General features: G+C 63.0%; 51 protein-coding genes, 4 tRNA genes, 1 other RNA gene and 1 pseudogene (1 of these 57 cut by a window edge). 45 read left to right on the top strand and 12 right to left on the bottom strand.

Features of this window, described 5'->3' with window-relative positions:
- A partial coding sequence (locus NX05_RS21285; RefSeq protein WP_043088092.1) for a transposase occupies positions 1-256 on the bottom strand: 256 nt, incomplete at its 3' end.
- A gap of 63 nt (positions 257-319) precedes the next feature.
- On the opposite strand from NX05_RS21285, the pseudogene NX05_RS24075 reads away from it, so the two are divergent.
- The 4 genes and pseudogenes from NX05_RS24075 to NX05_RS23405 form a co-directional block, all read left to right on the top strand.
- Positions 320-433, top strand: a pseudogene (locus NX05_RS24075) (glycoside hydrolase family 19 protein); the annotation flags it as partial.
- The gene (locus tag NX05_RS21280) at positions 433-921 is read left to right on the top strand and encodes a hypothetical protein (RefSeq protein WP_053012921.1); all 489 of its coding nucleotides are present in this window, start codon (positions 433-435) and stop codon (positions 919-921) included. The pseudogene NX05_RS24075 and the gene NX05_RS21280, both read left to right, overlap by 1 nt.
- Entirely contained in the window at positions 918-1337 is a 420-nt protein-coding gene (locus NX05_RS21275) for a phage tail protein (RefSeq protein ID WP_039436017.1), read from the top strand. The genes NX05_RS21280 and NX05_RS21275 overlap by 4 nt, the downstream gene beginning before the upstream one ends.
- Positions 1325-1792: a phage virion morphogenesis protein gene (locus NX05_RS23405; protein WP_080991481.1), complete on the top strand. Its 468-nt coding sequence runs from the start codon at positions 1325-1327 to the stop codon at positions 1790-1792. Before NX05_RS21275 ends, NX05_RS23405 begins: the two co-directional genes overlap by 13 nt.
- Here NX05_RS23405 and NX05_RS21270 read toward each other — a convergent pair.
- Positions 1766-3103, bottom strand: a complete 1338-nt coding sequence (locus NX05_RS21270; RefSeq protein ID WP_126922560.1) for a hypothetical protein — start codon at positions 3101-3103, stop codon at positions 1766-1768. The genes NX05_RS23405 and NX05_RS21270 overlap by 27 nt on opposite strands.
- Positions 3104-3220: 117 nt before the next feature.
- Here NX05_RS21270 and NX05_RS21265 point away from each other — a divergent pair, with 117 nt between their 5' ends.
- The 14 genes from NX05_RS21265 (at position 3221) to NX05_RS21205 (ending at position 15055) form a co-directional block, all read left to right on the top strand.
- Complete coding sequence (locus NX05_RS21265) at positions 3221-4111, top strand: baseplate assembly protein (protein ID WP_039436025.1); 891 nt, start codon at positions 3221-3223, stop codon at positions 4109-4111.
- Positions 4104-4649 (top strand): phage tail protein I, encoded by a 546-nt coding sequence (locus NX05_RS21260; protein WP_039436027.1) that lies wholly within the window; start codon positions 4104-4106, stop codon positions 4647-4649. Before NX05_RS21265 ends, NX05_RS21260 begins: the two co-directional genes overlap by 8 nt.
- A 12-nt stretch (positions 4650-4661) precedes the next feature.
- Positions 4662-6461, top strand: a complete 1800-nt coding sequence (locus NX05_RS21255; RefSeq protein ID WP_039436029.1) for a hypothetical protein — start codon at positions 4662-4664, stop codon at positions 6459-6461.
- A 72-nt stretch (positions 6462-6533) separates the two neighbouring features.
- Positions 6534-6827 carry a hypothetical protein gene (locus tag NX05_RS21250; protein ID WP_039436031.1) on the top strand — a complete coding sequence of 98 codons (294 nt, stop codon included), beginning with the start codon at positions 6534-6536 and terminating at the stop codon, positions 6825-6827.
- A gap of 2 nt (positions 6828-6829) precedes the next feature.
- Complete coding sequence (locus NX05_RS21245; RefSeq protein ID WP_039436032.1) at positions 6830-7504, top strand: hypothetical protein; 675 nt, start codon at positions 6830-6832, stop codon at positions 7502-7504.
- A gap of 142 nt (positions 7505-7646) precedes the next feature.
- Positions 7647-8210 carry a phage baseplate assembly protein V gene (locus NX05_RS21240; RefSeq protein ID WP_039436033.1) on the top strand — a complete coding sequence of 188 codons (564 nt, stop codon included), beginning with the start codon at positions 7647-7649 and terminating at the stop codon, positions 8208-8210.
- Positions 8207-8566, top strand: coding sequence for a GPW/gp25 family protein (locus tag NX05_RS21235; RefSeq protein WP_017122785.1), 360 nt, complete (start codon positions 8207-8209; stop codon positions 8564-8566). The genes NX05_RS21240 and NX05_RS21235 overlap by 4 nt, the downstream gene beginning before the upstream one ends.
- A gap of 11 nt (positions 8567-8577) precedes the next feature.
- Positions 8578-9744, top strand: coding sequence for a phage tail sheath protein (locus NX05_RS21230; protein WP_039436034.1), 1167 nt, complete (start codon positions 8578-8580; stop codon positions 9742-9744).
- 28 nt (positions 9745-9772) lie between these two features.
- Entirely contained in the window at positions 9773-10282 is a 510-nt protein-coding gene (locus tag NX05_RS21225) for a phage major tail tube protein (protein ID WP_039436037.1), read from the top strand.
- A gap of 45 nt (positions 10283-10327) precedes the next feature.
- Positions 10328-10630, top strand: coding sequence for a phage tail assembly protein (locus tag NX05_RS21220; protein WP_039436039.1), 303 nt, complete (start codon positions 10328-10330; stop codon positions 10628-10630).
- An 8-nt stretch (positions 10631-10638) separates the two neighbouring features.
- On the top strand, positions 10639-10752 hold the full coding sequence (locus NX05_RS23400) for a GpE family phage tail protein (protein ID WP_039436041.1): 114 nt from the start codon (positions 10639-10641) through the stop codon (positions 10750-10752).
- Positions 10753-10781: 29 nt separating this feature from the next.
- Entirely contained in the window at positions 10782-13652 is a 2871-nt protein-coding gene (locus NX05_RS21215; RefSeq protein WP_039436043.1) for a phage tail tape measure protein, read from the top strand.
- Positions 13653-13664: 12 nt separating this feature from the next.
- Complete coding sequence (locus NX05_RS21210; RefSeq protein WP_039436044.1) at positions 13665-14066, top strand: phage tail protein; 402 nt, start codon at positions 13665-13667, stop codon at positions 14064-14066.
- Positions 14063-15055, top strand: coding sequence for a phage late control D family protein (locus tag NX05_RS21205; protein ID WP_039436046.1), 993 nt, complete (start codon positions 14063-14065; stop codon positions 15053-15055). Before NX05_RS21210 ends, NX05_RS21205 begins: the two co-directional genes overlap by 4 nt.
- Positions 15056-15156: 101 nt before the next feature.
- On the opposite strand, the gene NX05_RS21200 is transcribed toward NX05_RS21205, so the two are convergent.
- Both NX05_RS21200 and NX05_RS21195 read right to left on the bottom strand, forming a co-directional pair.
- On the bottom strand, positions 15157-16038 hold the full coding sequence (locus NX05_RS21200; RefSeq protein ID WP_230597878.1) for a YopT-type cysteine protease domain-containing protein: 882 nt from the start codon (positions 16036-16038) through the stop codon (positions 15157-15159).
- A 708-nt stretch (positions 16039-16746) separates the two neighbouring features.
- Positions 16747-17184, bottom strand: a complete 438-nt coding sequence (locus NX05_RS21195) for a helix-turn-helix domain-containing protein (protein WP_039436047.1) — start codon at positions 17182-17184, stop codon at positions 16747-16749.
- 89 nt (positions 17185-17273) lie between these two features.
- Between NX05_RS21195 and NX05_RS21190 the strand changes: the two genes are divergently transcribed.
- The 17 genes from NX05_RS21190 (at position 17274) to NX05_RS21120 (ending at position 25953) form a co-directional block, all read left to right on the top strand.
- Positions 17274-17513, top strand: a complete 240-nt coding sequence (locus NX05_RS21190) for a DNA-binding protein (RefSeq protein ID WP_040237455.1) — start codon at positions 17274-17276, stop codon at positions 17511-17513.
- A gap of 2 nt (positions 17514-17515) precedes the next feature.
- On the top strand, positions 17516-17836 hold the full coding sequence (locus NX05_RS21185; RefSeq protein WP_031421352.1) for an ogr/Delta-like zinc finger family protein: 321 nt from the start codon (positions 17516-17518) through the stop codon (positions 17834-17836).
- 10 nt (positions 17837-17846) lie between these two features.
- Complete coding sequence (locus NX05_RS21180; RefSeq protein WP_039436050.1) at positions 17847-18125, top strand: hypothetical protein; 279 nt, start codon at positions 17847-17849, stop codon at positions 18123-18125.
- Positions 18122-18334: a hypothetical protein gene (locus tag NX05_RS21175; RefSeq protein ID WP_039436051.1), complete on the top strand. Its 213-nt coding sequence runs from the start codon at positions 18122-18124 to the stop codon at positions 18332-18334. Before NX05_RS21180 ends, NX05_RS21175 begins: the two co-directional genes overlap by 4 nt.
- A gap of 8 nt (positions 18335-18342) precedes the next feature.
- Entirely contained in the window at positions 18343-21039 is a 2697-nt protein-coding gene (locus NX05_RS21170) for a toprim domain-containing protein (RefSeq protein ID WP_039436053.1), read from the top strand.
- 100 nt (positions 21040-21139) lie between these two features.
- A complete protein-coding gene (locus NX05_RS24585; protein WP_080764650.1) occupies positions 21140-21808 on the top strand; it encodes a KilA-N domain-containing protein in 669 nt (222 codons plus the stop codon).
- Positions 21809-22131: 323 nt separating this feature from the next.
- A complete protein-coding gene (locus NX05_RS21160; RefSeq protein ID WP_015472861.1) occupies positions 22132-22350 on the top strand; it encodes a hypothetical protein in 219 nt (72 codons plus the stop codon).
- Between the two features lie 11 nt (positions 22351-22361).
- Entirely contained in the window at positions 22362-22634 is a 273-nt protein-coding gene (locus NX05_RS21155) for a hypothetical protein (RefSeq protein ID WP_039436439.1), read from the top strand.
- A complete protein-coding gene (locus NX05_RS21150) occupies positions 22634-22906 on the top strand; it encodes a hypothetical protein (protein WP_033484472.1) in 273 nt (90 codons plus the stop codon). The genes NX05_RS21155 and NX05_RS21150 overlap by 1 nt, the downstream gene beginning before the upstream one ends.
- Positions 22907-22983: 77 nt before the next feature.
- Entirely contained in the window at positions 22984-23409 is a 426-nt protein-coding gene (locus tag NX05_RS21145) for a hypothetical protein (protein WP_039436063.1), read from the top strand.
- Positions 23402-23584, top strand: coding sequence for a hypothetical protein (locus NX05_RS21140; protein ID WP_029221333.1), 183 nt, complete (start codon positions 23402-23404; stop codon positions 23582-23584). The genes NX05_RS21145 and NX05_RS21140 overlap by 8 nt, the downstream gene beginning before the upstream one ends.
- Complete coding sequence (locus NX05_RS21135; RefSeq protein ID WP_039436066.1) at positions 23577-23849, top strand: hypothetical protein; 273 nt, start codon at positions 23577-23579, stop codon at positions 23847-23849. The genes NX05_RS21140 and NX05_RS21135 overlap by 8 nt, the downstream gene beginning before the upstream one ends.
- Positions 23846-24070: a hypothetical protein gene (locus NX05_RS21130; RefSeq protein WP_039436440.1), complete on the top strand. Its 225-nt coding sequence runs from the start codon at positions 23846-23848 to the stop codon at positions 24068-24070. Before NX05_RS21135 ends, NX05_RS21130 begins: the two co-directional genes overlap by 4 nt.
- Positions 24067-24339, top strand: coding sequence for a hypothetical protein (locus tag NX05_RS23395; RefSeq protein WP_173568308.1), 273 nt, complete (start codon positions 24067-24069; stop codon positions 24337-24339). The genes NX05_RS21130 and NX05_RS23395 overlap by 4 nt, the downstream gene beginning before the upstream one ends.
- Complete coding sequence (locus NX05_RS25135) at positions 24336-24545, top strand: DUF7696 family protein (RefSeq protein ID WP_039436069.1); 210 nt, start codon at positions 24336-24338, stop codon at positions 24543-24545. Before NX05_RS23395 ends, NX05_RS25135 begins: the two co-directional genes overlap by 4 nt.
- Entirely contained in the window at positions 24542-24763 is a 222-nt protein-coding gene (locus NX05_RS25130; RefSeq protein WP_104607658.1) for a hypothetical protein, read from the top strand. Before NX05_RS25135 ends, NX05_RS25130 begins: the two co-directional genes overlap by 4 nt.
- On the top strand, positions 24763-25953 hold the full coding sequence (locus NX05_RS21120) for a site-specific integrase (RefSeq protein ID WP_039436071.1): 1191 nt from the start codon (positions 24763-24765) through the stop codon (positions 25951-25953). Before NX05_RS25130 ends, NX05_RS21120 begins: the two co-directional genes overlap by 1 nt.
- 121 nt (positions 25954-26074) lie before the next feature.
- Here the strand turns inward: NX05_RS21120 and NX05_RS21115 are convergent.
- The 4 genes from NX05_RS21115 to NX05_RS21100 form a co-directional block, all read right to left on the bottom strand.
- A tRNA-Lys gene (locus NX05_RS21115) sits at positions 26075-26150 on the bottom strand.
- Positions 26151-26243: 93 nt separating this feature from the next.
- Positions 26244-26320: transfer RNA gene (locus NX05_RS21110), tRNA-His, on the bottom strand.
- A 32-nt stretch (positions 26321-26352) separates the two neighbouring features.
- A tRNA-Arg gene (locus NX05_RS21105) sits at positions 26353-26429 on the bottom strand.
- A gap of 42 nt (positions 26430-26471) precedes the next feature.
- A tRNA-Pro gene (locus NX05_RS21100) sits at positions 26472-26548 on the bottom strand.
- Positions 26549-26698: 150 nt separating this feature from the next.
- Here NX05_RS21100 and NX05_RS21095 point away from each other — a divergent pair.
- Positions 26699-27460, top strand: coding sequence for a Bax inhibitor-1/YccA family protein (locus NX05_RS21095; protein WP_010368532.1), 762 nt, complete (start codon positions 26699-26701; stop codon positions 27458-27460).
- A gap of 132 nt (positions 27461-27592) precedes the next feature.
- Here the strand turns inward: NX05_RS21095 and NX05_RS21090 are convergent, their stop codons facing one another.
- The gene (locus NX05_RS21090) at positions 27593-28600 is read right to left on the bottom strand and encodes an isocitrate dehydrogenase (protein WP_010368534.1); all 1008 of its coding nucleotides are present in this window, start codon (positions 28598-28600) and stop codon (positions 27593-27595) included.
- Positions 28601-28786: 186 nt separating this feature from the next.
- Between NX05_RS21090 and NX05_RS23385 the strand changes: the two genes are divergently transcribed.
- Positions 28787-28859, top strand: a non-coding RNA gene (locus NX05_RS23385) — sX9 sRNA.
- 112 nt (positions 28860-28971) lie between these two features.
- On the opposite strand, the gene NX05_RS21085 is transcribed toward NX05_RS23385, so the two are convergent.
- Both NX05_RS21085 and grxC read right to left on the bottom strand, forming a co-directional pair.
- On the bottom strand, positions 28972-29367 hold the full coding sequence (locus NX05_RS21085; RefSeq protein ID WP_039436074.1) for a carboxymuconolactone decarboxylase family protein: 396 nt from the start codon (positions 29365-29367) through the stop codon (positions 28972-28974).
- A complete protein-coding gene (gene grxC, locus NX05_RS21080; protein ID WP_039436086.1) occupies positions 29364-29672 on the bottom strand; it encodes a glutaredoxin 3 in 309 nt (102 codons plus the stop codon). The genes NX05_RS21085 and grxC overlap by 4 nt, the downstream gene beginning before the upstream one ends.
- A 149-nt stretch (positions 29673-29821) precedes the next feature.
- Here grxC and NX05_RS21075 point away from each other — a divergent pair, with 149 nt between their 5' ends.
- From NX05_RS21075 to lpxH, 8 genes are all read left to right on the top strand, one after another.
- Complete coding sequence (locus NX05_RS21075; RefSeq protein WP_033006600.1) at positions 29822-31468, top strand: M48 family metalloprotease; 1647 nt, start codon at positions 29822-29824, stop codon at positions 31466-31468.
- Between the two features lie 184 nt (positions 31469-31652).
- Positions 31653-32342 (top strand): phosphate regulon transcriptional regulator PhoB, encoded by a 690-nt coding sequence (gene phoB, locus NX05_RS21070; protein WP_002806631.1) that lies wholly within the window; start codon positions 31653-31655, stop codon positions 32340-32342.
- Positions 32343-32414: 72 nt separating this feature from the next.
- Positions 32415-33743: a phosphate regulon sensor histidine kinase PhoR gene (phoR, locus tag NX05_RS21065; RefSeq protein ID WP_039436089.1), complete on the top strand. Its 1329-nt coding sequence runs from the start codon at positions 32415-32417 to the stop codon at positions 33741-33743.
- A gap of 116 nt (positions 33744-33859) precedes the next feature.
- Entirely contained in the window at positions 33860-35962 is a 2103-nt protein-coding gene (ppk1, locus tag NX05_RS21060; protein WP_039436091.1) for a polyphosphate kinase 1, read from the top strand.
- 176 nt (positions 35963-36138) lie between these two features.
- Entirely contained in the window at positions 36139-37659 is a 1521-nt protein-coding gene (gene ppx, locus NX05_RS21055; RefSeq protein ID WP_080764653.1) for an exopolyphosphatase, read from the top strand.
- A 223-nt stretch (positions 37660-37882) separates the two neighbouring features.
- Entirely contained in the window at positions 37883-39019 is a 1137-nt protein-coding gene (locus NX05_RS21050) for a glycosyltransferase family 4 protein (protein WP_039436099.1), read from the top strand.
- On the top strand, positions 39000-39542 hold the full coding sequence (locus tag NX05_RS21045; protein ID WP_010368558.1) for a phosphatase PAP2 family protein: 543 nt from the start codon (positions 39000-39002) through the stop codon (positions 39540-39542). Before NX05_RS21050 ends, NX05_RS21045 begins: the two co-directional genes overlap by 20 nt.
- A gap of 638 nt (positions 39543-40180) precedes the next feature.
- A complete protein-coding gene (gene lpxH / locus NX05_RS21040; protein ID WP_039436102.1) occupies positions 40181-40924 on the top strand; it encodes a UDP-2,3-diacylglucosamine diphosphatase in 744 nt (247 codons plus the stop codon).
- 176 nt (positions 40925-41100) lie between these two features.
- Here the strand turns inward: lpxH and NX05_RS21035 are convergent, their stop codons facing one another.
- Positions 41101-41424, bottom strand: partial view of a hypothetical protein gene (locus NX05_RS21035; RefSeq protein WP_010368563.1) — the 3' portion only. 96 nt of this gene lie beyond the right edge of the window; 324 of the gene's 420 nt are visible here — the last part of the coding sequence; the start codon falls outside the window, past its right edge; its stop codon occupies positions 41101-41103.

The raw sequence follows: 41424 nt of genomic DNA, 5'->3' as shown, positions 1-41424 counted from the left end.
TTGCGATGACATCCTTCAGTGCATGGTTTTCCATCGCGAGCTCGGCATACATGCGTTTGAGCTTGCTGTGCTCGGTCTCCAGGTCGCGAAGGCGCTGCACATCAGCGGCCTCCATGCCACCGTACTTGGACTTCCAGACGTAGTACGTGGCGTCGGAAATACCCAGCTCACGGCACACATCCTTGACCTGGCGGCCGCCCTCCACCTGCTTCAGCGTGGCGACAATCTGGCTCTCGGTGAACTTGCTCTTGCGCATCGTTGGTCTCCTTGGTGGCTAGTGTGCCGGAGACCTCTAACTATGGATGGATCAATTTTACGGGGAGTCGACAGGAAGATCAACCTGGGCAACGTGCGAGCAAAGCGCCTGCCCGAAGGCCACAGCGATCGCGTCACGCGGACGCAGCGCGCCCTGCAGATCCTGGGTGTGCCCTGATGGTCACGCGCTTGATCGTCTTGCTGGCGCTGATTGCAGTGCTCGTCGGTGGCTGCGTGTGGCAAGAGCAGCGTGTCAGCGCAGCGCAGCAAGACCGCGATACCGCGCTGCAGGCCAAGCGTCGGGCCGAGGCGGAACGCGACAGCGCCAAAGGCTCCACCACTGTCGTGACGCAGTACGTCGACCGCGTGCAGATCGTGCGCGAAGCCGGCGCCACCATCACCCGCGAGATCCCGATCTATGTCACCCAGAAAGCCGATGCTGCTTGCGCTATCCCTGCTGGCTTTGTGCGGCTGCACGACGCCGCCGCCACGGGCAACCCTGCCGGGCCGCCCACCGCAGATCCTGATGCGCCGGCCCCCGGCATTACGCTCTCTGGCATTGCCGGTACCGTCGCCGACAACTACACCAGCTGCCACGCCACCGCCGCGCAGCTGAGCGCGCTGCAGGACTGGATCGACTTGCATCTGCCGGAGCCGGCGCCATGATCAAGCCCGCCAGCCTGCGCGCGCATCTGGTCGAGGCGCTGCCAGACCTGGCACGTGATGCCGACCGGCTGCTGGTGTTTATCGACGCCGGCAGCCTGGTCAGCACGTACCAGCCGGGGCTGTCGTTCGAATACCAGTACACGCTCAACCTGATCCTGACCGACTACGCCGGCCATCCCAACAGCGTGATGCTGCCGCTGCTGGAATGGGTGCAGGCCAATCAGTCCGAGCTGCTCTCCAATACGGCGCGCCGTGGCGACATCACCTTCGAGGCCGACATCCTCGCCAACGACGCGGTGGACCTGTCGATCAAGTTGCCGCTGACCGAGCGCGTGGTGGTCACAGCAAAAGCCGGCGGCGGTTATGACATGACCCATGCGCCCGAGCCGGTGATCGATCCGACATGGATGAGCTGACCGCACTGGAGAACTGGGCCGCGCCATTACTGGCGCGCCTGCAGCCGGGCGAACGCCGAACGCTAGCGCGCAAGATAGGAACGGAACTACGGCGCTCGCAAAGCCAGCGCATCGGTAAACAGCAGGCGCCTGACGGTTCGCAGTACGCCCCGCGCAAGCAGCAGCTGCGGCAGAAGTCCGGCCGGGTCAAACGCACCAAGATGTTTGCCAAGCTGCGGCAAGCGAGGTTTCTCAAGGTCAGCGCCAGTCCTAATGCTGTGAGTGTGGGATTTGTAGGGCGCGTTTCTCGTATCGCTCGCGTGCATCAAGAGGGCCTTACGGAGAGGGTGCGCCCTAATGGCCCCAGGACACGCTTTAGCAAGCGTGAAATCTTAGGCTTAACACGAGAAGATCGTCAGCTGATAAGCAGATCCCTCCTGAGTCATATCTTATATTTTTCGAGTCCCGGACATTGAAGCCCCGGACGCTTCCACGACCTCTTTGGGAGAAGTAGCTGGGTGCTCAGTGATAAGTGAATTTAAAGCATTCTTACTCTTATCTTCCATGCCCAGATGATCTTTGAGCAGTTGCATCTTCAAGATCATGCGCTCTTTGAATATTTCATCCTCATCCATATCTAAATCTTCCGCGCTTGCATAGGTAGTGTCCCTGGCGACCACCAGCAATTTCGCCAGAGCTAGTCGCTCGCCGTGTATTTCGATCAACTTACTAAGTAAAATATGCGATATTTTCACCATCAGAGTGAAGGCAATAACGGTCGCAATTGTATATGGCGCACGCTGCAAGAGGTTAGAGTAGGCTTGAATTGGAGTGGCTGCAGCAATCTTTGCAAAATTCCAGCCGGCAGTAAGAAGAAAGCCCAGCGCCGTGATCGCCCCACACAATGGAACTATTGAAAGTCCAGCATACCACCACGACTGCTTCCTTCCTTCCAGCACAAAATCAGAATACTCATCCGATATTAGACGGCGATCCTTAATAAGGTCTTTTAACTCATGCCTGGTTTCGCCAACTTTGGCGTTCAGCTGAGTAAGCTCGCTTTCGACTTGTTGCTTTGTATTTTGAGCTATCCTCGCTTCTTCTCGAACCTTTTCCAACTCTGAAGCAAGCAAGATTGCCGTTTCCTTGAGCTTCGTTAGCTGAGAGCCGTGTCTATCAACTTCATTAATAAGATTAGCCTTTTCTGATTCAGCCGCCTCCACCTCTCCATTTATCGCATCTCTGGCGGCCTCTGACTCTTCAATGTTTGACTTTAAAGTGGTGACATACTCGTCAAGACCGTCTCTGATTTTCAGGCCAGTGCGCAAGTCCTCAGCCGCAGACTCGAGTTGTTTTAACGAATATCCGGTTGCCTCAATTTTAACAATAGTCAACAGTGATTTCGAGCCAATTATCTCCACCTCGAAACCACTGCAAAACTGATCTAAAAATGCATGCGCATAAGTAGAGCCGGAGCTGCGATACAGTTTGCGTCGCTCTGATAGAGCACCGTCAACTCCAATCGCTTTAACAACTAAAGACTTAACTAACGCCTCTGGATCAGGACTATAAAATCTTACGACTCGAATATAAAGGCTTTCGGGCAGGGAGTATGCAGAAAAGCCACCTCTCTTCATGCTGACCGGCTTAGTCGAATTCTTATTTAGAAGGCCTTTAATGCGTGCAGATTTGGTTATTAGTTTGCCTACCAAGACATCACCTACCTGAGGCAAAGTCTTTTCCAGCTGCTGAACTGCATTTTCGACATCACCAGATTTAATCTCCATCTCTCCCCCAAATAAGAGTGACAATCGTCGCAAGTATAACGCTGGCGTACACGCCGTCCCGCTAGCACGAGCGGATCACGACGCCTGATCATACTTTATAGAACCCTGAGCATTGAGATGGCCTCTTTTACTGCAGTAGATCTATCAAGGCTTCAAGCACCAGACCTGATCGAGGCGCTGGACTTCGAGACGATCTTCGCTGAGGCACTTGCCCAGTTTCGTCGACTGTTACCGGAATTTTCAGCGCTCACGGAAGCTGACCCGGTCTACAAGCTCCTGCAGCTATTCGCAGCCCGCGAGTTGCTGATCCGCCAGCGCGCCAACGATAAGGCGCAGCAGACGATGCTGGCCTTCGCCACCGGCACCAACCTCGATCACCTGGGCGCTCTATTCGGAGTGGCGCGCCTGGTGCTAGATCCGGGGCAACAGGAAACGGGCGTTGCGCCGACCTACGAGTCAGACGTGGACTTCCGCCGCCGCATCCAGCTCGCGCCGGAGGGTTTCAGCGTTGCCGGCCCGGAGGGCGCCTACATCTATCACGCACTCAGCGCGGCAGCCGATGTCATGGACGCCAGTGCCACCAGCCCCGCACCCGGGCATGTGCTGGTCACCGTGCAATCGCGCACCGGCGATGGCACGGCTCCCCAGTCATTGCTGGACCAGGTCGCGGCGATCCTCACCAACGACGACGTGCGCCCGCTGACCGACAGTGTCACGGTCCTGAGCGCCCAGATCGTCCCGTATGCCATTCGTGGGCGTGTCTACACCTACGCCGGCCCCGACTCGGCGGTCGTCATGCGCGAGGCGTTGCGCAGCCTGCAGGCGTATCTGGATGAGGCACATCGCATCGGTCGCGACGTGCCGGAGTCAGCGATCAAGGCCAAGTTGTTCGCAGACGGCGTGCAGCGTGTTGAGTTGGACGCGCCTGCAGCCGACATTCGGATCAGCCGCACGCAGGCTGCGTACTGCACCGCGATCGACATCGTGCACGCCGGCATCGATGAGTAACTCCCCGCTGCCACCCAACGCCACGCCGATGGAGCGCGCCCTGGCCGCCGTCACCGAGCGCCTGGGAGCCATCCCGCTGCCGTACCCGGACCTCTGGAACCCAGACACATGCCCGGCCGGCCATCTGCCGTGGCTGGCCTGGACGCTATCGGTAGATGATTGGAAGGCCGACTGGAGCGATGCGGTTAAACGCTCACGTCTGCGTAGCGCCATGGCGATCCAACGCCGCAAAGGCACAGCCAACAGCGTGCGCATGGTCGTCGAGTCGTTCGGCGGCGCGGTGGCCATCCGCGAGTGGTGGCAGACCGAGCCACGCGGCCAGCCGCACACCTTCGAGCTTACGCTGACGCTGACCGGCACCGATGGCCAGACCGCGACGTCGCGCTTCGTCAATGAAGTCATTGCCGAAGTCGAGCGCACCAAGCCTGTCCGCTCCCACTTCACTTTCACCCAGGGATTCCAAGCAGAAGCCCGCATCGGCATGCTGGCCGTTGCGCGGCCAGCCGTCTACCGACGGTTGCTGATGGACGCCCAGTAACTGGACACCGACATGCCCGGTCTCAAACTCCAAGTCACCACCGCTGGCCGTGCCGCGCTGGTCAATGCACCGAACACCGGCACCAATGCGGTGCTGATCAGCCATGTTGGCATCGCAAACGCGCCGTTTAGCGCCTCAGCCGCGTTGACCGCGTTACCCGGCGAAATCATGCGTGTAGCAGCAGTTGGCGGGACCATTACCGCTGACGACACCATCCACGTGTCCATCCGCGATGAGTCCGATGCCGTCTATGACTGTTACGGGTTCGGCCTGTACCTGTCCAACGGCACACTGTTCGCCGTCTATAGCCAGCCGACGCTTCTACTGGGCAAGGCCGCCGCAGCCATGATGCTGCTCGCTCTCGATGCGGTGTTTGCTGACATCGACGTACAGCAAATCATGTTCGGCGGCACCAACTTCACCGACCCGGCCGCCACGACCGACGTGGCCGGGATCGTCGAGCTAGCGACTGAAGAAGAAGCCGCTGCAGGCAACGACAAGATCCGCGTCATTACCGCATGGCTGTTGAAGAAGATCTTGGACGCTCGCCTGGGTGCCGGCGCTCCATCCGCGTTCATTCGAGGACTGCTCGGCCTGACAAGCGCTGCGCTGCTGCGCACCGCACTCGAACTGAAGGGCGCAGCCCTGAAGGACGAAGGTGCCGGCAACAATTTGGATGCTGACAAGCTCGACGGGCAGCACGGCGTTTACTACCGCGCGTGGGAAAATCTGACTGGCGTCCCTACCACAGCGACTAAGTGGCCATCGTGGGACCAAGTCGGCAACAAGCCGCAAACCTTCACACCTGCGGACCACTCACACACCAACTACGTGGCCAAGTCAGGGGACACGATGACCGGACAGCTCACCGTCACGCGTCTGGGGATCAACATCAGCGGCGGCGCACAGGGCGCATTTGATGCCGTCATTTCAGGCGCCGGGCGCGTGCTCATGCGCGACTATGGCAATGGCACGCCAGTAGTAGATTTCGTCAATACGGCGAACAACGCTTGGGTTGCCGGTCGCATTCGGACCGGCGCTAACCCGCTCTACCTCGAAACTACGCAGGTCGCCGTCACGGGTGCAGGCTCGTTTGGCGGATCCGTGCATGCAGATAGCTTTAGCTCTGCATCGGGCTATTTCATCAGCAAGAGCAATGTGACTGTCCTCGGAGCTGAGGGCGGCGCAAGCGTCTATCTTCGTCCCAATGGCGCGTTCAACGCCACGGCAGAAGCAGTACTAAACACGGCAGGCAGCCTGCTATTGCGCCCAACTGTGAGCCAACCAGGCAATGGCATAAACAGTTTTGCTTACCTGAGCTCAGGCAGCTTCGGGGGCGGTTTCGGCCTGATTGATGGTGCCTACAACATCGGCTTTTGGAGCGAGAACGGTCATCTCCGTATCGGCATGGCGACGAACAATGGGGCGTTGCAGCAGCGCATGGGGCTGACCACGTCTGGCGCGCTTTCTGCAGTGGGCGGTTTTGACTTCGGCTCGTCTCGCAAGCTCAAAAACATCATTGGCGCGTTGCCTTATGGCCTGGCCGAGGTGGAACAAGTCACCACGCTGCTGGGGCGCTACAAGGAACAGTACAACCCGGATGGACGGATGCGCCTGTTCTTCGATGCAGAGCAGCTGCTGGAACTCATGCCCGAGACAGTGGACGCACACGGCGTGAGCTTTGACGGTGAGCTGGTGCCATCGGTCCACATCGATCAGCTCCTGCCGGTCGCATTCAATGCCATCAAGCAACTGTCCACCGCCGTTCGGCGGCTGCAGGCAGACCTCGCTGACCTCCGACCCATCCACTGATCCATAGGCTGACCCATGACCAATTCTCGAATTCGCACACTCGCACCAGGCGTTGACGTTGAGCGCATCGCGGTGGAGTCCCATTTCTTCTACGACCCGCTGACCGGTGTGGCAAACGTCGTTTTCCAAGGCATGGAGTTCCTGCTGCTGGATGGTGCTGTGAACAAGATGCTGGACGGCCGGGAGCCGCTCACCACCACCTCAGATGCGATTGCGACCCGCACGTTCGCCACCGATCTCGTCGATCCTGTAACCGGCCAGGATTTATCCAATGTCAGCGCTGCCGGCGTGGTCGTGTATTTGAAGGCCGTCTATGACCGCCTCCACAACGAGGCAGCTGCGGTGCAGCCGCCAGCGGTCGCCTAGTCATGGCGACGGGATACCGCTCAGGTGCGGGACTCGACTTCGACGATGTCTTTGACCTCTACGTGCAAGGGGATATCGGCGGCGTGTCGGGCTACCGTTCCAGCGACGGCAACGATCTGCACCGTCGGTATGCGCCATTGGCGTTCGGCAGCAGAGCGCCGGACGTCGGCTACCGCGACAATGCCGGTTCGGATCTCAGCAACCGTTGGGCTAGCAAGGGCAGCGCCGTCTATACGCTCTCCAACAACGGGGTTCACTACTACGCAGGCAGCCAGGCAGCCACGTCCGAGGGCGGTAGCCAGACGGCAAGCGTTTCGTTCTCGATTCGGGCCAATGGGACGTGGGGGCTCGGCCTCTCGGGTAAAGCGGTGAGCGGTTCTCCAACTTCCGGAACGTGGCTACCTAGCGGTCAGCCGGCGAGCAACTATTCTGTGCAGCTAGATTTTGCCGTTTCCTGGCTGCGTGGCAATCGCAATGGGTCATCTTCCAACTCGGCTGCGAACTACTCGGCAATGACCGGTGACTACGGTTGCAGCATCACGTCCACAGCGCTGTCGGGATCTGGCAACGAGTGCTATGGGGAAGGCAAACTGACGATTCGGATCCGCAACAATGCCACTGGCTATGTTTCTACCACTGCCATTTCGTTCGTCGCCGAAGCAGTAGGCTTCGCCTGACGCTTGGTCCAGCGCATACTGGATCGCAGAGTGCGGCGCGTGCCTTCGCTTGATTGGATGCACCCGACCGCGATCCGTGTAGGTACGCGTTGTACGCATCAATTCGAGTGCGCCACAGCACGCAGCCGCTGACCATGGCTGCATGGGCACCGCATCCTCCGCACTGAGTAACGCCATTCGCCTCGGCACTGTGGCCGAGGTGAATCTCGCCACCGCGCGATGTCGCGTGCAGGTCGGCGAGATGCTGACCGATTATCTGCACTGGGTGGTCACGCTGGCCGGCACCACCATCATCTGGTCGGCGCCGGCAATTGGCGAACAAGTCGTGGTGCTGTCCCCGGCCGGTGACCTGGCCGACGGCATGGTGCTGCGCGGCTTGTACTCCGACCAATTCGCAGCACCTGCCGCCTCTGACACACTGCACGTGTTGCGCTTTGCCGATGGCGCGCAGCTGCAGTACGACACCGACGCGCACGCGCTGCAGGCCACGTTGCCCAGCGGCGGCACCGCCACGATCACCGCCGATGGCGGCATCACCCTCAACGGTCCGCTGACCGTCAACGGCAACACGCAGATCAACGGCGACGCCGGCATCACCGGCACGGCCACGGTCGACACCGACGTGCTCGGCGGCGGGATCAGCCTCAAGAACCACAAGACCACCGGCGTGACCGCCGGCAGCGCGCTCAGCGGTGGACCGCAGTGATCGGCGTCGATGCCACTACTGGGCGTGTGATCGATGGCGAGCAGCATCTGGCCCAGTCGATCGCCTGCATCCTCACCACGCCCATCGGCACGCGCGAGCAGCGCCGCGACTTCGGCTCGCTGCTGCCCGAACTGATCGACCAGCCGTTTAACGGCGCTACCCGCACGCTGCTCTACGGCGCCACCGCCACCGCATTGATGCGCTGGGAACCTCGCCTGCGCCTGACCCACGTCGACCTGGTGCTCGGTGACGCACCTGGCAGCTTCGTACTGACCATCGAAGGCGAACGCACCGACGTTGCCCCCGCCAATGCGCGCTCGCGTATGACCATCCCGCTCCGCTTCCGCTCGTCCTGATCGAGGAATCTATGTCCACTGCCTACCACCACGGCGTCCGCGTCATCGAAGTCAGCGCAGGCACGCGCACCATCCGCACCGTCTCCACCGCCGTCGTCGGCCTGGTCGCCACGGCTTCCGATGCGGATGAGAAGGTCTTTCCACTCAACAAGGCGGTGCTGATCACCGATGTGCTGGGTGCGATCGCCAGCGCCGGCACCAAGGGCACCTTGCGCGCCACGCTGCGGGGCATCGCAGACCAGACCAACCCGGTGACCATCGTCGTGCGTGTGGCCGAAGACGAGGACGCGGCCAAGACCACTAGCAATGTCATCGGCGAGGCCAAGCCCAGCGGCTACACCGGCCTGTATGCGCTGCTCGCCGCGCAAGCGCAGCTGGGCGTGCGCCCGCGCATCCTGGGCGCGCCGGGTCTGGACGCGCTGCCGGTGGCGAAAGCATTGGCGACGATTGCCAAAAAGCTGCGCGCGATGGCCTACGCACGCCCGGTTGCCGAGAGCGTCGCCGATGCCATCACCTACCGCGCTGAGTTCGGCGACCGCGAGCTGATGCTGATCTGGCCGGACTTCCTGGCCTTCGACACTGCCACCAGCACCACGACCGCCGCGTATGCCACCGCGCGTGCGCTCGGCCTACGCGCCAAGATCGACACCGAGCAAGGCTGGCACAAGAGCCTGTCCAACGTGCCCGTGGCTGGCGTCACCGGCATCTCGAAAGATGTGCATTGGGATCTGCAGGATCCCGCCACCGATGCCGGCGTGCTCAACGAAGGCGACATCACCACGTTGGTGACCTTCAACGGCCAACGCTTCTGGGGATCGCGCACGTGCGCCGAGGACAGCATGTTCGCGTTCGAGACGGCCACGCGCACCGCGCAAATCCTGGCCGACACCATCGCCGAGGGCGTGGCGTTCTACGTCGACAAGCCGATGCATCCCTCGTTGGTCAAAGACTTGCTAGAAACGATCAACGCCAAGTTCCGCGACCTGAAGTCGTCGGGCTATCTGATCGATGCCAACGCCTGGTACGACGGCACCGTCAACAGCGCCACCACGCTCGCCGATGGCGCGCTGCGGATCGACTACGACTACACGCCAGTGCCGCCGCTGGAGAACCTGCAGCTGTACCAGAAGATCACCACCAGCTACCTGGCCGACTTCGCCGAGCGCGTCAACGCGTAACGCACCGATCTGATTCCCGGAGAACCCCATGGCGTTGCCCAAGAAACTCAAGGCGCTCAACCTGTTCAACGACGGTGAGAGCTATCTCGGCCAAGTGGTCGAAGTAAAGCTGCCCACGCTGTCCCGCAAGATGGAGGAATATCGCGGCGGCGGCATGAATGGGCCGGTCGATATCGACTTCGGCCAGGAAAAGATCGAGCTCGAATGGAAGTGCGGCGGGCTGATGCGCGGTGTACTCAACCAGTACGGCGCCACCACGCACAATGCCGTGCAGCTGCGCTTTGCCGGCGCATATCAACGCGACGACACTGCCGAGGTGGATGCGGTAGAAGTGGTCGTGCGCGGCCGCCATAGCGAGATTGATCCGGGCACTGGCAAGTCCGGTGATGACACGGAGTTTTCGGTCAAGACCTCGGCCAGCTACTACAAGCTGACCATCAACGGCGCCACCGTTATCGAGATCGATCTGGTCAACATGACCGAGATCGTCAACGGCGTGGATCTGCTCGCCGCCCAACGCCGCGCCATCGGCGCCTGACCCTTCCGGCCTGGCGCTGCCAGGCCACAGCCTTGAGAGCTTCCGATGACCCCGACCTTTTCCCCAGCCGTTCCCCTTGACCAGCCCATCGTGCGCGGCGAGCAGACTATCACCCAGATCAACGTGCGCAAGCCCGGTGCCGGCGAGCTGCGTGGCTTGAAACTCACCGACGTGCTGCAGCTGGATGTCACCGCACTGGCAACGCTGCTGCCGCGCATTTCTTCGCCCACGCTGACCAACGCCGACGTCAATGCGATGGATCCGGCCGACCTGCTGGCGGTAGGCCAGGAGGTGCAGGTTTTTTTCTTGCCGAAGGCCCAGAGGGAAACGGATTTTCCGACTGCGTAGAGGATGCGATGGCCGACATCGCGGCCATTTTCCACTGGCCGCCGTCTGAAATGGACAGCTGGTCGCTGCACGAACTCACGGCGTGGCGCGAGCGTGCCCGCCTGCGAAGCGGAGCCGAATGATGCCCCACCCGAATCCCGAGGCCGCCTAAATGGCGGCCTCTGACAACCTGCGCCTGCAGGTCATCCTGGCCGCCGTCGATCGCGCCACCGGCCCGTTCAAACGTGTACTCAGTGGCAGCCGTGGCGTTGCCACCGCACTGCGCAATCAGCGCGACGCGCTGCGTCAGCTCAACAGCCAGCACCGCGATATCGGCGCCTACCGCGAGCAGGTGGCCACGGCGCAGCGCGCCAAGGCCGCGCTCGATGCGCAGCGGCAATCGGTGCGCACGCTTGCCCAACAGATCAAGGCCGCCGGCACGCCTACCGCTGCCATGAATGCCGAATTCGAGCGCGCCGTGCGCACCGCACGCGAACTCAAGACTGCGCACGGTGCGCAGGAGGCCGGCCTGCAGCGCTTGCGTGGTCGCTTGGAAACGGCCGGGATCAGCACGCGTGAGCTGGTCACGCATGAGCGCCGTTTGCGCAGCGAGATCGAGAGCACCAATACCGCGATGCGCGCTCAGCAGCAGCGCTTGGCGGCGATCGACGCTGCACAGCGTCGCAGCGCCCGGATCCACAGCGCCGGCCTGCAGGCGAGTGCCTACGGCGCCGGCATGGCGTTCGCCGGCAAGCGTGCACTGGGCGCCGCGGTGCTGCCGATCAGCGATGCGATGGAGTTCGAGTCCGCCATGGCCGACGTGCGCAAGGTCGTGGACTTCAAGACGCCGCAGCAGTTTGCGCAGATGGGGCGCGATGTCGAAAACCTCTCCATGCGCCTGCCCATGCTGCCAGCCGATATCGCCAAGATCGTCGCCGCTGCCGGCCAGGCCGCCATCCCGCGTCAGGAGCTGGTGCGCTTCGCCGAGGACGCGGCCAAGATGGGCGTGGCCTTCGACAGCAGCGCCGAGGAAGCCGGCCAGACCATGGCCACCTGGCGCACCGCGTTTCGCATGGGCCAGGCGGAGGTGGTCGTGCTGGCCGACAAGATCAACTACCTCGGCAACACCGGCCCTGCCAGCGTCAATAAGATCAGCGCGGTGGTGAACCGCATTGGTGCCCTGGGCGAAGTCGCCGGCCTGCAGAGCGGGCCACTGGCCGCGCTGGGCGCCACCGTCGCCGGCATGGGCATCGAGTCGGAAGTCTCGGCCACCGGCATCAAGAACATGCTGCTCACGCTGGCCTCGGGCGAGTCGGCCACCAAGAGCCAACGCGAGGCCTTCGACAAGCTGGGCATCAAGGCCACCTCCATGGCCCAGGTCATGCAGGAGGACGCAGGCGGGGCAATCATGTCGGTGCTGCAGAAGCTGCGCGCACTGCCCAAGGCTGAGCAGGCCGCGACGATGACGCAGCTGTTCGGCCGCGAGTCGATCGGTGCGATCGCGCCGCTGCTGACCAATCTGGAGCTGCTGCAGGGCAACTTCGCCAAGGTGGCCGATGCGCAACGCTATGGCGGCTCGATGTCGGCCGAATACGCATCGCGGGTGGCCACCTCGGCCAACTCGCTGCAGCTGCTGAAGAACACCGCTGTGGTGGTGTCGCAATCGATCGGCCAGACCCTGCTGCCGCAGTTCAAGGAACTGACCGAGCGCACTGCTGCTGTGGTCGGCCAGGTCACGACGTGGATCCGCGCCAATCCGTTGCTGGTGGGTGCGATCGCCAAGACCGCGATCGCCGGCGCCATGTTGGTCACGATCCTGGGCGGGCTGCTGGTGGCCGGCGGCGTTGCTGCGATGGCCTTCTCGCAGATCCATGGCGCCGTGGCGCTGCTGTTGGGCGGTGGCGGCTTCGGTGCGCTGCTGCGGCAGGGGCTGGCGTTCGGCGGCCGCGTGCTGCCCATGCTCGCCAATGGTGCCCGCCTGCTGCTGCCGCTGCTCGGCGGCGTCAGCCTGCCGGTGCTGGCGATCGGTGCGGCCGTTGCGGCGGTCGCGCTGCTGGTGTGGAAGTACTGGGGGCCGATCAAGGCCTTCGCCATCGGCGTCTGGCAAGGCATCGTCGATGTCGCCGCGCCGGTGCTCTCCGAGCTGCAGGCCGCACTCGCGCCGCTGGGGCCGGTGTGGGACACCGTGGCGGCGGCGATGGGCCAGGCCTGGGCGTGGGTCAAGCAGCTGCTGACGCCGTTCGAGGCCACCACAGCGCAGTTGCACGGTGCAACTGACGCCGGTCGCGGCTTTGGGCAGATCCTGGGCGCGGTGCTGGTCACCCAACTGCAGCTGGCGGTCAAAGCGATCGGCTGGCTGGTGCAGGCGTTTGTGTTCGTGCTGCCGGTGGTCAAGCAGATCCTCGGCGGCGTGTGGCAAACCGTCCAGGGCACGTGGTCGCTCATCGTGGGCGTGTTCACCGGCAACGGCGATCGCATCCGCCAAGGGCTGCTGCAGCTGTGGGCCGGCATCAACCTGCAGCTGGCCAACTGGCCGGCCCGCATGCTGGAGGCCGGCGCGGACATGATCAGCGGCCTTGTCCAGGGCATCCGCTCCAAGCTCGGCGACGCCGACAATGCGATCGCCAGCATCGGCAGCGGCGTGGTCCATCGCTTCAAGGGCCTGCTGGGCATCCACAGCCCCTCGCGCGTTTTTGCACAGCTGGGCGACTTCACCATGCAGGGCCTCACCGTGGGCCTGCAGCGCGGCCAGGGCGCGCCTGTGCAGGCCGTCACGGCGCTCGGCAACAGGATGCGGGCGGTGGGGGCCGGACTGGCCTTGGCAACAGCCACAGCGCCGGTGGCGGCGATCGACAGCCGTGCGCCACTGTCGGCCCCCGTGCGCGCCGCCAGCGCGCCTGCAGGCGGCAACAGCTACGTCATCCACGTCCATGCCGCACCGGGCATGGACGCTAACGCACTGGCGCGCGAAGTCGCCCGCCAACTTGAAGAGCGCGAGCGGCGCACGGCGGCCACCCGCCGCTCCAGCCTGCGCGACGACTGAGGATCCACCCCGATGATGATGTCTTACGGCACGTTCGTGTTTTCCCTCGACAGCGCCGCATTCCTGCAGCTGCAGCGGCAGATGAGTTGGCGCCACGCCACCAGCGAGCGCGTAGGCGCGCGGCCGGCCAGCCAGTTCCTCGGACCAGGCGATGACAGCATCGACCTATCTGGTCTGATTGCTCCCGAACTCACCGGCACCCGCGCGTCCCTGGACACGCTGCGCCAGCTTGCAGCCGATGGTGAGCCGCTACCGCTGGTAGATGGCGCAGGCGTGGTTTACGGGCCGTATCTGCTGCTATCGATCAACGAGACCGCCTCGCTGTTCTTCGAGGACGGCGCCCCGCGACGGATCGAGTTCCAGCTGAGCCTGCGCCGCGCAGACGACATCACGCCGGAGGCGACCGCCGCATGAGCCACCCGATTCCGCAGTGGCGCGTGGTGCTTGATGGCATAGACCTCACTGAGCGCATCGCACCGCGTCTGCTCGATCTCACTCTCACCGAATGCCGTGGCGGTGAAGCCGATCAGCTGGATCTGCGCATCCATGACCACGACGGCAAGATGGCACTGCCCAAGCGCGGCGTGCGCCTGTCTGTTGCGATGGGCTGGAAAGCTACCGGCCTGGTCGACAAAGGCACCTTCGTCGTGGACGAGGTGGAATACAGCGGCGCACCGGACATCATCACCGTGCGTGCGCGCAGTGCAGATCTCACCGCCGACATGCGTATACGCCGAGAGCGCAGCTGGCACGACACGACACTGGGCGCCGTGCTCAACGCGTTGGCTGGGGAACATGCCCTGACGCCACGTATCGCCGAGGCGCTGGCGCGTACAAAGCTGCCGCACCTCGACCAGGCCAACGAGAGTGACATTAATCTGCTCACACGGCTGGGGCAAAGATTCGATGCGGTAGCGACGGTCAAAGCTGGCTCGCTACTGTTTGCACCGATCGGCGCCGGCACCACGACCAGCGGCAAACCGCTGCCCAGCGTCACGCTGACGCGTCGCGAAGGCGACCAACACCGCTACTCGGTGGCCGACCGTGATGCATACACCGGCGTGCGTGCGTATTGGGTCGACAAAGGCAAGGCGCGGCGGCAGTCGGTGTTGGTCGGCACGGACGACAACGCAAAAAGCATGCGCGAGTCGTACGCAGACGAGTCGACAGCGCGGCAGCATGCCCATGCAGAACTCGAACGCGTGAGGCGCGGCACGGCCAAGTTTGACTACACTCTGGCAATCGGGCGGGCGGGCTTATTTCCAGAGCAGAGCGTGACGGTCAGCGGATTCAAACCTGAGATAGACACACGGCGCTGGTTAATCGCAAAGACGACCCACTCAGTGGATGCATCCGGAGGCTTCACCACATCATTGGAGCTTGAGGCCGCGCCGCCCGAGTAGTCATCCTGACGAAGCCATGATCATTGGCAGCGCGGTAGGCTTAGCCAAAAACGGTATCAGACCGCGCTGCCATATCGAACGTGACAAGCCCTCTGGCGAGATTACTGGGTTTCCCCTTGACCCTCGATTGATCCAGAGTTTTCCTGGGTACGTGACGAGCTGGCATGATCCGCCTTCACGACGTCGACCAAAAGGTCAACTGGCGTATGTTTGCCGACGATGTTCGGTCGAACCTTTGTCAATAACCAGTTGAATTCCACTTTACTGCTCGTTTCGTGTCTCTCTCGCAACGCTCGCAGGAACTGGGCAGCTTCGTCAGATCTGAATCTAAACTCGCCAAAGTTAGGATCGAAGAATGTGATCATGCCGTCTTCGGGATTTCGGTGCATGCCCATTTCATGCCCGATCGGCTTCGCGTCCTTATCATAGTGTTTGTACACTATGCTGGCGTAGCCATCGACGCGCGCCATTGCGTCGGCCATTTTCGCCGCAGACGACGTGCTTTTGGTCACCTGCCTGTCCCTGGTTATGCCATAAATCTCATCGGCCTCAGTTCTCGCCTTGGAGTCCAATGATTTGCTGATGACAACGCTACGGTCCCACCGCTCCTTGAGGCTCAGCGCATAACATTTTTTGTAGGCGAGGGCGTGGTGCAAGCCATCGAACGACCCTAGCGTGCGCAGTCTCGTTTCCACGCTGCCATCGGGCACGGCACAATGCAAAATCATCCAAAAAGCGGATAATCCAGCGCACACGCCGCTAATCCCCATTTCGTCGCCTTCGAACACGGTCTCGAGTGTCTTCTTGTCTTGTGCAAAGCCAAGTCGATGACTCTTCATGAAAACGCTTGTATCGGAAGGAGCCCTGTGGGCAGAGCTGCCAAATGTTGCTTTCAAGCGAGCGAGTACATCGGCGCAATCAACCGAAGTCGCGTTGGCCTTCGCTGGCTGAGCGGTTTGCGCATCGCGTGAATGTTGATCCATGCCAGCACGCGGAGCTGGCAGCGAAGACGTACTGCTGCGCGCGCGCAGCGGCCGTCGCGACAGCCCTGCCAGCAGGCCACACGATGTGGCATTTCCATACGAATGTGGCTCGGACTGCTGGTCTGGCCTGGCCGGAGCTTGGATTTCCGAGTGAACAGCGGGCGGTGTTGCGATTGGACGTGAAAGCCGTGTCGTAGCCATTGGTCACTCCTGAGTTCAAGAGAAAGCCAGCCGAGTATTGAAGGGTTCCCGTTATGATTGCCCCAATGCCCGCGAAGCGATGACGAAAAACAGGAACCCTCCCGCAGCTGACCAGGCCCGATCCGGGGCCAGCAGGGAACGTCTGAACAACGCCTCAGATGCGCAACACCGTGCGCTGACGTTGATAAGTCATCCATGCAACTGATGTTCTGCGACGTCGAGGGCAGGGACAAGCAAGCAGACCCGCGCGCGATCTTCCTGGCCAAGATGGAGCAGATCGCTACCTGGATCATTACTCGGTCTGACCTAACCGCACTTGCACCGAGAATCTTCGGTGCTAGAACCGAAGCTTACAGATGAGTGCGCCGACTTAAGTGCAGGTGAACGAAAGCCGCCGGTTCTAGACCGGCGGCTTATTTGTTGCTTATGACTTAAGGCCTACAGTTCACGCTGATATAGCCGATAACGGCCAATTTCGCACGAGCAGCTGTCCAATCCCGATACTGATCACTTGCCCTTTTTTTTGCGCCCGCCAACAACAATTTGCATGTTGCTCTGATCGATAGGTGCACTGGAAGAAATCACAGAGCCGATTTCGTTGCCGCTGAAAGACAACACTGGGGCGGCACTCTCTGCGGAAGGCGACGCATCTGCAAGCAAGCCCAACGCCGCAAGCGCCTTGCTGCGCGCAATCGGTGAAGCTTTATTAAACGCCGAGAGCAGACGCAAGTCAGCAGGATCCAACTGCGCGCGATGTCCAGAGAGCACGTACATGACATCAACGCCGCGGTCTAGCGCGGCCAGGAGATACGCTCCGCCGGGCAGGTTGATGTCTTTCTCGAAGTTCAATTGCGCGTATCGGGTCAGGCCGAACTGCAAAGCCATCTCCTCTTGAGTAAGACCAAGGCGCTTGCGCTCTTCTTTAAGGCGTTTCCCTACAGTCATACAGGCATTCCCTTACTTGACAATGTTGAGTTAAGTCCACAAAATTCCCAAAAAGTAAACGGAACCGCCTCATGCCCCCGAAGAGTCAGATGCAGCAGTTCACGCCTCGCAGCCCGGAACAGGCGCGACAGTGGCTTGAAGCAAATGGCATCACGGTCTCGGCATTCGCCAGGCAGAACGGCGTGGATCGGTCGGTCGTGCATGACCTGCTCCGTGGCCGTTCCCAAGGCAAATATGGCGAGTCCCACAAGGCGGCGATCGCCCTGGGCCTCAAGGCACCACCCAATAGTGCCACAGAAATCCCAACCGCCAAGAGCTCAAGGGGGTGAGCATGTTCGGTCGGAAAAAGATCGTTTTTCGCTGCGAGGCATGCAGCGCAAGGCTCATCAAACGCACCAGCGTCCTTGCACATAAGTTCCTGCGGCACGATTCGTATGTCTGTGAAAACCCGATGTGTGGCGCGACCTACACGGGCCATTCGGAGTTGACGGGTATTGCCAGCCCCAGCGGCGTACCCACCGCACACAGCGAGCTTCCACCAACACCTGGCTATCAGCGCGCCCAAGCGCTGCAGGCGTACCGCGAGTCGCTGGGCGACCGCCAGTTGGACTTGATCCCCATGGGCGGCGAGCCGTTCTTCCCTCACCTCTGAGGTAACCCGAATGCGAAAGACCATTGATTGGGCGGCACTGCCGCCCACGGCGAAGCTTTGCCTGGAAGTTGCGCTCATCCACGGCGGATTGGTGAAGACCGAGCACGGCTACATCGGCCGCACTGCCGCGCCTGAGACAGAGCAACGCTTCGGCGCGGTTGTAGTTGCCGCGCTCATGCGCGAGGGACTAGCCACCTCTGACGCCTTCGATGAGCGCCTGGTCGTGCTGACCGATGCCGCCACCGCTTTATTCGATTTACAACACACAAACAACGAGGTCGGCTCGTGAGGCATGCCAACAGCTGGTTCACCGCACAGGAGCCGCGATTCGTTGATGCGGCCAGCAATGCGCCGCAGCGCATCGCGCCGCACGCCAAGCACGAAGAGGCACGCCTGCTCGCTGCCGCCGTTGACGCGCACCGCCGTGCCGGCGGCGCTTATGTCGTGATCGACCACGCCACATCTCCGCAGGCGCCTAAGCGCTGGCTCGGCGTCTAAGGAAGGTCATGCAAGAGGATCTGCGACAACAGGTGCTGTCCCGACTAGAGCGGGATTACGGACTCAAGCACCGGAGCGGTACCGAGTACATGCGCGGTGGCAAGTGCCCGTCGTGCAGCAAGAAAGAGCTGTACACCAACCATCTCAAGCCATGGGTGGTGAAGTGCGGTCGTCAATCCAAGTGCGGGCGCGAGCTGCACGTCAAGGATCTGTACGACGACCTGTTCGACGACTGGTCCAAGCGCTTCCAGGCAACGCCTGCGGCTCCCAACGCTGCGGCCGATGCCTACCTGCAGTTCTCCCGTGGCTTTGACCTGGCACCGCTGAAAGGCCTTTACACCCAGGACAGCCACTACGACCGCAAAATCAGTGCCGGCACCGCAACGGTGCGCTTTGCGCTGGTCAAGGGCGGCTGGTGGGAGCGCCTGATCGATCGCCCGCACCGCTTCGGCAAGCAGAAGGCGCGCTTTGCGCCAGGCCAGAGCTATGCGGGCGTGTGGTGGGCCGCGCCTGCCGCGCTGACAGCCATGCAGACGGCGCGCGAAGTGTGGATCGTGGAGGGGATCTTTGATGCGATCGCGCTCCTGCAGCACAGCATGTGCGCGGTGTCGGCCATGTCTTCCAACGCGTTTCCGGAAGAATCGTTACGCGAGCTGGCCAAGGCGCGCATGGCCGATCTTCCAACGCTCGTGTGGGCGCTGGACAACGAGCCAGGGGCCCGTGCGTATACGCACAAGCACATCAAGCGTGCAGCGGCACTGGGCTTCGACTCGCGGGTCGCGCAGATCGTCCAGCGCGACGGCAAGAAGACCGACTGGAACGACCTGCATCTGCGCGCTATCGCGTCCGATGATCCCAAGCAGTGGGACAACGACGTCAAGGAATCTCGCTACCAGGGCGACTTGCTCGTCGCCCGCACAGCAGTGGACAAAGGCCTGCTGATGTTCGAGCACGACGGCCGCAACGACTTCTGGCTGGAGTATCGCTCCCGCCTGTACTGGTTCGACTTCGACACACAACGCTTCGACAAACTGCGCAAGGAGAAGCTGGGCGATATTGATGCCGATGACGGCGACGAGGTCGCAGCCGAGGATCTGAGCAAGATCAAGCGCGCCGCATGCTCTGTGCAGAAGATCGCCAACTGCTACCCGGAGGCCCTGTATTTCCAGCGCCAAGAGGTCACCGACGAAAGCTGGTACTACTTCCGCGTCGATTTTCCGCACGATGGCCCCAGCGTAAAGGGCACCTTTACCGGTGGCCATGTCGCGAGCGCCTCCGAGTTCAAGAAGCGCCTGATCTCCCTGGCGGCCGGCGCCATGTTCACGGGTACCGGCCACCAGTTGGACCGCCTGATTGAGGAACAGACCGAGGCAATCAAGACGGTGGACGCCATCGACTTCGTTGGCTACAGCAAAGAGCACCGCGCCTACCTGCTCGGCGATATGGCCGTGCGCGACGGCGAGCTGGTGACGGCCAACGAAGAGGATTACTTCGAGTTCGACAAGCTGCGCTTGAAGACCACGCAGAAGTCCATCCGCTTGGAGATCCAACGCGATGCCGAGGCGTTCCGCGTGGATTGGCTACCGTGGCTCTGGCAGTGCTTCGGCACGCACGGCATGGTCGCCATGACGTTCTGGTTTGGCTCGTTGTTCGCCGAGCAGATCCGCGCCGGCCACAAGAGCTTCCCATTCCTCGAAGCCACCGGTGAAGCCGGCGCCGGCAAGACCACGCTGCTGACGTTCCTGTGGAAGCTGCTGGGCCGCTCCGATTACGAGGGCTTCGACCCGGCCAAGTCATCAAAGGCTGGCCGTGCACGCGCCATGGGCCAGGTATCCGGCATGCCCGTCGTCCTGCTGGAGGCCGACCGCAGCGAGCCGGACAAAGCGCACTCCAAGACGTTCGAGTGGGATGAGCTGAAAGACTTCTTTGGTGGCGGCACCCTGGCAACACGCGGCGTGCGCAATGGCGGCAACGAGACCTACGAGCCACCGTTTCGCGGCACGATCGTCATCACCCAGAACGCTGCGGTGGACGCCAGTGAAGCGATTCTGACGCGAATTGTGAAGCTGCACTTCAAACGGCCGCAGGTCACCACCGAAAGCCGTATCGCGGCTGACAATCTCAACGCGCTGCAGGTCGAAGAAGTCAGCCACTTCCTCGTGCGTGCCATCCGCCAGGAGCGCGCCATCCTCGATCTGTTCGCCGAGCGGGTGAAGGTGTTCGAGGCCAAGCTACGCGCGCAGCAGGATCTGCGCCTGGAACGTGTCATCAAGAACCACGCCCAGATGCTGGCGCTGTTCGACTGCCTGCGCCTGGTCATCACCATCCCTGACGAAATGGTCGAGCAGACGCGGCTGGCGCTGTTGGACATGGCGCTGGAACGGCAGAAGGCGATCAGCGCCGACCACGCGATGGTCAACGAGTTCTGGGAGGTCTACGAATACCTCGAAGCCACCGGCCACGGTAAAGCCGTCGTCAACCACAGCCGCGACGCGCAGCGCATTGCGATCAACCTCAATCACTTCGCGGCACGGGCCGCGCAGTTCAGTCAGCCCGTCCCCGACCTCAAGGTGCTGCGTGCGTTGCTTGGGGACTCGCGCCGGCACAATTTCATCGGCGCGAACGTGGCCGTCAACAGTGCCGTCCTCAAGGACGATCTGACCGGCGTCGGTACCACCGTGAAGTGCTGGGTGTTCGCCAAATGACTGGATCCTCATTGATCGTTGCCAATTTACAGATCCGGCGCGATAAGGCCGGACGCTACTGCCTGAATGACCTGCACCAGGCGGCAGGTATACGCCCAGGCTGCGGCCGTCGCGATGGGCCGAGAACCAGCAGACTCGCGACCTCGCAATCCTGGTGGAAAGCAAAGCCGGAATTCCGGCTTTGGTCATCCATCATGGTGGCGCGGCCCCAGGCACCTATGCACTCAAGCCATTGGTTTATGCGTATGCCATGTGGGTGTCCCCCGAATTCCACTTGGCGGTGATTGAGGCCTACGACGCCCTGATCACGGCAAATGATGAGAGCCGCCCGATGGTGGCCACCGCTGCCTTACACCGAGTGCGCATGCAGACGGTCACCAGGCTGTACCGCGCTGTACACCCCGCCGAGCTGGCCGCTCTGCATGCGCAGGCCACGCAGCTTTCCCTGGCGCTGGATCTGCCTCGGCCGGAGCTGCCGGCGGCGGCGGTTGCGCTGCAGAACGGCCAGGGGACGCTGACGAGGTTCTGGTTGGCAGTCGATGCCGGCCTAGCCGCCGGCCAGTTGCACAACCACGCTCGCCGCGACGATGTGCTGGCACTCAACCTGCCGCAGGTCAGGCAATTCGCCGCCCGTAGTGGCATCGCGTTGCCCGAATCCACCGCGCTGACCGGCGCGCTTCGCGCTTGTCCGCGACTGCTGCACGTCAATCGTGTCTACAACAGCCCGGCCATCGGGCGCGCGGTGAAATGCTGGGTGTTCGCCAAATGAGCACGCTCGCACATGTGGGAAATTTTGGGAAATTTTCGTTGACTTCTACCTGGCAGCGGAGCAACTATTACCGCGTCGCCGCAAAATCGGCGGCCGGGATTGGCGTCCCGACTTCAAACGGCGCAACAGCGCCCATCGAACGATGCCCGGCGCTTTTTTCTCGCCCGGCTTCCGCTCGGGCGCGTGCCTGCCAGTTCTATGGCGGGCGGTGCGTGGGGGCCGCGAGGCCCACCGGTTCCGTTTGTCCGGTACGCCAACCCGCACCGTCCGCCACCCCGATTGGCGTCGGGGCGGCGGACTCCAAATTACAAACGGAGTCCTGCATGTCCTACGACGCTCAAGAAGCGCCGGCAAATGCCGCGCGTCAGATCGCCCACTACTTCGGCCTGATCGCCGACACCCTCGACTGGAATCACACCGCCTGGCTCGCCCTGCAGGCGAAGCTGCAGGCCATGGGCAAAGCGCCCGAGGCCCTGACCTTGGCCGACGTTGAGGCCGCCATTTCCAGCATCAACGCCGACCTGGCCGAGGTGCGCCAGTGAGCCGGCGCGACATGCACAAATCGCTGCGCGTGGCCCCCGGCGTCTACCTGCTTCTGCAGATACGAAAGACCGACGTGCTGGCCGAACTGTACGCAGATGGCCTGCATGATCGCGCGCCGGTCATGTTCGCCTGCAGCGCAATTGAAGACGCTTGCGAGTTGTTCCCGGTCAATGACGGCACTGGCCTGGTCATCGGCTCGTTGCACGTGGTCATGCCGGAAGCCGAGGCCGCCGCCCTGCAGGAATGGGTGATCGAGCGCATGCCCGCATTGGAGGTGGCTTGATGGACGCCGCTCGCCCACACGCACAGCTGCCGGAAGACGCTGATTTCTCGATCAGCGAAGAAGAGCAATATCGCCTCTGGCGCGCGTACCACGCGGCCGCATTGCTTGCCGCGCTGACCAACGATATCGCGATCGAAGCAGGCATCAACCACGACGGACCAGCAGCGGTGGCCGAGTACATCCGCCATGAACTGCTCGATGTCCTCAATGGCGCGCAGCGCCTGCGCGAGCCTGACCCCAGCATCCCACCATCCGGCGCCGACCTGATCTAACCCGCACCAGCGGGCCGGCGGGCGGTGCTCGAACACCGCCCCAAGGCCCTCCACCAACGCAACTTTGGAGAGTCGATATGCAACAGCACCCTGGAACACGTCCAGCCGCGGCAGCACGTCTGCTGGCTTCGGGCACCGGACCCGGCCCGGAGGCTACCACGCCGGCCGTCGTCGCCTACGATCGCAGCATGGGCGACTGCTCAGCGACCATCACCATGCACGTCACACATGGTGCGGTCGTGGTCACTGCCGTCCTGAACATGGGACCGCTTCGCCAGGTGCGTCAGTCCTGGGAGCGGCGTCGCGGCACCGGTACCGGCTGGAAGCTCGTCGACGGCCCCCGCCTGTGGACCACGGCGGAAGATCGCATCAGCACGGAGTTGGCCGAGTTCATGGATGGCCTGGACTTCCCCTTTGACCTGGCCAACATGCTGCCGCGCAGGCCGACTGCAGCTGCTGCAGCTGCGGTAGCGCAGGCCGCACGGGAGGTGGCCAATGGGTGAGTTGCTTGCCCTGGTGGTGGTCCTGGCGCCGGCGGCCGGTGGCGCGCTGGTCTATAAGCTGTGGTCGACGCGCCGTCCGCGCCTCACCCAGACCGGCCTGGCCGTTGGACAGGTGCCACAGCGCCTGCGTCGCCGCACTCGCATGGCTGTGCGGCGGGAGGCTGCTCATGGCTGAGTCGGTCATCCTTCTCGGCCCCCAGGGCAGCGGCAAATCTCTCAACGCCGATGCTTTGTGCCAGAGACTCGGCCTGCAGGAGGTCATTGAGCCGGACGAAATGTTGTTCACGTTCCGCGCTGATCGCCTGGAATCTTCCGGGCAACTGATTCTGACCTGCGACGAACAGCAGGCGCGCACCTGGTCGGTGCGCTGGGGGTTGCGCCTCATCCGTGTTGAGGAAGCACGCGCTCAGCTCGGCGCCGCATGGAGGACGCAGCTATGAACCTGCAGCGCACGATTGAGGTTGCTCGCGCCGCTGCGCGTATGGGAGGGCCCAGCCCTTTGTCCACTGGGGAGGCGCTGACCGCCGCTCTGGTGCTGAATCGTGCCGATTGGCTGGCGGAGATGGACTACACCATCGCCGAGGCCCTGGACCGGATCGACCCCGACACCGTGCAGCATCTGCGAGATGCCGAGCGCGCATTGCGCCAGGAGGGGCCATGACGCAACGTCAGGTCAACCACGATAGTCCTTTGCCACCCTGCACGAACGGGCACTTGGCTCGCCATATGCTCGACGCCCGCCGCCCCGAGGCGGGCGGTGGGCACTTCATCGAGTGCGTGTGTGGGCGCACACAAAAGCACCCCAGCTTTGAGTTGGCCATGACCGAATGGCGGCGTGCTCATCGCATCCGCACCACTCGTCAGCCACGTCCCTGCGCTCAGAACGTCGTGCAGCTCGGCCTGCGCTTCAGTGGCACGCGTCAGCGATGATCGATGGCGCAAACATCGAAGGGTTTCGCAGGGCTTGCGAGGCGCGACACTGGCTAAGGCAGGGCTACGTGGACGCGGTCAGGGTGCGAGAACTGAGGCCCCGCATAGCCGCCCAGCGCGGCTATGCGGCTGCTGACTTGCTCGTGGAGGAAATGCGCGAGCAATGGCGTCACAGGCGGCAGTGGATCGAGGGAAAAGGCGCGTGAGCAGTCCGGTCATTACGTTCGAGGACCTGCGTCGCCTCTGCGCGCCAGCCGGTCCTGCCCCACGCGCATCCACGGTAGTGCGTTGGGCACGCGATCAAGGCATTCGCTACAGATACGACGGTCGCGGCGGCATTTGGACAACTGTGGACGCACTCAACGCTGCGCTTGGCCTACATAGCGCTGAGGGAGATACGACAAATACCATGGAGCTGATCTGATGGGACGCGGTAGAAAACGGAAGTTCAACCCAGATATTCCGGCGCATATTGACCAGGCAGCACTCCCAAAGGGCATCTATTGGGAAGACAACCGCTGGTATCTCTTAGAGGCTCATCCCGAGGGGGGCCGTCCGCGAAAGCGGACGGTTGCTCATGCTGACATCCGGCTTTCTGAACTCCACAGCATTGCTGAAGCCGCCGCGGGCAATGAGGTCCGGGGCACATTGGCTTACCTCGCGGAGCGCTTTCAGGCGTCCACGGAATTTGCAGAGCTGTCCAGGGACACACAGCGGGATTACCGCTGGTGCGCCGAGACAGCGACTACGTATGTGCTCAAGGATGGTTCGCTGCTCGGCAAGATGCAGATTGCGCGCATCAATGTGCCGGCCATGCAGCGCCTGGTTGAGACCCTAGCGGGAGGTCGGCCAGCAACCAAACTGCAGCCGGCAATCGAACCGCGCCCGAGCAAAGCCAACCACGTCTTGCGCTACCTGCGCCGCACTTTCGGCTGGGGCATTCGCATGGGCCTATGCGAGCACAACCCTGCCAAGGGTGTCCGCCAGGCGAAGGAGCGCGGCGAGCACAACATGCCCGAATCCGATGTATTTACCACCGCGCTGACCTTCGCGCTCGAACGCGGCAGCCTCAAGGCCCACACACGTGGCAGCGTACCGCCCTACCTCCACGCGGTGATGTTGCTCGCCTACAACCTACGTCTGCGCGGTATCGAGGTCACCGATCTGACGGATGCACATGCAGAGGCCGAAGGCATACGGAGCAGCCGACGCAAAGGCTCACGCGATACGGTCACCGCCTGGAACGACGACCTTCGCCAAGCGTGGGCCTGGCTGGCAGCCTATCGGCAAAGAGCGATGAATGCGTATGGGCGCCCCGTGCCTATGAAACCTGAGCGGCGCCGGCTGCTGGTGAATCAGTCGGGCACGCCCCTCAGCAAGTCTGCGCTCGACAGCGCTTGGCAGCGGATGATTGCGTTAGCCATCAAGGATGGTGTCATTACGACCGAACAGCGGTTTAGCTTGCATGGATTGAAGCATCGCGGCATCACGGACACTGCCGGCACCCGCGCCGACAAGCAGGAGGCTGCCGGTCATGCGACGCAGCAGATGACCAACAGGTATGCGCACGACGTCCCGCTGGTACAGCCACCCATCCTGCCCACCAACCGCTGAACACTTCGCTGCCCGAGCTATTGGGCGGCGCTTTCAGGGCAGCGCCTAGCGGAATTTTCCCGGCAATTTTCCCGACACAAAAAAAAACAGCCACTTGCTCGCGCTAAGTGGCTGTTTTAATTGGTGGGCCGTCAAGGATTCGAACCTTGGACCTATTGATTAAGAGTCAACTGCTCTACCAACTGAGCTAACGGCCCTGAAACTGATCGCACATTCTATGTGCATTTTTGCTTCGTTGCAATACCCGGTGACACATCGGGTCAAACATTCCCGCAATTGCTTGTCATCAGTGGGGTGGCTGAGGGGACTCGAACCCCCGACATCTGGAATCACAATCCAGTACTCTAACCAGCTGAGCTACAGCCACCACTGAAAACTTACTTCCTACCGTACCGCCGATGGCGCGCCCGACAGGACTCGAACCTGTAACCGCCGGCTTAGAAGGCCGGTGCTCTATCCGGTTGAGCTACGGGCGCCCGGACCGAACTTCGCATTCCCACGCCGTCAGGAGCTCGGAATGGTCGGGGTAGAGGGATTCGAACCCCCGACATCCTGCTCCCAAAGCAGGCGCGCTACCAGACTGCGCTATACCCCGGCGGGACCTTTCAATCCCGAAGGCTCGAAAGGTCGGCTATTTTGGGAACGATTGGCCTCGCTGTCAATCACCCTGTGTAAATTGAACGATCAGCTATCCTCGCGACAAGGCTCGCCAGTAGAGTGAGCACACCTCTCATGGAGAATACGCATGCGTAGCGGTAACCCTGCCCTTCGGGAATCAACATTCCTTGACTCGGGCTCCGGCTCGGTGGTCACCCGCGACGGTCAGACGATGACCCTCAACGGCACGGTCAACAAAACCGGCGCGCTGTTGCTGATGGCGGTGATCACCGCGGTCTTCGCTTGGTCGCAATCGATCGGTGCCGACGGCATGCCTTTGCCTGCCGCGCGCATCTACATGATCGCCGGCGCGATCGGCGGCCTGGTGTTTGCACTGGCCACCAGCTTCAAGCCGACCTGGGCACCGATCACGGCGCCGCTTTACGCACTGATCGAAGGCTTCTTCCTCGGCTCGATCTCGGCGGTGTACGAAGCGCGTTTCAACGGCATCGTGTTTCAGGCGGTGCTGCTGACCTTCGGCACAATGTTCGCGCTGCTGTTTGCGTATCGCAGCGGCATGATCAAGGCTACCGAAAACTTCAAGCTGGGTGTGGTCGCGGCCACTGGCGGCATTGCGCTGGTGTATCTGGCGACCATCGTGCTGGGCTTCTTCGGCGTGCACATTCCTTTCATCCACGACTCGGGCCTGATCGGGATTGGTTTCAGCCTGTTCGTGGTGGTGGTGGCCGCATTGAACCTGGTGCTGGACTTCGACTTCATCGAGAGCGGCGTCGAGCAGGGTGCGCCCAAGCACATGGAGTGGTACGGCGCGTTCGGCCTGATGGTGACGCTGGTGTGGCTGTACATCGAGTTCCTGCGTCTGCTGTCGAAGCTGCAGTCGCGCAATTAAGGCAGGGAATCGGGATTGGGATCGCAAGAGCGTCCCCCACGATCGATGACCAAGTGTGGCTTCAGACAATTCCCAGCAAAAAGATAAGGGCGCCTAGGCGCCCTTATCTTTTTGTGCGATCAACCAGTGCGCTCAGAGGCGGCTGGCGATGGCCTTGGCGAAGCCCATGGTGTTGCCGGTGCCGCCCAGGTCGGGAGTCAAGGAATCCTTGGCCTCCAGCGTGGCGACGATGGCTTCGCGCAGGCGCTCGGCGTTCTGCGGCTGGCCGATGTGGTCCAGCATCTGCGCGGCGCCCAGCAGCAGCGCGCACGGGTTGGCCTTGCCCTGCCCTGCAATATCCGGCGCCGAGCCGTGCACGGCTTCGAAGATCGCCGCGTCCAGACCAATGTTGGCACCCGGCGCCAGGCCCAGGCCGCCGACCAGACCGGCGCACAGGTCGGAGATGATGTCGCCGAACAGGTTGGTGGTCACGATGATGTCGAACTGCTCTGGACGCATCACCAACTGCATGCAGGTGTTGTCGACGATCATTTCCTGGAATTCGATTTCCGGGTACTGCGCGGCTACATCGCGGGCCACCTTCAGGAACAGGCCCGAGGTCGACTTGATGATGTTGGCCTTGTGCACCGCAGTTACCTTCTTACGGCCGGTGGCGCGCGCCAGATCGAAGGCGTAGCGCACGATGCGCTCGGAGCCCTTGCGGGTGATCCGGGTGCCGGAGAACGCGGTCTCGCCGTCCTCGGACACGGTCTGGCCTTCGCTCAGGTACGCGCCTTCGGTGTTCTCGCGGACCGTGATCAGGTCCACGCCATCGGCGAAACGCGACTTGGTGTTCGGGAACGACTTGGCCGGACGCACGTTGGCGTACAGGTCGAACTTTCGACGCATGGCGACGTTGATCGAGCTGAAGCCTTCGCCCACCGGCGTAGTCAGCGGGCTTTTCAGCGCCACTTTGTTCTTGGTGATCGAGGCCAGGGTGGACTCGGGCAGCAGATCGCCGTGCTTTTCCAGCGCGACCAGGCCGGCGTCGGCGTACTCGTAGGTCAGGCCAGCTTGCAGCGCGTCGAGCACGAACAGCGTGGCATCCATGATCTCCGGGCCAATACCGTCGCCGCGGATGACCGTGATTGTCTGCGTCATAACGTTGGGTTTCCGAACTTGAAGGGGGGAGCGCCAGCCGTCGAACCCGGCAGATCGGCGCAATTGAGGTTTCACCGGCAATTATGCCCGATGCCGGTGAAGGCACCCAAACGACCTTGGTCTAAGGGTGACTACCGAAACGACTGCGCAGTCACCAGGCGGGCGTGGCCGATGCTAGGAATCGGCATGTACCACTCGGGCACTGCGCTTCTGCGCCATCCGCGCGTACCTGACGACTGTTCGCTCCGTTGTGGTAACAGCTCTCAGAACGGCAGGCGCCCAAACGCAACGCGCCGCCTCGATGAGCGGCGCGTGCGTCTTGCCGGCTGTTACGAATCCCAAATCCCCACTCCCGCACCTCAGCGACACACTCAGTCGTGCGCGTGCTGGGCCGGCGCCTGCGCGCCGCCTTCGAGCTGGTCGAGGAAGTCCACCGCGCGGCGCAGATGCGGAATAACGATGGAGCCGCCCACCACCAGACCGACCGAGAAGGTTTCGAAAAACTCTTCGCGGCTCACGCCGGCTTCCTTGCACTGGGCCACGTGGTAGCTGATGCAGTCGTCGCAGCGCAGCACCATCGAGGCGACCAGGCCGAGCAGCTCCTTGGTCTTCACGTCCAGGGCGCCGGCTTGGTAGGTCTGGGTGTCCAGCGCGAAGAAGCGCCGCACCACCTGGTTCGGCTCGGCCAGGATGCGCTGATTCATGCGCTGACGGAATTCGGTGAATTCGCGCAGGCGGTCGGTGCTGCCGTCGTCGGAACCACTCATGCCTGACCGCCCGCGCTGCCGGCCAGCAGTGGCTCGAGCTTGCCGGCGCGGTGCATGGCCATCATATCGTCGTAGCCGCCCACGTGGATGTCGCCGACAAAGATCTGCGGCACGCTGGTGCGCTTGGCCAGGGCAACCATCTTGTCGCGCTCGGCCGGGTCCAGGTCGATCCGCACCTCGGTCCAGGTCTTGCCCTTGCTCTTGAGGAAGTTCTTGGCCGCCACGCAATACGGGCAGATGGCGGAGGAATACAGGGTGATCTGCGGGCCGGAGGCCGCGTCCTGATCGGTATGGTCTTGGCTCACGGGAAGCTCCGTGGTTGGCATGAGGTCTGACACATGGTACCGGGCGACTGGAATTTCCATGTCGTCACCGCAACACTGTGGGTTAACCGATGATTCACGCCATCGCGCCGTGCTGCCCGCATGCTCCGCGCACTACCTGGGAGTTCCACTTGCGCCTGCTACCGCTCGCCACTGCCCTCACGCTGGCTGTTGCCATGGGTGTGGCATCTGCGCAGGAAAACCGTCTGCCCGACATCGGTTCGTCGGCCGGCGAGCTGCTGACCCCGGCACGTCAGGCCGAGTACGGCAAAATGATGTTGGCCGAGTTGCGCAACTACGACTACGTGCTGGACGACCCGCTGATCACCGACTGGCTGCAGACCATGGGCACCCGGCTAGGCGCCAACAGCGACCAGCCGCAGCAGCCGTTTACGTTTTTCATGCTGCGCGACCGCCAGATCAATGCGTTCGCCACGCTGGGCGGCTATGTGGCGGTCAATGCGGGGCTGGTGCTGACCGCCGAGCGCGAGGACGAAGTGGCGGCGGTGCTGTCGCACGAAATCGCCCACGTCACCCAGCAGCATGTGCTGCGCGGGGTGGAGCGTGCGCAGCGCGACCAGATCCCGATCCTGCTCGGTATGCTGGCAGCGGTGGTGGCAGCGCAGCAGGCCGGGGGCAACTCCAAGGGCGACGCCACCATGGCCACCATCACCAGCGCGATGGGGCTGATGCAGCAGCGGCAGATCGACTACACCCGCTCCAACGAATCCGAAGCCGACCGGCTGGGCATCCGCACGCTGGCGCGCAGCGGTTACGACGTGGATGCGATGGCCGGCTTCTTCGAGCGCATGTCGGTAGCGATGCGGGCCAACGAAGGCGGTTACAGCGCGCCGGATTTCCTGCAGACCCACCCTGTCACCGTCACCCGCATCAGCGAAGCCAAGGCACGCGCCGAGCAGATGAAGAAGAACACCGTGGTGCTGACCACTTCGGTGCCGGGTGGAAGCCGCCAGGAGCGCGTGGACCCGTCCGACCCGTCGCTGTCGGAACCGCTCAGCCGCAATGGCAACGCACTGCTTCCCTATGCCCTGCGGCTGCCGGTGGACGCGCTCAGCCGTGGTGCCGACCAGCAAGGCTTCGATTGGGCCAAGGAGCGCCTGCGCGTACTCAGCGCGGCAACACCCGATGCAGCCATTCGCGAATACGAAACCCTGCGCCGCAGCGCCAAACAAGGCTTGAGCGATGCGCAGCGCTACGGCCTGGCGCTGGCGAAGCTGCGCAACAGCGGCGGCCGGCCGGGCGAGCCGGTGGCCGAGCTGAGCAGCCTGCTTGAGGCGCATCCGGACAATCTGTGGTTGGCGCTGGGTTTGAGCGAGGCGCAGGCGCGCGTCGGCCAGCGCGAGGCGGCCAATGCGCGCTTTGACGCGTTGCTCAAGCAATTGCCGAACAACCGCGCGGTGGCGCTGACGTATGCCAGCGCGCTCAACGAGCAGGCCAGCAAGGAGTCCGGCCAGCGCGCGCGCCAGGTGCTGGAGCCGTTGTTGCACCGGAGCAGCGACGACCCGTTGCTGCAACAGAGCTACGCCCGTGCCTGCGAGCTCTCCGGCGACCAACTGCTCGCCAGCGAAGCGTATGCGGAAGCGGCGTTCTTGAACGGCCGCGCCGAACAGGCCTTGATCCAGCTGGAAGCACTGAAAAAGAAAGATCTCGACTATGTGACACGGGCGCGCGTGGATGCGCGCATCGCCGCCATTACGCCGACCGTGCTGGAGCTGCGGCGCCAAGGCATTCGCGACCCGGATTTATCCACACGCTGATCGCTGACCGGCGTTGCCGGCTGTATGCGACAGCAGCGTGTCGGGTGGCCGCCTGCCGGCAGTGGAACTGCCGAGTCCGCTTCGTCTAACCATCACCATCGCGCAGGCGATGCCGGCGATGTCACATTAGAGTCACAAAACCGTAGTCTACTGGCGATCACCAAAGCCAGACGGTAAGCCCCGCGTGCAGAAACGCATTCTGATCGTCGATGACGAACCCGCGATCCGCGACATGGTGGCGTTCGCGCTACGCAAAGGCGAGTTCGAGCCCATCCATGCCGGTGATGCCCGCGAGGCGCAGACCGCCATTGCCGACCGCGTGCCGGATCTGATCCTGCTGGACTGGATGCTGCCGGGCACCAGCGGGCTGGACCTGGCGCGGCGCTGGCGCAAGGAGCAGCTGACCCGCGAGATTCCGATCATCATGCTCACCGCGCGTGGTGAGGAAAACGACCGTGTTGGCGGTCTGGAAGCCGGCGTCGACGATTACGTGGTCAAGCCGTTCTCGGCACGCGAGCTGTTGGCACGCATCCGCGCGGTGATGCGGCGCACCCGCGAAGACGACGAAGACGGCAGCGTGGCGGTGGGACGCCTGCGTATCGATGGCGCCGCGCACCGCGTGTTCGCTGGCGATGCGCCGGTGCCGATCGGCCCGACCGAATACCGCCTGCTGCACTTCTTCATGACCCATCCGGAGCGCGTGTATACGCGCACCCAGCTGCTGGACCATGTCTGGGGCGGCAGCGTGTATGTGGAAGAGCGCACCATCGACGTACATATCCGCCGCCTGCGCAAGACGCTGGAACCGTTCGGCCTGGAAAACATGGTGCAGACCGTGCGTGGCTCGGGCTATCGTTTTTCTTCGGCGACCTGACGTGCCGCCAAGCCGCCCGGCCGCAGTCTGGCCGGGGCGCCGTCTACCTGATGCTTCGTGGTAACGCCTTCCATGCCCCAACATATCCGTTCCGCCTGGCTCAAGACGCTCGGCACCCTCGCGCTGCTGTTGGGCGCTGCCGTCGTGGTGGGCGTGCTGATCGAGCATGTGTGGATGGCGCTGACGCTCACCGCGCTGGGCGTGCTGGCTTGGCATTACTGGCGGCTGCGCCAGGTGCTGCGGCGACTCACCGCGCGTCAACGTGCCGAGCCTGCCGCCGGGATTGGCGCCTGGAACGAACTGGACCGGCTGCTGTATCGCAGCCAGGCGGAAATGCGCGGGCGCAAGCGGCGCTTGATCGAGATGTTGCGCACCTACCGCGCCGCCGCGCAGGCGCTGCCGGATGCGGTGGTGGTGGTCGATCGCAACAGCCAGCGCGTGCAGTGGTTCAACAAGGCAGCAGGCGGTTTGCTCGGCCTGCACCATCCCGGCGACATGGGCGTGTCGATAGTGGAGCGGCTGCAGCCGTTGCCGCTGGCGCATTGGCTGGCAGCCGGGCGCAATGCCGAGCCGATGCTGGATGCCGCCTCGCCGGCCGATCCGGATCTGCGCCTGAATCTGCGCCTGATTCCCTATTCCGACGACTACTGGCTGCTGGTGGCGCGCGATGTCAGCAAGCTGCTGCGGCTGGAGCAGGTGCGTCGCGATTTCGTGGCCAACGTCTCGCATGAACTGCGCACCCCGCTGACGGTGGTGCATGGCTATCTGGACATGCTCGACCCGGAAGACTTCCCCGATTCGGGCCCGATGCTGGCGGAGATGCGCAAGCAATCGCAGCGCATGGCGCAGTTGGTTGAAGATCTGCTGACGCTGTCGCGTCTGGAATCGCAGGAAGAACTTGGCGAAGAACACGTGGCGATGGCGCCCATGCTGTCGACCTTGCGTCGCGAGGCCGAGGCGCACAGCCAGGGCCGCCACACCGTGGACGTGATCGACGAGGCCGGCGTGGATCTGCTCGGCTCCAACAAGGAACTGCACAGCGCATTTTCCAACTTGGTCACCAACGCGGTGCGCTATACGCCCGGCGGTGGCACGGTGACGATCCGTTTCGTGCGCGAAGGCGATGGCGCAGCGCTGGCCGTGCGTGACACCGGCTACGGCATTCCCGCCTCGCATCTGCCGCGCATCACCGAACGCTTCTATCGCGTGTCCAGCAGCCGCTCGCGCGAGAGCGGCGGCACCGGGCTGGGGCTATCGATCGTCAAGCACATCCTGGGGCTGCATCAGGCGCGTCTGGACATCGAAAGCGAAGTGGGACGCGGCAGCGAGTTTTCGTGTCATTTCGTCGCCGCGCGTGTCGTGCAGCGCGAACCATCGGTGCCACTGTCACGCTCGGCGTGATATGTAGTCAGTGCGCGCCACAACGCGGCGCGATGGTCGCGTTCAGCGCGCGCCGCATCGCCTGCGCTGCAGTTGCGCGGTAACCACGCACATAACCCGTCTTGATGATTGATTCCATGGGCCACGCCAAAGAACTGCACGACATCACACCCGGTGACGATATCGCCAGCGATCCGTTGCGTGATCCGGCGTTGTACATCAACCGCGAGCTCTCGCAGCTGGACTTCAACTTCCGGGTGCTGGCGCAGGCGCTCGATGAGCAGGTGCCATTGCTGGAGCGGCTGCGCTTCCTGTGCATCTCGTGCACCAATCTGGACGAATTCTTCGAAATCCGCGCAGCCACCGTGCGGCATGCGCAGGAGTTCGGGCTGCCGCCGGCACCCGACGGTCTGAGCCCGACCGCCATCCTCAATGCCGTGCACGATCGCGCTGCCAAGTTGGTCGAGCAGCAATACCACGCATGGAATGAAGTGCTACGCCCGGCGATGGAAGATGCCGGCGTTGCCGTGCTCAGCCGCTTGGCCTGGACCTCGCGCCAGAAACGCTGGCTGCGTGCGTACTTCCGCAACGAGATCATGCCGGTGTTGTCGCCGTTGGGCCTGGATCCGGCGCACCCGTTCCCGAAGATCCTCAACAAGACCTTGAACATCGTGGTGGTGCTGGAAGGCCAGGACGCGTTCGGCCGCGCCGGGCATCTGGCTATCGTGCGCGCACCGCGTTCGCTACCACGCATCATCCAGCTGCCGGCAAGCCTGTCGCCGGAGGGCGCGCAGAGTTTCGTGTTTTTGTCCTCGGTGTTGTCCGAATTCGTCGACGAACTGTTCCCGGGCATGCAAGTCATGGGCTCGTATCAGTTCCGCGTCACCCGCAATTCCGAGTTGGTGGTGGACGAGGAAGAAGTCGAAAACCTGGCGCTGGCCTTGCGTGACGAGTTGGTCACGCGCGGCTACCGGCCGGCGGTGCGGCTGGAGATCGCGCACGATTGCCCGGCGCCGATACTGCGCACCTTGCTGCAGAATTTCGGCCTGAACGAAAACGCGGTGTACCGCATTGTCGGGCCGGTCAACCTGAGCCGCGTCACGCAGGTCTATGACCTGGTGCAACGTCCCGAACTCAAGTACCCCTCGTTCAATCCGCGCACCTTGCGCGACAGCGAGGGCATCTTCGAGATCGTCAAAAAGGGCGACGTGTTGCTGCACCACCCCTTCGATGCGTTCACTGCGGTGCTGGACGTGATCCGTCAAGCTGCGGTCGACCCGAACGTGCTGGCGATCAAGCAGACGCTGTACCGCACCGGCAAGGATTCGTTGATTGTCGATGCACTGATTCTGGCCGCGCGCAACGGCAAGGACGTCACCGTGGTGGTGGAGTTGCGTGCGCGCTTCGACGAAGAAGCCAACCTGGGCCTGGCCGACAAGCTGCAGGAAGCCGGCGTGCAGGTGGTCTATGGCGTGGTCGGTTTCAAGACCCACGCCAAGATGCTGCTGATCGTGCGGCGCGAGGGCCGCAAGCTCAAACGCTACGTGCACCTGGGCACCGGCAATTACCACAGCGGCACCGCGCGCCTGTATACCGACATCAGCCTGATCACCGCCGAGGTGGAGATCGGCAACGACGTGCACATGCTGTTTCAGCAGTTGTCCGGGCTTGCCCCGCGCATGAAGCTGGAACAGTTGCTGCAGTCTCCGTTTACGCTGCATGCCGGCGTGCTGAAGCGGATCGATCGTGAAACGCGACTGGCCCGCAAGGGTCGCCCGGGCCGCATCATCGCCAAGATGAACGCCCTCAACGAGCCGCAAGTGGTGCGTGCGCTGTATACCGCCTCGCAGGCTGGGGTGCAGATCGATCTGATCGTGCGTGGCGCCTGCACGCTGCGTCCCGGCGTGCCGGGCGTGTCGGACAACATCCGCGTGCGCTCGATCGTGGGGCGATTTCTGGAACATAGCCGCGTGTACTGGTTCGGCAACGATGGCGCCGCCGAGTTGTATTGCGCCAGCGCCGACTGGCTGGAACGCAACCTGCTGCGGCGGGTGGAAACCTGTTTCCCGATCCTGGAACCGGACCTGGCCAAGCGCGTCTACCGCGAGGTACTGCAGAACTATCTGGACGACAACGTCAGCGCCTGGGAGCTGGACGCCGAAGGCGTGTACCACAAGCGCACGCCTGCCCCGGGCGAGCCACCCCATTCGGCGCAGATGACCTTGCTCGATCGGATCTGAGCAACGCCGCAGCACGCAAGGTGGGAAGCCGTCCGCGAAGGCGAGCGGCATGCCCGCAACGGTGACCTGCAGGTGGCATCCAGCGATTCCGAGCACCGACTGCGCCCTGACCCTGATGGGTCCACGCATGACCTTTCACGGGCCAACGGCCCATCGGCTACCATGCGGCCATGCCAATGCCCTCCTCCACGATTCCGCCCCTGCGCGATGGCGATTTTCTCGCCGCCATCGACCTAGGCTCCAACAGTTTCCACATGGTCATTGCGCGCTACCTGATGGGTCAGCTGCGCGTCGTCGATCGCCTGCGTGAAACCGTGCGCATGGCCGATGGCCTGGATGGCAAAGGTGGGCTCTCCAACGAAGCACGTCAGCGCGCGCTCGAATGCCTGGCGCGCTTCGGCCAGCGCATTCGCGACGTGCCCTCGCTGCGCGTGCGCGCCTTGGCCACCAACACAGTGCGTCAGCTGCGTTCGCCGCAAGCGTTTTTGATGCCCGCCGAAACCGCGCTGGGCCATGCGATCGAAGTGGTCAGCGGGCGGGAGGAAGCGCGCCTGATCTATCTCGGTGTTGCGCATGCGCAACCGCCCAAGTCGGATCAACGCCGGCTGGTGATCGACATCGGCGGCGGCTCGACCGAGTTCATCATCGGCCGCGGGTTTCAGACGCTGGAACGCGAAAGTCTGCAGGCCGGTTGCATCGCCAGCACGCGGCGGTTTTTCCCCGGCGGCAAATTGTCGAAGAAGAAATGGAAAGATGCGCTGACCGAGATCGGCGCCGAGTTCCAGCAATTCGCCGGCCAGTACAAGGCACTGGGCTGGCACGAGGCGATCGGTTCGTCCGGCACCCACAAAGCCATTGGCGAGATGTGTGCGGCGATGAAGCTGACCAAGGGCGCGATCACGGCGCAGGCACTGCCGGCGCTGCGCGATGAGCTGCTCAAGGCCAAGCGCATCGAAGACATCCAGCTGCCCGGCCTGGCGGCCGAACGGCGGCCGATCATCGCTGGCGGCATCTTGGTGCTGGAAGCGGCATTTCAGGCGCTGGGTCTGGAGAAACTGATGGTCAGCAAGGCGGCGATGCGCGAAGGCATCCTGTACGACATGCTTGGCCGCGGTGGCGAAAATGATCCGCGCGACAGTTCGGTAGCATCGTTGGTGCAGCGCTACGGGATCGACGAAGTCCAGGCGGCACGCGTGGAAGCCACCGCCTGCCGGCTGTTCGACCAGGTCTGCGAATCCTGGCAACTGGATGGCGACGATGCGCAGGTGCTGCGCCGCGCTGCGCGCCTGCACGAGCTGGGACTGATCATTGCGCACAGCCAGTACCACGTGCACGGCAGCTATATTCTCGAACACTCGGATATCGCCGGTTTTTCCCGGCAGGAACAGCAAGTACTGGCCGCGCTTGTCCGCACGCACCGGCGCAATGTACCCAAGACCGCGTTCGATGCGCTGCCCGACCGCCTGCTGCTGCCAACCCGGCGCAATGCCGCACTGCTGCGGCTGGCAGTGTTGCTGCACCGCGCGCATGAGTCGGACCCGATTCCGACCCTGGAACTCACCGCCGACGACACCCGGCTATCGCTGATCCTGTCGCAAAGCTGGATCGACTCGCGTCCACTGCTACGCGCCGACCTGATCGGCGAAGTCGAAAGCATGGCCGGCCTGGGAATTGTGTTCAAACCGTTTGTGACCTGAGGCCAGAGGCATCAGACGGGAATCGGGAATAGACCACCACGGGGCTCTTAGAAGTTTCTGACTGGTGTCGATGGCGCCGAACCGGTGCAGCACGCTGCCTTTGCGATTCCCGATTCCCGATTCCCGATTCTCCATTCCCGTCACAGCTGTCACCGCCACGTCTTACTAGCGCAACATCAATGCCATCGCACTCCCGGAAGCTAGCGAAAACGGGAGAACGGGCATGCGCTACGCGATGGTTACCGAAACCTATCCCCCCGAGGTCAACGGTGTTGCGTTGACCGTGCACGGCCTGGAAACCGGCCTGCGCGCGCGCGGACATCACGTGGATGTGGTGCGGCCACGCCAGAGCACCGACACCGCAACGACCGATGCGCTACTGGTGCGCGGGGCATCACTGCCGCGCTACCCGGGATTGAAATTCGGCCTGCCGGCCACGCACCGTCTCGTACGTCATTGGCGCAGCACGCAACCGGATGCGATCTACGTGGCCACGGAAGGCCCGCTGGGCTGGTCGGCAATGCGTGCAGCACGCCGGCTCGGCATCCCGGTCGCTACCGGCTTCCACACCCGCTTTGACGAATACCTGCCCGACTACGGCGCCGCCTGGCTGCAGGGCACCGCGCTGCGCTGGATGCGGCGCTTCCACAACCAGGCCGATGCCACCTTGGTGCCCACGCGCGAATTACAACAATTTCTGCGCGAAGGCGGCTTCGAGCGCGTGCAATTGCTGGCGCGCGCAGTGGACAGCCAGCAATTCGATCCAGGTCGTCGCGATCTTGCATTGCGCGCGGACTGGGGCATCGAAGGCGACGGTTTTGCCGCCATCTACGTCGGGCGCATTGCCAACGAAAAGAATCTGCGGCTGGCCGTGCGCGCCTTTCGCAAGCTGCAACAGATCCGCCCGAAAGCACGCTTCGTGTGGGTAGGCGATGGCCCGGCACGCGAGAAGATTGCGCACGAAAATCCCGACTTCATTTTCTGTGGCGTCCAGCGTGGCGATGCACTGGCGCGTCACTTCGCCAGCGGTGATCTATTCCTGTTCCCCAGCCGCAGCGAAACCTTCGGCAATGTGACGCTGGAAGCGATGGCCAGCGGCGTGGCGACGGTCGCTTTCGATTACGGCGCCGCACGCGAATATCTGCACAATGGTCAGACCGGCGCGGCGGTGGACACCGACGAGGCCTTCATCCAGGCCGCTGTCGCACTCACCGAAGACGATGCACTGCGCCAACGCATCGGCAACGCGGCGGCGCAATCGATGAAAAAACTGCATCCGGACAATGTGGTCTCCGACTTCGAAGGCTTGTTGCTGGACATCAGCGCTGCACGGGGGCGTTATGTCGTCAACGCGGCTTGAGGTCTTGCGCGGCCACGAAGCGCGCTGGTGCCGACGCGCCAACCACTGGTGCCGGCGCAACCCGGTACGGCGCGCGTTCTCCACCATCAGCCGCTTGGGTGACGGCGTGTTCTGGTACGCCTTGATGGGCTTGTTGGTGGTGCTCGACGGCATGGATGGCGTGCGTGCATCGGCGCACATGGCCGCCACCGGCGTGCTCGCACTGACCTTGTACAAGGCGCTCAAGCGCTGGACCCGCCGCCCGCGCCCCTATGCGGCGGACGTGCGCATTCGCGCCTGGGTGGCACCATTGGACGAGTTCAGCTTCCCCTCCGGCCACACCTTGCACGCGGTCTCCTTCAGCATCGTGGCACTGGCCTACTACCCCTGGCTCGCCCCCTTGCTGGTGCCATTTTCGGCCGGCGTGGCACTCTCGCGCGTGGTGCTGGGATTGCATTATCCCAGCGACGTGCTGGCCGCCACCGTGATCGGTGTGCTGCTGGCCAGTTTGTCGCTGTGGGGGCTGCCGGTGGTGTTGGGGTAAGCGCTAGCCATTGGCGGGGCGCGGCTTACTGACAGGCAGGCGGAAAGATAGACCGACGCGCAACCGGGACGGAACCAAGCAGGCAGCAGCGCGTCCTCGCCTCACCCTTCTCCCTTCGGGATATTGTCCTACTTGATGGGGGAGAAGGCGCCACGCAGGGGGCGGATACGGGCACGTGCGAGGCTTGATGCACTTACCGTCGATTGTTCTTGCACGATCAATTGCTCTTGCACGTAGGTTGATAATGGAACCACATAGCGCAGCTGTGCGACTTCAGCGTGTGGCTTCGCCCCGTACCCTCACCCCTATTCCTCTTCCGCAGGGGCGAGCTGCGTTTCGCTCTTGATGATAGCCGCCGCGCGTAACGCTCTGGTGCCGAGTAATGCTCACGAGCGCCACGCCTGCGTGACCACTGATCAGAGACATCGGACGTCGGGCATTGGGCAACTCAAACTGATCGCCAGTGGCTTCGAAGCCAATGACTGACGTGTACCACCAATAGCAGATCGACAAGCCCCAACGTCTAATACCAAATCACTCATCAGCCATGATCCGCCAATCTCGAATCTCCACTCCCGAATCACAAATCTCCCATCCCCGCCCCTGACCGCCCCGCGCTCCCGCCGTACAATGACGCAATGACGACCCTGTTCATTTCCGACCTGCATCTGGACCCGGCCCGGCCGGCGATCACCGAGTTGTTTCTGGATTTCGTGCGCACGCAGGTACCCGGCAGCGACGCGCTCTACATCCTGGGTGATCTGTTCGAAGCCTGGATCGGCGACGGCACGCCGTCCACTGCCGCCGATGCAGTGGCAGTGGCGCTGTATGGGGTGGCCAATGCCGGCGTGCCAGTGTTCTTCATGGCCGGCAACCGCGACTTCCTGGTGGGCGACACCTACGCGCAGCGCGCGGGCTTCCGCATCCTGCCCGACCCCACCGTGATCGATCTGTACGGGCACACCACGCTGCTGATGCACGGCGATTTGCTGTGCACCGACGACACGGCCTACCAGGCGTTTCGCGCGCAGACACGCGACCCGGCGTTTCAGGCGCAGTTCCTGGCCCAGCCGCTGGCCGCACGCGTGGCGTTCGCGCAGCAGGCGCGCGCGGCTAGTCAGGCGCGGCATGCAGAACTCAGGCAGGGCGACCAGGCGCGCTTGGAGACCGTCACCGACGTCTCGCCGGCCGAAGTGGAAGCCACCTTCGTGCGTTACGGGCTGGACCGGCTGATCCACGGCCACACCCATCGCCCTGCCATCCACACCGTGCAGGCCGGCGGTAATACCTGCACGCGCATCGTGCTGGGCGACTGGTACGAACAAGGCTCGGTCTTGCGTGTGGATGCCGATGGCGTGGCGCTGGAACAGTTGGCGCTGTAGCGCGCTGTGCTTGCACTGGCAAGGCGATGCTGCATTCAATGCGCGCGCAGGATCATCCAAGCGCATCCGAGGCACACGCCACCGCCTCACGGCTCTATGAAGTGATGTCTCAAGTGCTTCTTCTTGAAGCACGCACGCAGATCCGCGCGTCTACGCCGATCGACGACCGCAACGCATCACTGCATGCTTCGCGCACGCTCGGCATAGTCGACGAAATCGCCGTTCACCACGTCGTACCACAGCAACGTGCCATCGGCCTGCACGCGGAAACGGTCGCGTACCGGGCTGGTCTGCGGGTCGCCGGGACAACCGTCGCCGTGGCGTTCGCGTACCGCAAAATCGAACGACTCCGGCGAAGGCGCATCACCTTCCTCGGCCATGATGCCGATGCAGTTGTCCGGGTACACATGGTCGCTCTGCAAGCGGGCTTCAAGCGCATTCAGCGCGCGGGTTTGCGCGTCGTCACTGGCGGGCGCTGCAGGCGCGGTAACGGCAGGCGT

The sequence above is a fragment of the Xanthomonas vasicola genome (genome assembly GCF_000772705.2).
GTDB lineage: Bacteria > Pseudomonadota > Gammaproteobacteria > Xanthomonadales > Xanthomonadaceae > Xanthomonas > Xanthomonas vasicola.
Note: the sequence above shows the minus strand (reverse complement) of the source record. Positions and strands in the feature narration are given on the sequence as shown.

What these genes read in the sequence shown, in the direction of transcription:
- NX05_RS21280 (WP_053012921.1), top strand. Translation starts at nt 433, where the DNA reads ATGGTCACGCGCTTGATCGTCTTGCTGGCGCTGATTGCAGTGCTCGTC.
- NX05_RS21275 (WP_039436017.1), top strand. Translation starts at nt 918, where the DNA reads ATGATCAAGCCCGCCAGCCTGCGCGCGCATCTGGTCGAGGCGCTGCCA.
- NX05_RS23405 (WP_080991481.1), top strand. Translation starts at nt 1,325, where the DNA reads ATGGATGAGCTGACCGCACTGGAGAACTGGGCCGCGCCATTACTGGCG.
- NX05_RS21270 (WP_126922560.1), bottom strand. Translation starts at nt 3,103, where the DNA reads ATGGAGATTAAATCTGGTGATGTCGAAAATGCAGTTCAGCAGCTGGAA.
- NX05_RS21265 (WP_039436025.1), top strand. Translation starts at nt 3,221, where the DNA reads ATGGCCTCTTTTACTGCAGTAGATCTATCAAGGCTTCAAGCACCAGAC.
- NX05_RS21260 (WP_039436027.1), top strand. Translation starts at nt 4,104, where the DNA reads ATGAGTAACTCCCCGCTGCCACCCAACGCCACGCCGATGGAGCGCGCC.
- NX05_RS21255 (WP_039436029.1), top strand. Translation starts at nt 4,662, where the DNA reads ATGCCCGGTCTCAAACTCCAAGTCACCACCGCTGGCCGTGCCGCGCTG.
- NX05_RS21245 (WP_039436032.1), top strand. Translation starts at nt 6,830, where the DNA reads ATGGCGACGGGATACCGCTCAGGTGCGGGACTCGACTTCGACGATGTC.
- NX05_RS21240 (WP_039436033.1), top strand. Translation starts at nt 7,647, where the DNA reads ATGGGCACCGCATCCTCCGCACTGAGTAACGCCATTCGCCTCGGCACT.
- NX05_RS21230 (WP_039436034.1), top strand. Translation starts at nt 8,578, where the DNA reads ATGTCCACTGCCTACCACCACGGCGTCCGCGTCATCGAAGTCAGCGCA.
- NX05_RS21225 (WP_039436037.1), top strand. Translation starts at nt 9,773, where the DNA reads ATGGCGTTGCCCAAGAAACTCAAGGCGCTCAACCTGTTCAACGACGGT.
- NX05_RS21220 (WP_039436039.1), top strand. Translation starts at nt 10,328, where the DNA reads ATGACCCCGACCTTTTCCCCAGCCGTTCCCCTTGACCAGCCCATCGTG.
- NX05_RS23400 (WP_039436041.1), top strand. Translation starts at nt 10,639, where the DNA reads ATGGCCGACATCGCGGCCATTTTCCACTGGCCGCCGTCTGAAATGGAC.
- NX05_RS21215 (WP_039436043.1), top strand. Translation starts at nt 10,782, where the DNA reads ATGGCGGCCTCTGACAACCTGCGCCTGCAGGTCATCCTGGCCGCCGTC.
- NX05_RS21210 (WP_039436044.1), top strand. Translation starts at nt 13,665, where the DNA reads ATGATGATGTCTTACGGCACGTTCGTGTTTTCCCTCGACAGCGCCGCA.
- NX05_RS21205 (WP_039436046.1), top strand. Translation starts at nt 14,063, where the DNA reads ATGAGCCACCCGATTCCGCAGTGGCGCGTGGTGCTTGATGGCATAGAC.
- NX05_RS21200 (WP_230597878.1), bottom strand. Translation starts at nt 16,038, where the DNA reads ATGGATCAACATTCACGCGATGCGCAAACCGCTCAGCCAGCGAAGGCC.
- NX05_RS21195 (WP_039436047.1), bottom strand. Translation starts at nt 17,184, where the DNA reads ATGACTGTAGGGAAACGCCTTAAAGAAGAGCGCAAGCGCCTTGGTCTT.
- NX05_RS21190 (WP_040237455.1), top strand. Translation starts at nt 17,274, where the DNA reads ATGCAGCAGTTCACGCCTCGCAGCCCGGAACAGGCGCGACAGTGGCTT.
- NX05_RS21185 (WP_031421352.1), top strand. Translation starts at nt 17,516, where the DNA reads ATGTTCGGTCGGAAAAAGATCGTTTTTCGCTGCGAGGCATGCAGCGCA.
- NX05_RS21180 (WP_039436050.1), top strand. Translation starts at nt 17,847, where the DNA reads ATGCGAAAGACCATTGATTGGGCGGCACTGCCGCCCACGGCGAAGCTT.
- NX05_RS21170 (WP_039436053.1), top strand. Translation starts at nt 18,343, where the DNA reads ATGCAAGAGGATCTGCGACAACAGGTGCTGTCCCGACTAGAGCGGGAT.
- NX05_RS21160 (WP_015472861.1), top strand. Translation starts at nt 22,132, where the DNA reads ATGTCCTACGACGCTCAAGAAGCGCCGGCAAATGCCGCGCGTCAGATC.
- NX05_RS21155 (WP_039436439.1), top strand. Translation starts at nt 22,362, where the DNA reads ATGCACAAATCGCTGCGCGTGGCCCCCGGCGTCTACCTGCTTCTGCAG.
- NX05_RS21150 (WP_033484472.1), top strand. Translation starts at nt 22,634, where the DNA reads ATGGACGCCGCTCGCCCACACGCACAGCTGCCGGAAGACGCTGATTTC.
- NX05_RS21145 (WP_039436063.1), top strand. Translation starts at nt 22,984, where the DNA reads ATGCAACAGCACCCTGGAACACGTCCAGCCGCGGCAGCACGTCTGCTG.
- NX05_RS21140 (WP_029221333.1), top strand. Translation starts at nt 23,402, where the DNA reads ATGGGTGAGTTGCTTGCCCTGGTGGTGGTCCTGGCGCCGGCGGCCGGT.
- NX05_RS21135 (WP_039436066.1), top strand. Translation starts at nt 23,577, where the DNA reads ATGGCTGAGTCGGTCATCCTTCTCGGCCCCCAGGGCAGCGGCAAATCT.
- NX05_RS21130 (WP_039436440.1), top strand. Translation starts at nt 23,846, where the DNA reads ATGAACCTGCAGCGCACGATTGAGGTTGCTCGCGCCGCTGCGCGTATG.
- NX05_RS23395 (WP_173568308.1), top strand. Translation starts at nt 24,067, where the DNA reads ATGACGCAACGTCAGGTCAACCACGATAGTCCTTTGCCACCCTGCACG.
- NX05_RS25135 (WP_039436069.1), top strand. Translation starts at nt 24,336, where the DNA reads ATGATCGATGGCGCAAACATCGAAGGGTTTCGCAGGGCTTGCGAGGCG.
- NX05_RS21120 (WP_039436071.1), top strand. Translation starts at nt 24,763, where the DNA reads ATGGGACGCGGTAGAAAACGGAAGTTCAACCCAGATATTCCGGCGCAT.
- NX05_RS21095 (WP_010368532.1), top strand. Translation starts at nt 26,699, where the DNA reads ATGCGTAGCGGTAACCCTGCCCTTCGGGAATCAACATTCCTTGACTCG.
- NX05_RS21090 (WP_010368534.1), bottom strand. Translation starts at nt 28,600, where the DNA reads ATGACGCAGACAATCACGGTCATCCGCGGCGACGGTATTGGCCCGGAG.
- NX05_RS21085 (WP_039436074.1), bottom strand. Translation starts at nt 29,367, where the DNA reads ATGAGTGGTTCCGACGACGGCAGCACCGACCGCCTGCGCGAATTCACC.
- phoR (WP_039436089.1), top strand. Translation starts at nt 32,415, where the DNA reads ATGCCCCAACATATCCGTTCCGCCTGGCTCAAGACGCTCGGCACCCTC.
- ppk1 (WP_039436091.1), top strand. Translation starts at nt 33,860, where the DNA reads ATGGGCCACGCCAAAGAACTGCACGACATCACACCCGGTGACGATATC.
- ppx (WP_080764653.1), top strand. Translation starts at nt 36,139, where the DNA reads ATGCCCTCCTCCACGATTCCGCCCCTGCGCGATGGCGATTTTCTCGCC.
- NX05_RS21050 (WP_039436099.1), top strand. Translation starts at nt 37,883, where the DNA reads ATGCGCTACGCGATGGTTACCGAAACCTATCCCCCCGAGGTCAACGGT.
- NX05_RS21045 (WP_010368558.1), top strand. Translation starts at nt 39,000, where the DNA reads ATGTCGTCAACGCGGCTTGAGGTCTTGCGCGGCCACGAAGCGCGCTGG.
- lpxH (WP_039436102.1), top strand. Translation starts at nt 40,181, where the DNA reads ATGACGACCCTGTTCATTTCCGACCTGCATCTGGACCCGGCCCGGCCG.